This is a genomic window from Streptomyces bauhiniae (genome assembly GCF_004784475.1).
Taxonomy (GTDB): Bacteria; Actinomycetota; Actinomycetes; order Streptomycetales; family Streptomycetaceae; genus Streptomyces; species Streptomyces seoulensis.
Genome location: NZ_SRRT01000002.1, coordinates 569,431 through 627,101, shown reverse-complemented (window position 1 = coordinate 627,101; position 57,671 = coordinate 569,431). Strand labels below are relative to the sequence as shown.

Sequence of the window (57,671 nt, the reverse complement as noted above, 5' to 3'; positions counted from 1 at the left end):
AGGCGCAGGCGCCGGTGGCCTGTTCGGCGAGGAGGGCGTCGTAACGGTCGGTGAAGCGGGCGAAGTACGCGTCGCCGCGGTCGGAGACGGCGGCCGCGAAGTAGTCCCGGTTCGCCAGCTCGAACGCCAGCACGGCCGGGGCGAGTTCGGCGCTCAGCGGCTTCAGCGAGGGCGCCGCCCCGCCCCGCTCAGCGGCGGACATCCACCGAGGCCAGGAAGTCGCCGATCAACGCCGTGAGCGCGGCGGGCTGTTCGAGCGTGCTGCTGTGCCCCGACCCCGGAACCACCTCCAGCCGGGCCCCCTCGACGGCGGCCGCGATCCGCTCCGCGTCGGCCGGGGGAGTGGCCAGGTCGTCGGCGCCGACGGCGACCAGGGTGGGTACGGTGATGCGGCCCAACTCGGTGTGGAAGGGCTCGCGTTCGATGACCCCGAGCACGGCCTTGCGTATCCCGGCCCGCTCGCAGCGCCGCAGACGGCGTACCCACTCGTCGATGACCGGCACGCTCGCCGGGTCGGCCAGGAAGCCGGGGCCGAACATCGCGGCCTTCACCTTCACCAGCACCGGCCCCACCCCGGTGAACCGGTAGACGCGCGCCAGCAGCCGGTACTCGGCCGCCTTGTCCGCCGGCTCGCCGTCCGCGCTCGTGTCCAACAGCGTGAGCGAGCGCAGGAGTTCACCATGGCGGGCCGCGATGCGCTGGCCGACGAAGCCGCCCATGGAGAGGCCGACCCAGTGCACGGGCCCGAGGCCGAGGCGCCCGATCAGGGCGACGGCGTCGGCGGTCAGGGTGTCCATGTCGTACCCGGACGGCGTCGCGGGAGTGTCGCCCTGGCCGCGCCAGTCCACGGTCACACAGCGGTACCGCTCCCGGAGCACCTCGATCTGCGGATGGAACATCCAGCCGCTGAACAGCAGCCCGTGACCGAAGACGACGGCCGGCGCGTCCGGCCTGCCCGGAGGCGCGCCGGTGTCGGTGTACGCGATCGCTGCGCCATTGACCTCGGCAGTGGGCACGTGCGGCTCCTTCGCTCCGGCAGGCGCTCCGGGAAGCGCCGGCAGTGGGAGCCGAGCATAGGGACGTACCGAGTCAATGGCACAGCGGCGTGCGCGAGTTGGATCTACTTCATCGCCTCGGCGAACGCGGGCACGACCTTGTCCAGGGCGTAGTTCACCGAGAGCACCGAGTCGGTGGCGAACGCCTTGTCGAGCGCGGAGTCGGTGTCGAAGACCACGTCGTGGCCCGCGCGGACGGCCGGGACCTTCTTGAACAGGGGGTCGTTGGTGATGTCCGAGGCGGGCAGGCCGATCGGCTCCATGACGACCAGGTCGGCGTCGAGCTTGTTCACGTTCTCGTGCGAGACGCTGACGAAGAAGCTGCTGCCGCCCTGCTTGTCGACCCACGGGTTGTTCCGGAAGCCGAGCCGCTGAAGGAAGTCCACCCGGCCACTGCCCTGGACGTAGGCGCCGAAGCCCTCGGAGGTCCGGGAGCCGGAGGTCACCGTCCTCCCCTTGAACTCCGGGTGCGCCTTGGCCGCGGCGGCGAACTTCGCCTTGGTACGGGCGATGAGCTGCTGCCCCTTGTCGTGCAGGCCGAGCGCGTCCGCGACCATCTCCGTCTGGTCCTGCCAGTCGGTGAGGTACTGGTCGCCGCCCTTGGGCACGCCGACCGTCGGCGCGATCTTGCTGAGCGTGTCGTACCGCTTCTGGTCGCCGCTGGACTTGGTGTCGAGGATCAGGTCGGGCTGGAGGGCCGCGATCTTCTCGTACGCGGGTTCCAGCGTGCCGATCTTCGTCGGGCTCTTCTGGTACTTGCCCTTGGCCCACGGGCCCACGCCATCACCGCCGAAGGCGAGCCAGTCGCTGGCGCCGACGGGCTGCACACCCAGGGCCAGCGCGGTCTCCGCGTCACCCCAGCCGAGCGCCACCACGCGCTTCGGCTGCTTCTTGACGGTGATCTCCCCGAACTTGGTGGCGACCGTGGCGGGGAAGTTCCCCTTGGCGACAGTACCGGGCGCGCTGTCACTGTCACCCGAGCCGGACGAGCAGCCCGCGACCACGAGAGAAGCGGCGACGGCCAGAACACCGGCCACTAGACGGCGGCCGTGCGCCTGGGGAATCGAACGATTGAACATGAAGGAAGGCTAACCTAACTTTTACCGGCCCCCGGTCGCCCCCGCGTCCATCCCGGTGTGGCGCGGGCGGCGCGTCCCGGGCGCGGTCGTAGCCTGGCAGAGGGGATTTTGTCGTCGGCACGGCCGGAACAAGGGGACCCGAGATGGACCGCGAGCACGCCCCGCCCATGGACGAAATGCGGCGGTTGCCGCGTACCGATGTGCTGCTCGCCGACCCCCGGCTCGACGCGGCGGCGGTGCGGCTGGGGCGGCGGCTGGTCAAGGAGGTGGTCGCCGGGGTGCAGACGCAGGCGCGGAGCGGTGAGGTGCCCGTCGACGAGATCGCCGACCGCGCCGTGGCCGCGCTGCCCGCCACCGCCTCCGCGCTGCGCCCCGTCATCAACGCGACCGGCGTGCTGCTCCACACCAATCTCGGCCGGGCCGCGCTCTCCCCGGCCGCCCGTGACGCCGTACTCGCCGCCTCCGGCAGCACGGATGTGGAACTCGACCTCGGCACCGGCGTGCGCGCCCGGCGCGGGCGGTCCGCGCTCGACGCGCTGCTGCGGGCCGTACCGGCCGCCGAGGCCGCGCACGTCGTCAACAACGGTGCGGCCGCGCTCGTGCTGGCCGCCACCGCGCTCGCGCAGGGCCGCGACATCGTCGTCAGCCGGGGGGAGATGGTGGAGATCGGGGACGGCTTCCGCCTGCCCGACCTGCTCGTCTCCACCGGCGCCCGGCTCCGCGAGGTCGGCACCACCAACCGCACCACCCCCGCCGACTACGCCGCCGCCGTCGGCCCGGACACCGGCTTCATCCTGAAGGTCCACCCCTCCAACTTCCGCGTCACCGGCTTCACTCGGGAAGCTTCGGTCACCGAACTCGCCCCGCTCGGCGTGCCGGTGGTCGCGGACATCGGCTCGGGGCTGCTCACCCCGGAACCCGCGCTGCCCGACGAGCCCGACGCCATGACCTGGCTGCGCGCCGGTGCCTCCCTGGTCACCGCCAGCGGCGACAAGCTGCTCGGCGGTCCGCAGTGCGGGCTGCTGCTCGGCAACGCCGACCTCATGCAGCGTCTTGCCCGGCACCCGCTGGCCCGCGCCCTCCGGGTCGACAAACTGACCCTGGCCGCCCTGGAGGCGACGGTACGCGGCCCGCTGCCCCCGACTGTGACCGCGCTGCGCGCCGACCCCCGGACACTCCGGGAGCGTGCGGAAAGGCTCGCCGGGACGCTGCGTGCCGACGGGGTCGACTGCCACGCCGTGGACACCGAGGCGGTGGTCGGCGGGGGCGGGGCGCCGGGGGTGACGCTGCCGAGTGCCGCCGTCTCGCTGCCCGCCGCGTACGCGGCCCGGCTGCGCGGCACCGAGCCTGCCGTGATGGCCCGCGTCGAGGACGGCCGCTGCCTGCTGGACCTGCGGGCCGTGCCGGAGGACGCCGACGCCGAACTGGCCCTCGCCGTACGGCGGGTGGCGCCGGGGACGGGGAGCTGACCGTGCACGTCATCGCCACCGCCGGCCACGTCGACCACGGCAAGTCCGCGCTGCTGCGCGCCCTGACCGGCATGGAGCCCGACCGCTGGGCCGAGGAACGGCGTCGGGGCATGACGATCGATCTCGGCTTCGTCTGGACCCGGCTGCCCGCAGCCGGAGACATCGCCTTCGTGGACGTCCCCGGACACGAACGCCTGGTCGGCAACATGCTCGCCGGGGCCGGGCCCGTCCCCGCCGTCCTCTTCGTGGTCGCCGCCGACCAGGGCTGGCAGCAGCAGTCCGAGGAGCACCTCGCCATCCTGGACGCGCTCGGCGTACGGCACGGCGTCCTCGCCGTCACCCGCAGCGACCTGGCCGACCCGGAGGCGGCTCGCGCGCAGGCCCTCGCCCGGATCGCGGAGTCCTCCCTCGGGAAGGTGCCGGGCGTCGACGTCAGCGCGGTGACCGGGCAGGGGCTCGACGCGCTGCGCGACGCGCTGGTCCGGCTCGCCGGGGAGCTGCCGATGCCCGACCACGCGGCGGACGTACGGCTGTGGGTGGACCGGGCGTTCACCGTGCGCGGCCACGGTACGGTCGTCACCGGCACGCTCGGCGCGGGCACCCTGCGCGTCGGCGACCGGCTCCAACTCGCCCGCGACGGAGCTTTGTTGCGGGTGCGCGGTCTGGAGTGCCTCAAGGAGCCCCGGCAGGAGGCCGGCGCGGTCGCCCGGGTGGCCGTCAACCTCGGTGGACCCGGCGCCGGGACACTCGGCCGGGGGGACGCCCTGCTCACCCCGGACCGCTGGCTGACCACCGACACCGTGGACGTACGGCTGCGTGGCGCCCCGGCCTCCGACCTGCCCCGCGAACTCACCCTGCACTTGGGGTCGTCGGCGGTACCGGTGACCGTCCGCCCGCTGGGACAGGACACCGCGCGCCTGCGGCTCGGCACCTCCCTCCCGCTGCGCGTCGGGGACGGCGCCCTGCTGCGCGACCCCGGCCGGCACAGCATCCCGGCGGGCGTCACCGTGCTCGACGTCCGCCCGCCCCGGCTGACCCGGCGCGGCGCGGCCGCCGCGCGGGACGAGGAGCTGCGAGAGGCGGACGCCGTCGGGGAGTTGAGAAGGCGCGGGCTGATCTGCCGCTCGGAACTGCTCGCCATGGGCGTGACCCCGCCCGCCGAACCGGTCACCGGGGAGTGGCTGGCCGACCCGGACCACTGGGCGTCTCTGCGCGAGCGCCTCGGCACCGCGGTCGAGGAACACGCCGCCCGGCATCCGCTGGACCCCGGCCTGCCCCTGGAAGCGGCCCGCCAGGCGCTCGGTCTGCCCGAACGCAGCCTGGTGGAAGCCCTGTTGGCGCAGTCGCCCGAGCTGCGGTACAGCGAGGGGCGCCTCTACGGCAGCCAGGCGCGGCCCATGCTGCCGCCCCGGATCGCGGCCGCCGTGGAGGCCGTACGCACGGACCTCGCCCAACAGCCGTTCCGCGCCCCCGAGGCCGACCGACTGACCGAACTCGGCCTGGACGCCAAGCTGTTGGCCGCCGCCGAGGCGGCCGGGGCGCTGCTGCGGATCGACCGGCAGATCGTGCTGCTGCCCGGCGCGGACGCCGAGGCCGCCGCCGTCCTCGCGGGACTCAACCAGCCCTTCACCACCAGCCAGGCCCGCCGCGCGCTGGACACCACCCGCCGGGTCACCGTCCCGCTGCTGGAGTACCTCGACCGGCACGGCCGCACCGAGCGGCTGGACGGGTCGCTGCGCCGCGTCCGGGAGCCCCGGTGACGGACAAGGGGAGTTGGCGGAGACGGATGGGAATCGAACCCACCTGCCCGAGTTGCTCGGACACCTCGGTTTTGAAGACCGGGAGGGCCACCAGGCACCCTTACGCCTCCCCGCCGGCCGTCCTGGAAACGCGGCGGCCGTACGGCCATGGAACCGCCGCCTCCCCACCCGAGTCAACGCGCCACACGGCATCCACCCCTTCCCACGAGGACTGATACAGCCATGACGGACATGCGGACCGATGCCGGACCGGCCCACGGACCCGAGGCCGTGCGCCTCACCCAGTACGCGCACGGCGGGGGGTGCGCCTGCAAGATCCCACCCGGCGAGCTGGAGGAGATGGTCGCGGGGCTCGTCCCTCCGGGGGCCTTGGCCAACGCCCCCGGTGAGCTGCTCGTCGGTCTCGACCACGGCGACGACGCGGCGGTCGTCCGGCTGCCCGGCGGCCCCGGCCTGCCCGCCGCCGTCGCCACCGCCGACTTCTTCACGCCCGTGGTCGACGACCCGTACGACTGGGGCCGGATCGCCGCCGCCAACGCCCTCTCCGACGTGTACGCCATGGGCGGCACGCCCCTCGTCGCCGTCAACCTGCTGTGCTGGCCGCGCGACGTACTGCGGTTCGACCTCGCCCGCGAGGTGCTGCGCGGCGGCATGGACGTCGCCGCCCAGGCGGGGTGCGCGGTGGCGGGCGGGCACAGCGTGGACGACCCGGAGCCCAAGTACGGCATGGCCGTCACCGGCACCGTCGACCCGGAGCGCCTGCTGCGCAACGACGCCGGACGGCCGGGCGTGCCGCTGTCGCTGACCAAGCCGCTCGGCCTCGGCGTGCTCAACAACCGGCACAAGACGACCGGCGAGGTCTTCCCGCAGGCGGTGGAGACCATGGTCGCCCTCAACCGGGACGCCTCGCGGGCCGCGCTCGCTGCGGGCGCCGTCTGCGCCACCGACATCACCGGCTTCGGCCTGCTGGGCCACCTGTACAAGCTGGCCCGCGCCTCGGGCGTGAGCGCGGTCATCGACGCGTCCGCCGTCCCGTACCTCGACGGCGCGAAAGAGGCCGCGCGCGACGGCTACATCAGCGGCGGGACACGACGGAACCTCGACTGGGTCGCGCCGTACACGGACTTCGGCGACACGGACGAGCTGACCCGGCTCCTCCTCGCGGACGCACAGACCTCGGGCGGCCTGCTCGTGGCCGGGGAGGTGCCGGGGGCGCCGGTGGTGGGGGAGTTGGTGGCGGCGGGGGAGTACACGGTGGTGGTGCGCTGACTTGCGGAGGCGGCGGGTCCGTATCGCGGCTGATTCGCCGGTTCTGGCGGTCGGGACGAAGGTTGCGGCTACCTTGAACGCGCACAGCCAACAGACGTCTCGTCCCGCGAGGAGCGCCATGAGCCTGAGCATCCGCAACCAGATCGCCGGCACCGTCACCGACATCGCGCACGGCGAGGTGATGGCGACCGTGAAGGTGCGCCTCGACGGCGGCCACGACCTCACCGCCGCGATCACCCTGGAGTCCGTCAAGGACCTCGGACTGGCCGAGGGCTCCGCCGTCCGCGCCCTGATGAAGGCCACCGAGGTCGCGCTCGCCACCGAGCGGGTGCGGGGGCTGTCCATCCGCAACCAACTGCCCGGCACCGTCAGCTCCGTCGCGCTGGGCGGGGCGATGGCCACGGTGACCGTCACCGTCGAAGGGGGCGCGCTCACGGCGGCCGTCACCCGGGACGCGGTGACCGACCTCGGACTGACGGCGGGCTCACCCGTCGTCGTGCTGATCAAGTCCACCGAGGTGTCGCTGGCGAACGCGTAGCGCCGGGTGACGGGCGCGTGCCGACCCCGGCCCGCGCCTGTTCTCGCGGGGGCGCATACGCTGCTGGGGAAGACTTCCGTGCCTTCGACCGGCGGAGAGGGGACCCGCGTGGCCGGTAATCGTCAGAGCGCCGGCCTTCCGCCCGGCCAGCGCCGCGTCAACGGCTGGCCCGTGTCGCACTACGGCTCCGTACCCCGGTTCCGCCCCGCGCGCTGGAACCTTCGCGTCATCGGCGCCACCGCCGACGGCGAGGAGCGGATATGGCTGTTCGACGAGCTGACGGCACTCCCGCACAGCACGGTCGTCGCCGACCTGCACTGCGCGACGGGCACCACTTCCACCGACCACGAGTGGTACGGCATCCCGGCCCGCGCCCTCCTCGAACTGGTCCCGCCGGCCCCCGGCGTCACCCATGTGATGGCCTGGGCGGAGTACGGCTACGCGGCCAACATGCGCCTGTCCGACTTCGACGCCCCCGACACCATCCTCGCCACCCACCACAACGGCGAACCCCTCACCGCCGAACACGGCTTCCCCCTCCGCCTCGTCGTCCCCCACCTCTACGGCTACAAGAGCCCCAAATGGCTCCGCGCCGTCGAGTACCTCACCGAGGACCGCCGCGGCTTCTGGGAGGAACGCGGCTACCACAACATCGGCGACCCATGGCGGGAGCAGCGGTACTCGCACCAGGAGGGGCCGGGGGAGGGGCCTCCGCAATAGGCTGACGGCGGGCCGCGGGGGGCTGCGGTCCGTCCGGGGGGTGACGTCTGTGGTGAGCGGTCGTACGCGTCGAGCGGTGGTCGGGGTCCTGCTGCTGTTCCTCGCCTGCTCATGCCTTGCCGTCCCGGCCCACGCGCGGGGTGGCGGCGGTACGGGAAGCATCACCGTCGCGGTCGGCTGGGACCGGTCGCGGCAGGAGGCGGTGGTCAAGGAGACCTGCCGGTACGAGGTCGCCGCGCACAGCAAGGCCGCGGCCGCCCTGCGGAAGGACGGCGCCGGGCACTGCGGCGGCTACGACATCCTGCGGCAGGGAAGGGCGGCGGACCTCGACGGCTGGTCCAACCGGCCGGACACGGTCACGCAGGCGGAGCCCGACGCGCCCCTGCGGGTGCGGTCCTCCTTCGCGTACTACCTCGCCCGCCGGGACGGGGCACAGGATCTGCGGATCGTTCTCGACGTGAAGGGCCTGGCGGAGGCGCACGCCGCCGGGTCCCCCACTGCCTGGACGATGAGAGTGAGCGCCCCGAAGTGGCTCGCGACGGACATCCGCGGGCCCGTCGACTCGCAGTCGGCGGACGCGGTCGTCTGGCGCGTGAGTACGGTGGCCGCCGCGTCCAAGAAAGCTGCGGCCGTCGTCCGTTCGGTCACCCTGGTCCGCACCGAGGTCACGACCAGGCCGGCGTCGGAGCGGGCGCAGACACGGGGCGAGATGCTGATCGTGTTCGCGCTCGCCGTCTGCGGGATCGGGCTTGTGGCGGGCCTGTTGGTGGCACGGCTGGCGGGGCGGGCTGGGCTGAGACGGTGGGTTGGGGGCACGATGCTGCTCGCTGTGGTCACGAGCATGTGTGCCTGGTTCGGCGTACCCAAGCCCGTGCTGTCGTCCAACATGGCGGTCGGCACGATCTCCCTCACCATCGGCGGGGGCGGGCCTCCCCCTGGCGCGGTGTGGACGCCGGGGCCGGTTCTCGGGCTGTGGCTGTGGTTCGTCCTGCCGCTGGCGGGGTGGTGGTTCACCCGTCGGGTGGTGACTGGCAGACCGCCCTCGCGGCGGGTGCTGCTCACCGGGTGCCTGTCGCCGGTCGCCTCCCTCCTCCTCATGGCGGGTGAGGGGCTCGTGCCGACCGCCACGGGTTGGTCAGGGATAGGAATTGCGGTGCTGTTCGCCCTGCTCGCGTTCCTGACCATGCGCTACCTGGCGGAGTTGTCGACGGTACGCCGCTGGGCGCTTACGGCGACAGCTCTGGTGTGGGCAGGCTTCAGCGCGATCGTGCTCGGCCGGATGCCGATCATGGCCGACTACGACCCGGACATCTCCCCCTGGGACACGGCCGCCGTGGTGTCCTGCACCTGGCCCATGGCGGCGTGGCTCACAAGCCTGACCGGACCGGTGTTGCGGCGTACTCCGGGCCTCGCGACACGTACGGTCTGTTTCTTCGTCCTGTGGGCGGCACTGGTCTCACCCTTCGTCTGGGCGCGTGTGCGGGAGGGTGGCCAGAACGGGTTCGACGCGTGGGGTACCTACCGGCAGCCCTTCTTCACCGGCTACGCGACGCTCCCGCTCCTGGTCGTGCTCGTCTGCGGCATCGCGCTGCAACTCGCCTACCTGCTACGGCGAGGCGCGGCGGGCGAGTTCGCCCAGGGCGCCGAACCCGTGGGCCGCGTCCTGCTGGTCTGCGGGGTGCTCACGGCCGTGGGCACACCGACGCTGCGAACGCTGTCCATGTGGGGCCAGGCCGTCGCCGTGCTGGTGGTGGCGCTCGGCACGCTGCTGGTGCTGCCGCCCGGGACGTCCGTCACCGGGGCCAAGTTCCAGCGCGTGAGCCGGGCCGCGCACGCCCGCTTCATGGACCGGTGGATCACCACGCAACTGGTCTGGGACACCCGCGCGGACTTCCAGCGCGCCGCCCGGTCCGCGCTGGCGGAGGACATGACGGTGGCCGACTTCTCCGACCGCTGGCGCGGGCTGGACGTGCCCGGCCGGATCGGGGACCCCGCGAAGCGGCTGGCCCGCGCCCGCCGCTTCGCCCTCGGCACGAGCGCGGGAGCCGCCCCGCGCGCAGCCGGCCTCGCCGGCGCGGCCGCCGCCCTGACGCTCGCGCTTCCGTGGGCCACGTACAAGCTGCTGACCACGGCCGCCGTGGGAACGGACACCCTCATGCCGTTCCACCTCGACGACCTGTCCAAGGCGCTGCGGTTCGGCCACTGGGCCCTGTACGGCTTCGTCTTCGGCTACTTCTACGCCCTGCTGCGCGGTGTCACACCGGTCGGGAAGGCGACGTTCCTCATGCTGGTGCTCGTACCGGCCGAGGTCTTCCCGATGCTCCCCCTGACCGTCGACCCGCAGTACACCGCCGACCCGTCCTGGACCGACATGGCGGCGGCCTGCGGCGGGGTCGCCGGGCAGACCGTGGTCGTCTGCATGGGGCTGGGGCTCGGCTGGGAGTGGTGGCTCGCGCGGGCCGCCGGGATGAAGTGGTCCCAGGTCAGGAACTTCCGCCGGCTGTCCTCCATCACGGTCCCGGCCGGCACCGTCCTCGTGGCCGCGGCCACCGCCTTCGCCACGACGGTCGCCGGGACGTGGGCCCAGCCGACACCGGAGCAACTGCCCCAGCCAGCGGCGGCGGTGTCGACCAAGTGACACCGGCGCAACTCAGGTCCGGGTAGGCGCGGCCCCGGCCGGGCATCCATTGCCCTGACAGGTGGCCGGTGGTGCGGGTGGGTGCCGGGCGCGAGGGAGTGACGACGGACGAGGGCGTTGCCATGGAGACGGAGCGGGTGAGCGAGGATCGTCGGCCGTCGGTGCGGGCGCTGGTCGCCGGGTCGGTGGGCAACTTCATCGAGTGGTACGAGTTCGGGGTCTACGGCTACTTCGCCACGGTGATCGCGGAGCGCTTCTTCACCCCGGCCGGGGGCGGCACGGTCGAGGGCCTGGTCAAGACGTACGCCTCCTTCGCGCTGGCGTTCTTCTTCCGCCCGGTCGGCGCGGCCCTGTTCGGCCGGCTCGGGGACCGGATCGGGCGGCGGCCGGTACTGATCCTGGTGATCTCGCTGATGACGGTGACGACGGCACTGATCGGCGCGCTGCCCACCTACGCCACGGTCGGCGTCCTGGCGCCCTGGCTGCTGACCCTGCTCCGGGTGCTCCAAGGGCTGTCAGCGGGAGGGGAGTTCGGGGGCGCGGTCGCGGTGATGACCGAGTTCGCCCCACCGGGCAGGCGGGGGCTGTACGGGGCGTGGCAGTCGTTCACCGTGGCGCTCGGGCTGCTGGGCGGGGCGGGGGTCGCGGCGGTGCTGGCGAGCTTGCTGAGCGAGATCCAACTGAGCGCCTGGGGCTGGCGGTTGCCGTTCCTGCTGGCGCTGCCGATGGGGCTGGGCGCGCTGTGGCTACGACTGCGGCTGGACGAGACGCCGACCTTCCGGGAACAGGAGCCCGCCGAGTCCCTGCCCGCGCGGGACGTGGCATGGGCCATCGCGCTGGGCGCCGGGCGGGTGATGGGCTGGGCGGCGGCGGGGTACGCCTTCCTCGTCGTGCTCCCCTCGTACCTCCAGACGGCCCTGCACGCCACCTTCCGTGAGGCGCTCACCGCGACCGTGCTGGCCAACCTGGGCTTCGCCGCCACGATCATCCCGGCCGGCCTGCTGAGCGACCGGATCGGACGCCGGCCGGTGATGCTGACGGGGGCGGGCCTGGTCGTGGTGCTGGCGGTGCCTCTGCTCAACCTTCTGCAGAATCAGGGCACTTCGACCCTGCTCAAGGGACTGGCCGTACTGCTCGCCGGGGCGATCGTGGGCCTGATGGCCGGGCCGGGGCCCGCCCTGCTCGCCGAGATGTTCCCCACACGGGTGCGCTGCACAGGGCTCGGACTCGCCTACGCCCTGTCCAATGCCGTGTTCTCGGGCTGCGCCGGGCTCATCATCACGGAGGCAGTGAAGCGGACCGGCAACGTGGACGTACCCGCCTACTACGCGGCGGCGGCCTGCGCGGTGAGCATGCTCGCCCTCTTCAAGAAGACCGCTTTCAACGGCACCGTGGGAAAGGCGGGTTGGACGGATGCTGGTGATCGGCCTGATGTCGGGAACGTCGTACGACGGCATTGACGCGGCGGCGGCCGAGCTGCGCCTCGCGGGGGACACACTCCACCTGAAGCCGCTCGGAATGGTGAGCGAGCCGTACGACCCCGGCCTGCGGGAACTGCTCGCCGGTGCGCTGCCCCCGGCGGCGGTACCGCTGGCGGACGTGTGCCGCCTGGACACCCGGATCGGGCAGGCGTTCGCGACGGCGGCCGCTCGGGCGGACGCCGAACTGTGCGGCGGGGCGGCGGAGTTGATCGCCTCGCACGGGCAGACGGTGTACCACTGGGTGGACGGCGACCGGGTGCACGGCACCCTGCAGCTCGGGCAGCCCGCCTGGATCGCCGAGGCGACCGGGCTGCCGGTGGTCGCCGACTTCCGGCCCCGTGACGTGGCTGCGGGCGGCCAGGGCGCGCCGCTGGTCAGCCTGGTGGATCTGCTGTGGCTGCGGGGCAGGCCGGGGACGCCGGTCGCGCTGAACATCGGCGGCATCGCCAACCTCACCGCCCCGGACGGGACGGCCTTCGACACCGGGCCGGGATGCGCCCTGCTGGACGCGGCGGCGCGGGAGTTCAGCGCGGGCCGGCTGGCGTACGACGCCGACGGCGCGCTGGCCGCCCGGGGGCGGGTGCACGGCCCGCTGCTGGAACGGCTGTTGGCCGACCCGTACTACGCACGCCCCGCGCCCAAGACGACGGGCAAGGAACTGTTCCACCCCGGCTATCCGCGAGCTGGGGCTTCCGACTTGCTCTCCGACGTCTCCGCCGAGGACATCCTCGCCACCCTCACCGAACTGACCGCCCGCACGATCGCCGACGCCGTACGGTCCGTCTCCGCCACCGAGGTCATCGCCTCCGGCGGCGGCACCCGGAACCCCACGCTGATGCGTGCCCTCGGCGCAGCGCTCCCCGGCATCCCGGTCCGCGTCTCCGACGAACTGGGCCTCCCCTCGGCCGCCAAGGAGGCGTACGCCTTCGCCGTGCTGGGCTTCCTCACCCTGCACGGCCTCGCCGGAACGGACCCCGCGAGCACGGGCGCCCGCCATCCGAGCATCCTGGGCTCGCTGACCCCCGGCCGCGAGGGACTGAGATTGCCCGCGCGGCCGGAACAGGCGCCCGTACGACTGGAGTTGGAGTGACCGCGACGCCCGTCAGTACGCCCGGTGGTACGGCTGCGCGACGTACGGCTCGTCGCCGAGTTCGCGGGCGGCGTGCAGCGCGAAGTAGGGGTCGCGGAGCAGCTCACGGCCGAGCATGACGGCGTCGGCCTGGCCGTCGGCGACGATCTTCTCGGCCTGGCGCGCCTCCGTGATGAGCCCCACGGCGGCGACCGGCAGCCCGGTCTCACGGCGTATCCGCTCGGCGAAGGGCACCTGGTAACCGGGGCCGGTCTCGATGCGGGCATTGGGCGCGATGCCGCCGGAGGACACGTCGATCAGGTCGACGCCCCGGTGGCCGAGGTCGGCCGCGAGCCGGACCGTGTCGTCCACGGTCCAGCCCGTACGGTCGTCGCTCTCGTCCTCGGTGAGCCAGTCGGTGGCCGACACCCGGAAGAACAGGGGGAGTTCGTCCGGCCACACCGCACGGACCGCCTCCGCCACCCGCAGCGCGAACCGGGCCCGCCCCTCGTACGAGCCGCCGTAGGCGTCGGTGCGGTGGTTGGAATACGGGGAGAGGAACTGGTGGACGAGGTAGCCGTGGGCCCCGTGGATCTCGGCGACCTCGAACCCCGCGGCGAGCGCACGCCGGGCGGTGGCGGCGAACTCCTCGACGATCGCGTCGATCTCGGCGGTGGTCAGCTCCGCCGGGGTGGTGTACCCGTCGTCGAAGGGGAGCGCGCTGGCGGAGACGGGCTGCCAGCCGTAGCCGTCACCGGGGGCGATCGGGGCACCCCGGTCCACCCAGGTCCGCTCGGTGGACGCCTTGCGGCCGGCGTGCGCGATCTGGATTCCGGGGACGGTGCCCTGGGACTTGAGGAAGCGGGTGATGCGCGCGAATGCGGCCTGCTGGGTGTCGTTCCACAGCCCCAGGTCGTACGGGCTGATACGGCCCTCCGGGCTGACGGCGGTGGCCTCGGTGAGGATCAGACCGGTGCCGCCCGCCGCGCGTGCCCCGAGGTGCTGGAAGTGCCAGTCGTTCGGCGCGCCGGTCTCCGGGCCCTCGGGTGCGGCCGAGTACTGGCACATCGGCGCCATCCACAGGCGGTTCCGCACGGTCAGCGAACGGAGGGACAGCGGTTCGAACAGGACGCTCACGCGGGGCTCCCGGGGGGTCGTGGGTCGGCATGGCGGCCCGCCGTGCCGGATGCGGGCCGACACGGGTAACACCGTGCAGGGGCCATGGATTCCCGGGTGCCGCTCGCTGACTCGCGGGAACGCGTACCGCTCAGAACGCGTACCGCACCCGCAGCCAGGGCGCGTGCGCCGCGACCAGCTCGGTCACCCGCCGGACGCCCTCGCGTTTCACGTCGTTGCGGTACCGCACGTTCAGCGCGCCGTTCTCCGAGCGCTTGGCCTGCTGGATCTCCGGGCGCCACAGCACGTCCTCGGCGCGCGGGTGCCAGCGCAGGTTGACGTCGTGAAGCTGACGGTTGTGCGTCAGCATGATGACCTCGGCCGCCGCCTGCGCCTTCACCCGAGCGGGCAGTACGTCGTCGAGGTGGCGCAGCAGCTCCGTCCAGTCCTCCTCCCAGCCGGGGCGCAGCACGACGGGGGAGAGGTTGAAGTGCACCTCGTAGCCCGCGTCCAGGAAGTCCCCGGCGGCGGCGATCCGTTCGGCCACCGGGCTGGTCCGCACGTCCAGCAGCCGGGAGTCGCCGGGCGGCATCACCGAGAAGCGGATACGGGTCGAGCCGCGCGGGTCCAGGGCGAGCAGGTCCCGGTTGACGTACTTGGTGGCGAAGGAGGCCATCGCGGTGGGCCACCGCCGGAAGGCGGCTATGAGGTCGGCGGTGTTGTCGCTGATCAGCGCGTCCACCGAGCAGTCGCCGTTCTCCCCGGTGTCGTACACCCAGCGCTCCTCGTCGCACTGGGTGGGCTCCTGCTTCGGGCCGAGGGAGGTGATGTGCCGGTCGAGGGCGTCTATGACATCCCCGATGTTGGTGAAGACGGTGATCGGGTTGGCGTACCCCTTGCGGCGCGGGACGTAACAGTACGCGCAGGACATGGCGCAGCCGTTGGAGGTGCCGGGCGCGATCCAGTCCGCCGAGCGGCCGTTGGGCCGTACGGTCAGGGACTTGCGCACGCCGAGGACCAGCGTCTGCCGCTTGACCCGCACCCAGCGGTCGGCGTTGCCCTCGTTGCCGTGCAGGTGGGGGATGTTCCAGTGCGAGCCGACCTCCAGCACGCGCGCCCCGGGGAAGCGGGCGATGACCTGCCGGCCGCGCGGGGAGAGGGCGGCGGCGGGCTCGGCGTAGATCTCCCGCACGTCGAGCAGCCGGGACACCTGCTCGGGGCTGTCGCCCGGCGCCGGGTCCTCGCTGCGGTCCTCGGCGCCCAGCAGCTCGGTCAGCCCGAAGAGGGCGTCCGGGTCGTCGGAGGCGGGTGAGGAGGTCGGGGACACGGCGGCTCCAGCGGTACGGGGTGTGCGGGGGGTGAGGAGTGACGGCTCGGTCCCCTCCCAGCATCCCACTCCGCCGGAGCTGTCCCGTCTGTCTGCGCGGGCGTGCGTCAGCAGTCGGGGGTGGCGCCGAGGGAGTCGTCGCGCTGGGTGGTCTGGGCGACGCGGGTCAGGAGGCGGCGGAGCTGGCCCGCGTCGTTCTCGTCGAGATCGGCCAGGAGGCGGGCCTCGGCGGTGGAGAGCTGACGGCGGCTGCGCTCCAGCTCCGCCCGGCCCTCCTCGGTTATGAGGACCTGCCGGGCGCGGCGGTCGCGGGGGTCGGGGCGCCGGGTGATCAGCCCGCGCTTCTCGAGGTCGTCCAGCAGATACGTCATCACCGTACGGTCCAGGCTGACCTGCTGGGCCAGGGCGAGCTGGGAGGGCGGCTCGCCCGTCGCCAGGGCGACCAGCACCAGGTAGCCGCGCGGACCTCCGGGCAGGTCGGCGACCGAGCTGGTGGCGATCCTGCGGAACGCCGAGGAGACCTGGCGGATGGCCCAGCCGAGGTCGGTCTCGAGTCCGGAGTCGTCGGTGGCGGCGGTGTCTGAAGCGGTCACGGGACCAATGTAGCGCACATTTCTGCTTGTGCACAGATAGTCTTGCGGACAGAACATCTGTGGTGCATAGTTTTTGCGAGGCCCCGCGACGGGACCCGAGACCGACCGCTTGCATGCGCAGAGCAGGAATGAGAACCGCGCCATGACGAACGACAGCAACGACCTGCACGGCAGCACCGCCCTGGTCACCGGCGCCACCTCCGGCATCGGCCGCGCCGTGGCGAAGAGCCTGGCCGCCCGGGGCGCGAAGGTGATCCTGCACGGCCGGGACCGCGCCCGAGGCGAAACCCTCGCGCGAGATACAGGGGCCCGGTTCATCGCGGCGGACCTCACCGACGCCGAGGACGTCCTCCGCCTGGCGGCCGAGGCGGGCGAGGTGGACATCCTCGTCAACAGCGCGGGCGTCTACGACTTCGCGCCCACCGCCGCGACGGACGCCGCCGCCTTCGACCGCCACATCGCGGTGAACACCCGCGCCCCCTTCCTCCTGGTCGGCGCCCTCGCTCCGGCGATGGCGGAGCGCGGCCACGGCTCGATCGTCACGATCGGCTCCAGCGCCGCCCGTCTGCCCGCCCCCATCGGCGCCGCCTACGGCGCGTCCAAGGCCGGCGTCGAGATCCTCACCCGCTACTGGGCCACCGAGTACGGCCCCCACGGCGTGCGCGTCAACACCGTCTCCCCGGGGCCCGTCCGCACCGAGGGCGTCACCGCGATATTCGGCGACCGCACCGCCGTCCTGGACCAGGTCAACGCCCGCGGCCGGGCGGGCGAGCCGGGCGAGATCGCCGAGATAGTCGGCTTCCTGGTCAGCCCGGCGAGCAGCTATATGAACGGCGCGATCCTGTACGCGGACGGGGGAGAACTCAGCACGCTGCCGGGCTGACCGGAGGGCTCTCAAGTGGCGGAGAGAAGTGCGGCGATGATGCCGTCTCTGGTCCTGGCCGCAAGACGGTTGCTGGTGACCAGGGTCAGGGGGATGGAGGGAAGCGGCGGAAGGGAGTCGATCGTCATCAGACCCGGCTCGCTCAGCCGGGCTTGCGGGAGGGCCGTGATGCCCCCGGTGGCTTTGACAGCGGAAAGGAGACTGACCAGGTCGGCGCACTCCCGGACCAGCGATCCGCCTGCCCCCGCTTCGGACTCCAGGATGTGGTCCCGCACGGTGCAGGGGGCGGTGAAGGTGACCAGCGCGCCCGTGTCCGGAGCGCGGTCCGACGGACCGACCCAGGTGAGGGGCAGATCGGTGAGATGCCGGGTGCCATGGCCGAGGTCCCCGATGCCCAGCGCCACGTCCGCCGAGTGGTCGTGCACGAACTCGCGCACACGGGCGCTGCGGTGGAACCGGAAACGGACGGGCCGGTCCGGGTGGTCGCGGGAGAGGACCCGCGCGACCGCGCGCAGCAGCGCCTCGGTGGCGTGCTCGGTGGAGACGACCAGCAGCTCCCCGCTCGCGGGGCCCAGCAGGCGGTGCAGCGCGTCGTCGTGCTCACCGAGCAGCCGGTACGCCTCCCGCAGCACGTCCTCGCCTCGGGAGGTGAAGGCGATGTTCCGGCCCTGCCGCGTCACGACGGTAAAACCCAGCTCCGCCTCCAGGCGGCGCAGATGACCGCTGACCCCCGCCTGTGACAGATGCAGGGCCTCGGCGGCCCTGCGGACCCCGCCGAAGGAAGCCACGCTGACCAGGCTGCGCAGGCAGGTGATGTCGAGGGTCGCCATGCCTCATTGTCACCGGTGGACGACGTACGGAAGGAGGATCGTTCACGAATCACGATCGGTCACGCACACCGGCCGGCGCCGGTGCTGAAGTCGAAGCATGTGCCAGCGACTTCTCCCGGCCCTGACCGTCCTGCTGTACGCCCTCGGCTATCCCCTGGGCGCGCTCACCCTCGGTCATGTCACGCCGTTCCTCCTGATCCTGCTGCGCTTCCTGATCAGTGCCGTGCTGATGTGGACCGTCGTGGCGGTGCGGCGGACGCCGCTGCCGCGCGGACGGGTGCTCGCCTGGACGGTCGCCGGCGGGCTGCTGGTGCAGGGGGTGCAGTTCCTCGGTCTGTACTGGGGCATGGCCCACGGGGTGGGGCCGGGCGTCGCGGCGCTGGTGATCGCGATGAACCCCGTCACCACCGCGGTCCTCGCCCGGCTGGTGCTGGGGAGGCGCGAGAACTCCTGGGGACTCGTCGCGCTCGCCCTCGGCGCGGTGGGCGTGGTCGCGGCCTGCCTGCCACGGCTGCTGGCCGACCCGTCCGTCGGGCCGGGACTGGTCACCGTCCTGATCGCGCTCGGGGGTCTGTCCGGCGGCTCGCTCCTCCAGGAACGGAAGCTGCGGGCGGTCGACCCCTTCGTGTTCACCGCGATCGGCGTCACCGTTTCCGTCCTTCCGGCCGCCGCGCTGGCCCTCAGCACCCCGCAGCACCTCACCGACCCCGTGCCCGCCGTCGCCCTGCTCCTGCTGCTCGTACTCGCCAGCGCGGTGGGCATGGTCTGCTACGCGGCCTGTGTGCGGAGCAGGGGAGCGCGAGGGGCGTCGATCCTGTTCGCCCTCATCCCGGCGGTCTCCGTGGTCGCGGCGCGGGGCTTGCAGGGCGCACCCCTCGACCTGACCACGGCCGTCGGCCTCGCCTGCGGCGCACTGGCCTGTGTCGCCCAGGGCCGGTCGACGCGGCCCACGCCCGGCACGGCGGACCGGAGCGGGCGGGGCGGCACCGGCCGGGCGGCCACTGGGGCGGAGCGGGTTCGCTGAAAGCAGGGCCGGTCACCGCGCCCCGGCCCTGTCGCCGCCCCAGTCGAGTTGCTGGGACCCGTCGATGCGAGAAGGTGAGGAGGAACGTCCGGGAAGGGAGCTTGGGGTGGCGAGCGAGCCCATCGATGATGCCGCGGTGCTGAACGCGCTGTTCGGCAACTCTCCCCAAGGGCTGTTCGTCTTCGACTCCGAGCGGAAGGTCACGCGCTACAACCCGTCCGGGCGAGGGGTGCGGAAGCTGGCCGCCGAGGACGTGGTCGGGCATGACGTCGAGGAGTTCGCGCCGGGTCTGGAGTCGGCCGAGCTGAGATCCCTGATGGAGGAGGCGCTGGCCAGCGGCGTGCCGCTGCGGGGGATGCTGATCCGGGGCCAGTCGCCGTCCGACCCGGACCGGACGCTCGCGGTGGAGGTGTCCCTCTTCCCGTTGCCCGACTCGGGCGGCGGGCCTCCCGGCCTGGTGGGCGTGGTCGAGGACGTGACCGAGAGGCAGGCCGCGGCGGACCGGCTCGCCGTCCTCAGCAAGGTGAACTCGACCGTGGGTTCCACGCTGGACGTGCGGACCACGGCCGACGAGCTGGTGCGAGCCCTGGTCCCGACGTTCGCCGACGGCGCGAGCGTCGACCTGCTGGACGACGGCCCCCCGACCGGCCCCCTGTCGTCCGGGGTGCCGCTGCGCCGGATCTCCTTCGCCCCGGCGGACACCGTGACCGCCAGGAAGGAGGGGGACAGCCGTCCCTTCCCCTACCCCACGCCGTACACGCAGGCGCTCAACGACACCGAGGCCCGTATCGTCCCGGTGACGCCGGACGCGCCGTGGCTGGCCGCCGACCCGGACATGTTCGAGCCGCTGCTCCGGGCGAACGTGCACTCCATGATCGTCGTACCGCTCACGGTGCGGAACACCGTGCTCGGCCTGCTCACCCTGTACCGGCACCGGACCGACCCCTTCGACGAGGCCGACCTCGACGTGGCCCGGCAGGCGTCCGCCGCCACCGCCGCCCACCTGGACAACGCGCGCAGCTACCGCCGCGAGCACATGGTGGCCTCCACCCTGCAGCGCAAGCTCCAGCCCAGCACCACTCCGCGCCTCTCGGCGGTGGAGACCGCCCACATGTACCTGCCCGAGAGCGCGGGCGGCGACTGGTACGACGTCATCCCCCTCTCCGGAACCCGCGTCGCGCTCGTCGTCGGCGATGTCGCCGGCCACGGCATCGAGGCGGCTGCCACGATGGGCCAGCTCCGTATCGCCCTGCGCACCCTCGCGCTCCAGGACCTGGAGACCGACGAACTGCTGACCCACCTGGACGAGGTCGCCTCCCAGCTCGCCGAACCCTCGGACGCCTACGTGGCGACCTGCGCGGTCACCGTCTACAACCCGGTCTCCCGGCGCTGCGCCATGGTGCGGGCCGGACACCCGGCGCCGGTGATCGTGGACCCCGCCGGCTCGCCCATCCCCGTGGACGTACCGCTCGGGCCACCACTGGGCGCGGGCGGCGGACGGGTCTTCACCCCGGCCCTGATCGACCTGCCCGCCGGGACCCTGATCGCCCACTACACCAACGGCCTCCTCGGCGCCCACGCCCACGACCCGGCCGCCGCCCGGCGCAGGCTCGCCCAGACCCTCGCCTCGCCCGCGCGGCCCCTGCGGGAACTGAGTGACGACGCCGTGTACCGCATGGCGCCCTCCCGCGACGACGACGCCGTACTGCTGCTCGCCCGCACCCACACCCTGGCCAAGGAGAACGTCGCGGACTGGACGCTGCCCTCCGAGCCGTCCGTGGTGAGCACGGCACGGCGGCTGGTCGACCAGCAGCTCGCCGTCTGGCACCTGGAGGAGGCGGCGTACACCACCGGGCTCATCGTCAGCGAACTCGTCACCAACGCCATCCGCTACGGTGCCGGGCCCATCCAACTGCGCCTCATCCACGACAGCGGCCGGCTCCTGACCGAGGTCACCGACGCCAACAGCACCAGCCCCCACCTGCGCCACGCCCGCGAGAGCGACGAAGGCGGGCGCGGCCTGTACATCGTCATGCGCCTCAGCACCCGTTGGGGCGTCCGGCACAGCCACCAGGACAAGACGATCTGGTCCGAGCAGCGGCTCGGCGGGGAACCGGACGCGGCGGCCGGGTTCGAGGCGTTCGACCTGGCGGAGGTGGAGGAACTCTCCTGAGCGCCGGGCGTGCTCAGACCGGCCGTCGTACGTACGCCGTCCAGGTCACGCCCGCGCAGACCACGTACGCGGCGACGAACGCGATGTACGCCCCGTCGCCGTTCCCGACCGCGAGGAACGACTCGCGGAAGGCGATGTTGACCAGCACCCCGCCGAAGGCCCCGACCGCACCCGCGAAGCCGATCAGCGCCGAGGCGCGGGCCTCGCCGTCGGGGGTGGTGCGGCACAGGGTCGGGATCATCTTGTAGGTCGAGCCGTTGCCCAGCCCGCTGAGGACGAACAGGGCGGTGAACGCCGTCACGAACAGGGGGAGGGAGTGGGCGCGGGAGGCGGCCAGGGCCAGCAGCGCGCCGCCCGCCATCGCGGCGAAGACCGCCAGGCTCACCCGTGCCCCGCCGAACCGGTCGGCGAGCCGTCCGCCCACCGGGCGCACGAGCGAGCCGAGCAGCGGACCCAGGAAGGTCAGGTACGCGGCGCTGACCGGAGTGGCGAACTCGTCCGCGAACTGCACCTGGAGCACCTGCCCGAAGGCGAACGAGAACCCGATGAACGAGCCGAACGTCCCCACGTACAGCAGCGAGATCAGCCAGGTGTGCCGCCACCTGATCAGCACGCTCAACTGACCCGGCGGCCGGGGCACGCACAGGTCGTCCATCCGCAGGAAGGCGCACACGGCGGCGGCGACGATGAGCGGTACATAGAGCAACACCAGTAGCCGGGGGTGCCCGGCGCCCACCGTGGCGAGGACCGCGAGGCCCGCCAACTGCACCGCCGGGACACCGAGGTTGCCGCCGCCGGCGTTGACGCCGAGGGCCCAGCCCTTGAGGGGCTGCGGATAGTACGCGTTGATGTTCGCCATCGAGGAGGCGAAGTTGCCGCCGCCGACCCCGGCGAGGCAGGCGGTGAGCAGCAGGGTGCCGTACGAGGTGCCGGGCTCCAGGACGACGGCGGTCGCCACGGTGGGGACGAGCAGGAGCAGCGCGCTGACCACCGTCCAGGTGCGGCCGCCGAAGACGCCGACGGCGCGGGCGTACGGCACCCGCAGCAGCGCGCCGAGCGCGGTGGGCAGGGCCGTCAGCAGGAACTTGCCGGCCGGGTCGACCCCGTACTCCGGGCCCAGGAACAGCACGAGGACGGACCACAGGCTCCAGACGGAGAAGCCGACGTGCTCGGCGACGACGGACCACAGCAGGTTGCGGCGGGCGGTCCGGGCGCCGCCCGCCTGCCAGAAGGCGGGGTCCTCGGGGTGCCAGTCGGTAAGTTCGCGGCGGCGGCCGGGGAGCAGCCGGCGCAGGGCCGGGGCGGCTTCCTGGACGCCGGGAGAACCGGTTGGGTGGGTCACGGGCATGCGGGGCCGCCTTCCGGGGGAGTGGTGCGCACCGGCCACACGGGCAGCCGGGCGGGCGTGCCGTCGGGGGCGGTGGGCTCGTCGAGACAGGTGCCGGTGCTCAGGTCGAAGACCTGCTTGTACATGGGCGAGGCGACGACGCGCGTGTCACCCCGGCTGCCGAGCAGGCCGCGCGAGATGACCTGGGCGCCGCTGAACGGATCGCGGTTGCCGACGGCGTGCAGCCGGCCCGCCCGGTCACGGAAGAGGGCGACCTGCTCATCGCCGAGGAGGACGGCCACGCCCCGGCCGGGGACGAGGTCGGCGTACCGCAGGACGGGGACCCAGCGGGCGCCGTGCCGGACCTCGACCAGGATGTCCGTCATCGGCCGGCCTCCTGGGCGGAGACGAGGACCAGCTCCCGCAGCGGACGCCCGTCCTCGCCGGGCCGGGCCGGGCGCATCTGGTCGCGCTCGGGGACGAAGGTGACCGTGGGATCGGGCACGTCCGGGGCGTTGGCGAAGGAGGTGAAGCGGCGCAGCCGGTCGGGGTCGTCCAGGACGGCGGCCCACTCGTCCGCGTAGCCGGAGACGTGGCGGGCCATCTGGGCGTCCAGGTCGGCCGCGATGCCCAGCGAGTCGTCCAGCACGACGGCCCGCAGATGGTCCAGGCCGCCTTCGAGCCGCTCCAGCCAGGGCGCGGTGCGTTCCAGGCGGTCGGCGGTGCGGATGTAGAACATCAGGAACCGATCGATGGTGCGGATCAGGGTCGCCTTGTCCAGGTCGGTGGCGAGCAGGTCGGCGTGGCGCGGGGAGGTGCCGCCGTTGCCGCCGACGTAGAGGTTCCAGCCGGTGGAGGTGGCGATGATCCCGAAGTCCTTGGACTGGGCCTCCGCGCACTCGCGGGCGCACCCCGAGACGGCGGACTTCAGCTTGTGCGGGGCGCGCAACCCCCGGTAGCGCAGCTCCAGTTCGATGGCGAGCGAGGTGGAGTCCTGTACCCCGTACCGGCACCAGGTCTGCCCGACGCAGGACTTCACCGTGCGCAGCGACTTGCCGTAGGCGTGCCCCGACTCGAAGCCGGCGTCGACCAGGCGGCGCCAGACGGCGGGGAGTTGGTCGACGCGGGCCCCGAAGAGGTCGATGCGCTGACCACCGGTGATCTTGGTGTAGAGGCCGAAGTCGCGGGCCACCTCGCCGATGACGATGAGCTTCTCCGGGGTGATCTCGCCGCCGGGGACGCGTGGGACGACCGAATAGGAGCCGTTGCGCTGGAGGTTGGCGAGGTGGTGGTCGTTGGTGTCCTGGAGGGCGGCCTGCTCCCCGTCCAGGACGTGGCCGTTGCCCAGGCTCGCCAGGATCGAGGCGACGACGGGCTTGCAGACGTCGCAGCCGTCGCCGGTGCCGTGGCCGTCGATGAGCGTGGTGAAGTCGGTGATGCCCCGGACGCGGACGATCTCGTACAGCTCGGCACGGGTGTGGGCGAAGTGCTCGCACAGGTCGCGGGAGACCTCGGTGCCGGACGCGGCGAGTTCGTCCCGGACGACGGTGGTGAGGGTCTTGATGCAACTGCCGCAGCCGGTACCGGCCTTGGTGCACTTCTTGACCTCGGTGACGTCGGTGAGGCCCTGTTCCCGTACGGCGGCGCGGACGGCACCTCCGGTGACGTTGTGGCAGGAGCAGAGCACCGCGTCGTCGGGCAACTTCGGTGTGACGGCGTCGCCTTGAGTGGCGGGGAGGACCAACTGCTCCGGGGGTACGGTCAGTGGCTTTCCGGCGAGTGCGAGGGGGCGCAGTACGCCGTACGCCTCGGTGTCGCCCACCAGGACGCCGCCGAGGAGGGAGCCGTCGGCGCCGATGACGAGCTTCTTGTAGACGCCGGAGCGGCTGTCGGCGAAGGTGACGTCGAGCGCGCCCTCGGCGGTGCCGTGCGGATCGCCGAAGCTGGCCACGTCGACACCGAGGAGCTTGAGCTTGGTGGAGAGGTCGGCGCCTGTGAACTCGGCTTTCACCTGACACAGTTGGCGGGCCGCTGTCTCGGCCATCGCGTAGCCGGGAGCGACCAGGCCGTACACCCGGCCGTCCACCGCCTGGGCGCATTCGCCGATGGCCCACACGTGCGGGTCGGCGGTACGGCAGGTGGCGTCGACGGTGATGCCGCCGCGCTCGCCCACCGACAGACCGCAGTCGCGGGCCAGTTGGTCGCGGGCCCGGACTCCGGCCGAGAACACCACCAGATCGGCGGGGAGTTCGGTGCCGTCCGACAGCCGCGCCGCGCGGACACGTCCGTCGGGGCCTGCCGCTACGGCGGAGGTGCCCGCGCCGGTGTGCACACGTACGCCCAACTCCTCGATCTTGCGGCGCAGTACCGCCCCACCCCCCTCATCGACCTGGAGGGCCATCAGTCGCGGGGCGAACTCCACCACGTGCGTGTCCAGTCCGAGGGCGCGCAGGGCGCCGGCCGCTTCCAGACCGAGCAGTCCGCCGCCGACGACGATCCCGGTACGGGCCCGTGCCGCGTCGTCGCGGATGGCGCGGACGTCTTCGAGCGTGCGGTACACATGGCAGCCGGGGGTGTCGTGGCCGGGCACGGGCGGCACGAAGGGGTACGAGCCGGTGGCCAGGACCAGCGCGTCGTAGCGCAGGACGCGGCCGGAGGCACTGGTGACGGTGCGGGCGGCGCGGTCGACGGCCGTCGCGGGGTCGCCGAGGTGGAGGGTGATGCCGTGCTGTGCCATGAACTCGGCGGAGACCAAGCTGAGTTCTTCGGCCGTGGTGCCCGCAAACCAGCTCGTCAGGTGGACGCGGTCGTAGGCGGGCCGGGGCTCCTCGGCGAGGACGGTGACATGCCAGGCGTCGGCGCCGGGCTGCTCGTACAGCGCCTCCAGGAAGCGCTGGCCGGCCATGCCGTGGCCGACGAGCACCAGCTCCTTCGGGGGCCGGGTGGTGGGGGCGGTCATGGGCGGGACTCCTCGGTCGCTCGGTGGGACAGCGGGGCGGTGAGCAGGGACAACGGGTCGGGCCCGACGGGCCGGCCGGTGAGATGGGCGCGGGTGAGGGTGCCGGCGGTGGCGAGGTCGCCGACGAGGATCGCGCCGACGATCCGGTCCCCGCGCAGCACGAGCTTCTTGTAGGCCCCCCGGGTGGCGTCCCCGATGCGCAGCACGTCGGCGCCCTCCTCGGCGGCGTCGTCGCACGCCCCGAACGCGGCGTACTCCACGGGGCCCGCGGTGAGCCGGGTCATCGGCCGGGAGCCGGTGTAGCGCGCCTCGGGGTCGGCGCCGGAGAGGCGGGCGGCGAGCACGTCGGCCTGCTCCCAGGCGGTCGTGGCCAGGGCGTACGGCGCGGCGCGGTGCTCGGCGCAGTCCCCGATGGCGTAGGTGTGCGGGGCACAGGCGAGGGTGTCGTCGACCAGGATGCCGTTGCGTACGGGCAGGCCGGCGGCGCGCGCAAGGGCGGTACGGGGGCGGACTCCGCAGGCGTGAACCACGAGGTCGGTGCTCGTCGGCGTGAGGCTGTCGTCCGGGGTCGAGGCGAGGTGAACTGTGACGCCCATGAGGGCCAGCGTGGTGTGCACGGTGTTGCCGGCCTGCCTGTCGAGGTGGCGGTCGATCAGGTGGGGGCCCTTGTGAACGAGGTTCACAGGCAAACCTCGGGCGGCGAGGGCGTGGGCTGTGCCGACGCCCAGCACGCCACCGCCGATCACCACCGCGCGGTCGGCGGTGTCGGCGTGCCGGGAGATACGGGCGACGTCGGCGAGCGAGCGCAGCGCATGCGCACCCTCCGTGAACGGACGTACGGGCTCGGCACCCGTCGCCAGGACCAGCTCGTCGTACGTCTCCCGGCTCCCGTCGGCGAGCGTGAGCGCCCGGCCCCGGACGTCGACGGCCACCACCTCGGTCCCGGTGCGCACCCGGGCGTCCCCGGTCGGCAGAGCCGGCGCTTCCGTCCGATACCGCCCGGCCAGGACATCGGCCAAGAGCGCCCGGTTGTACGGCGGTTCCGGCTCGGCCCCGTACAGAACCGTCTCCGTAGGCCCGGCGTGAGCCGCAAGCTGTTGCGCCAGACGCGCGGCGGCCATCCCCGCCCCGACCACGGCGATACGGCGGGCCTTCACGCGCCGACCGCCACCGGCACGGCGGGCACGCGGACCCGGGGGAGTACCGCCTTCTCCACCCGCACCGCGCACACCTTGAACTCCGGCATCCGGGACACCGGATCGAGCGCCGGGTTGGTGAGCAGGTTCGCGCGTCCCGCACCGGGCCAGTGGAACGGCATGAACACCGTGTCCGCCCGGATGGCGGCGGTGAGACGGGCCGGGGCGGTGACGGTGCCCCGGCGGCTGGTGACGGTGACCAACTCCCCCTCCCGCACGCCGAGTCCGGCGGCCAGATCGGGATGCAGCTCCACATAGGGACCGGGCGCGGCGGCGGCCAGCTCCGGCACCCGGCGGGTCTGCGCGCCGCTCTGGTAGTGGCTGACGGTCCGCCCCGTGGTCAGGTACAGCGGATACGCCTCGTCGGGCTCCTCGGCGGCGGGCCGGTGCGAGGGCGCGGTGAAGCGGGCGCGGCCGTCGGGGTGGGCGAAACGGTCGAGGAAGAGGCGCGGGGTGCCGGGGTGTTCGGGGGAGGGGCAGGGCCAGAAGACGCCGTCCTCGGCGGCGATACGGTCGTAGGAGATGCCGGAGTAGTCGGCGGGAGCCCCGGCGGTGGCCCGGCGCAGCTCGGCGAAGACCTCCTCGGGGACTGACGAGAACCCTGTTGCGTGGCCCAGGCGTTGAGCCAGCTCGTGCAGTACGGCGAGGTCGCTGCGAACGCCCGCCGGCGGAGTGACGGCGGCGCGGCGGAGCAGGACGCGGCCCTCCAGGTTGGTGAGGGTGCCGGTCTCCTCGGCCCACTGGGTCACCGGCAGGACGACGTCGGCCAGCAGGGCCGTCTCGGAGAGCACCACGTCGCACACCGCGAGGTGGTCCAGCGCGGTCAGCCGCCGGGTGATGCGGGCGGCGTCCGGCGCGGAGACGACCGGGTTGGACCCCATCACCAGCAGCGTCCGCACCCCGCCGGGCCGGCCGAGGGAGTCCAGCAGCTCGTACGCCGACGAGCCGGAGTGCGGCAGGGCGCCGGGGTCCACGCCCCAGAGGGCGGCGATGTGCGCCCGTGCCCCGGGGTCCTCCAGCGAGCGGTAGCCGGGGAGTTGGTCCGCCTTCTGCCCGTGCTCGCGGCCACCCTGGCCGTTGCCCTGCCCGGTGAGGCAGCCGTATCCGCTCAGCGGGCGCCCGGCCCGGCCGGTGGCCAGGCACAGGTCGATCCAGGCGCCGACGGTCGCGGTGCCCTTGCTCTGCTGCTCGGGCCCGCGCGCGGTGAGCACCATGGCGTGCGGGGTGCGGGTGAACAGAGCGACAGCTTCACGGAGTTGGGGTACGGGGACACCGGTCAACGCCTCCACCCGCTCCGGCCAGTGGGCCATCGCGGCGGCGCGGGCGTCGGCCCAGCCCGTCGTACGGGCCGCGATGAACTCCTCGTCCACGTGCCCCTCGGCGACGGCGAGATGGAGCAGCCCGAGCGCCAGGGCCAGGTCGGTGCCGGGGAGCGGCTGGAGGTGGAGGTCGGCCAGTTCGGCGGTCCGGGTCCGGCGCGGGTCGACGACGACCAATGTTCCGCCGTTCTCCCGCAGTTCGCGCAGATAGCGCACCGCGGGCGGCATCGTCTCGGCCGGGTTGGCGCCGACCAGGATCACGCACCCGGTGCGGGCCACGTCCGCGAGCGGGAAGGGCAGCCCCCGGTCCAGGCCGAAGGCGGCGCGGGAGGCGGCGGCAGCGGAGGACATGCAGAAGCGGCCGTTGTAGTCGATCGAGCGGGTGCGCAGCGCGACACGGGCGAACTTGCCGAGCAGGTACGCCTTTTCGTTGGTCAGGCCGCCACCGCCGAACACCCCCACCGCGTCCGGCCCTTGAGCCGCCGCCGTGGCTTTCATCGCCCCGGCGACCCGGTCCAGCGCCTCCTCCCACGACGCCTCGCGCAGTCCGTCCGCGTCCCGCACCAGAGGCGCGGTCAGCCGTACGCCGGGCGCCAGCAGCGCGGCGGCGGTCTGCCCCTTCCCGCACAACGCACCCCGGTTCACCGGGAATGCGTCGCGCCCGGTGACCTCGGGCACCCCTCCGGCGGGGTTCGGGCTGAGGCGCATGCCGCACTGGAGGGCGCAGTAGGGGCAGTGGGTGTCGGTCATGGCGACGAGCCTGGCCCGCCGCCGTTTCCGCCGAGGCTCGCCCGCGTTGCCCGTACGGTACGGGACGCGCACAGGCCCGGCGGAGGGGTGTGCGGGAGAGGACATCTTCCGTAACACGGACGCCCGTTGCGGTAACCGGGACGTGATCGCCGGGCAACAGCCGCGACATGGCGCCCCCGCAGCCTCGGGGCATGAAGGCCGGTACCAGGGAGACGGCCGCCGAACTCACCGGATTCACGGTGGGCGTCACGGCGGCACGCAGGCGTGAGGAGCTGACGGCGCTGTTGCGCCGGCGCGGGGCGCGGGTGATGGAGGCGCCCGCGCTGCGCATCGTGCCGCTGGAGGACGACGCGGCACTGCGGGCGGCCACCGAGCGGTGCCTCGCCGCCCCGCTGGACTACGTGGTGGCGACCACCGGCGTCGGCTGGCGCGGCTGGATGAGCGCCGCCGAGGGCTGGGGCTACGGCGCCGCCCTCACCGCCGCCTGCCGCGACGCCGAGGTGCTCTCACGGGGCCCGAAGGCGACGGGCGCGGTACGGGCCTGCGGCACGACCGAGACGTACTCGCCCGCCTCGGAGGCGGTGGACGAGCTGCGCACCTGGCTGCTCGCCCGGGATCTGCGGGGGCGGCGGGTAGCGGTGCAGGAGCACGGGGCGCCGTTGCCGGGGCTGGCCTCGGCGCTGCGGGAACGGGGCGCGGAGGTGGTGGAGGTCCCGGTGTACCGCTGGGCGCCGCCCCTGGACCCCGAGCCGGTGCGCCGGCTGGCCGAGGCCACGGCACGCGGCGACGTGCACGCCCTGCTGTTCACCTCCGCACCGGCCATCACCTCCTTCCTGGAGCACGCCGAGGCTGCGGGCAAGTACGAGACGGTCCTCGAACGGCTGCGTACGGACGTCCTCCCGCTGTGCGTCGGCGCGGTGTGCGCCCGCCCGCTGCTGGAGGTGGGCGCCGGGCCGGTATGGCCCGAGCGAGGGAGACTGGGAGCGATGGTCCACCTGCTCACCGCCACGCTCCCCGACCGCGACCGCCACCTCGTCCCGGCCGGCGACCGCACCCTGGTCCTCCAGGGCAACGCGCTGCTCCTCGGCGACGACGCCCCGGCCGAAGCGGTATGGCTGACGCCCGGCTCGGCCCGCGTACTCCGGGCCCTCGCCGAACGCCCCGGCTGGGTGGTCGGCCGCCCCGAACTGCTGCGCCGGGTCTGGCCGGGCCGGGGCGCGGACGAGCACGCGGTGGAGGCGGCGGTGACGCGTCTACGGGCGGCCCTCGGCCCCTACGCGAGCCTAATCCGTACGGTCCCCAAGCGCGGCTACCGCCTGGCGACAGAGCCCGACGGAGGCCCCCGATGACCGCCACCCTGCTGGCCGTCGCCCACGGCACCCGCGACCCCGAGGGCGTCCGCACGGTCCTCGCCCTGCTGGCCGAGGTCCGCCGCCTCCGCCCCGGCCTGCGGATCGAGCCGGCCTGGCTGGGCCTCGTGCAACCCTCCGTACCCGATGCGCTGTCCGCGCTCCCCGGCCCGGTGATCGCCGTCCCCCTCCTCCTGGCCAGCGGCTACCACGTACGCGCCGACATCCCGGCCCTCCTCGCCGACGCGGACCCCGGCAAGGTACGGGTCACCCCGGCCCTGGGCCCGTCCCCTCTCCTGGCGCAAGCCCTGGCCGCCCGCCTGACCGAAGCGGGCCGCCCACCGAACGCCACCCCCATCGTCCTGGCCGCCACCGGCTCCTCCGACCCCCGAGCCAGAGCGGACACGACGGAATCCGCCCGCCTCCTGTCCCGCCACCTGCACGCCCCGGTCTCCGTCGCCTACGCCTCCGGCGAGGGCCCGACCCCCACCGAAGCCCTCTCCGCCTGGCACAACTCCGGCCACCCCGAAGTCTCCCTGGCCACCCACCTCCTGGCCCCCGGCCACTTCGCCCACACCCTGACCCAGACCGACGCCCGCTGGACGTCAGCCCCTCTCGGCACGCACCCGTCGGTGGCGGAACTGGTGCTGCGGCGGTACGACGAAGCACACCGGCCGGCGGATCAGCGGCCGGTTCCGGGGGCGCACAGAGGCCGACCGCGTACCGAAGCCGGTGCGGCCGGCCACACGTCGGCGACGTAGCCGGGGACGCTCCTGCCCAGCAGCGCACACGCCCGGGCCAGGACGGCCGCTTCGCCGAGAGGGAAGGCGATGGCGGAAGAGGTGTCCTCGAAGGTGCGGATGGACGAGCCGTCGTAGTTCAGCGCGCTGGGCACCATTCCCCGCTCCCGCATGTCGATGATCTGCTCACCGGACCGGCTGTCGTAGACGGTGATGTGTTCGGGCACCGTGACCACGATCTTGTCTCCGTACGGCCGCACGATGCCGATGGTGTCCGCCTTCCCGGCGAGCGGAAGTTCGGACCAGCCGCCGCCGCGCGGCCGGTAGACCGACAGCGCGCCGGTGACGGCGCCGCCGACCACACCGCCGTCTCCCAGTGCCTTCGCCTGGAAGAAGACGCCCGAGGCCAGCAGTACGCGGTCGGCCCACCGGTACCGTCCCGCGCGGTAGGGAAGGGCGTACAAGGACTGGTCGGTGGCGACGAAGAGGCTTTTGCGACCCGGTGCCGGGCTGACGGCCATGACCTGCTCCGTGCCGGGCAGGGTGATGGAGTACCGCCGTGTGGGCTGTGCGGGCTTTGCCACCGAATAGACGCGGATCTCGCGGGACCACGCCGCGTAGAGCTCCTGATGAGCGTCGTCGAACGCGGTGACCCTGGCTTTCTGGCCGGGCGGTCCGGTCAGCTCGGTGGCCGCGCCGAAGGAGAAGGTGGCGGGTCGGACCTCGCGCACCCGTACCCGGCCGTCGGTGCTCGCCACCGCGACCAGCCGCGACCGGGGGCTGAAGGCGGACGGCTGCTTTCCCGTCACGGGACCCATGTCCACCAGCCGCTTCGCACCCTTGCGCGTCCGCGGGTCGTACAGCCCCATACGGGCGTGCCCGTAGACACCGGTGACGTAGAGCAGTACCGGTGTGCGCGGAATGCTCTCGACGAGTTGGGCGCCAAGTACGTACAGGTATCGGGTGTCCGGGTCCGCGAGGCTGTAGAGGACCAGGCCGCCACTGCTGGACGGCGTCACCAGATGGCGTCCGTCGCCGCTCACCGCGACCTCGGAACGTCCGCCGTTGGTGGCCGCCAGGTAGTCCGGGGCGACGGAGCGCTTACCGTCCTCGGAGCCCAGGCTCTTCGGGTCCGCGGAGTAGACGCCGATCAAGTTGGTCGCGGCCAGGTAGAGGGAGGAGCGGGACGAGCTGTAGGCGATCATCGCCTGGTACGGCAGATCCACGGGTGTGCGTACCGCCTTGGCCGTACCCGGGGCCAGGGCGAGGAGCCGGCCGCCGGATATGGCGTAGAAGCACTTGCAGGGCGCGGCGTACAGCAGGTTCCGGGCGGGGGCGGCCAGGCCCGTGGCGGACCGCTCGGGGCGGCCCGCGGACTGCCACTCCCACATGCGTACCGCCTTCGCGGTGCCGATCGCCAGGACGCTGCCCGAGGAGGTGAACGCGAGACCCGTCGGCGCGCCTTCGGAGAGGGAGGTGCGGCGGCCGGACTCCGTGGAGCCGGTGTCCTGTACTTCCACGGTCCCGTCGCGGCCGCCGATCGCCAGGTGGGCGCCGTCGGAGCTGTAGGCGACCGCGCTCGCCGCGGATTCGCTGCGCCAGCGCGGAGCGGCGTTCCGCGCGGGGTCCCACTGCGCGACTCCGTGATCCGTGGCCACGGCGAGGGCGCCGCCGTTCGACGGGAAACCGAGCGCGTCGGCATCACGGAGCCCGGCCGGGACCGCTACCGGCGACGCGTCGCGGGTGTCCCACACGCGCAGGCGCCGCTCGGAGTCGATCCCCGCGACGTAGCGGCCCTCGTGGTCGAGGGCGAGGGCGTGCAGTCCCCGGACGGTGGTCCGGACGACCTTGGAGATGGACGTCTCACGATTGGCCGCGGACAGCAGGGCATTGCGACTCGCGGCCGCGTCCGGTGCCAGCGCATGAGCGGTCAGCGCGTTCACGAGGGCCTGGTCCGGGGGCCGGGTCTCCCGCTGGAGCGCGCGGTCGGCGAGTTCCTCCGCCTTGGTGGCGATGCGGTCGCGTTCCGCACGCGCGCGGCTCTCGGTCCCGAACCAGTAGCCGCCCAGGGTGAGGAACACCGTGGCCGCGCAGACGACGGCGACGAACCGGCGCGGCAGCCGGCGTGAGCGGCGCAACGCCTGTGTCACGTCGCCGGCTTCGCGAATCTGCCGGCGCTGCCCCGCGGCCACCGGCGGGGAGTCCGCCCCGTCGCCGGGCGCGAACACCAGCACATGCCCGGTGGCGAGCGCGTCCCTGACGGCATCGGGCGGAGCGGGTACGGCGTGCAGGTGAGCGGGGGGCCGGACGGCCGCGTGGACGACGACTCGTGGGTCCGCGTCGTGGGGATGCTCGCCCGCGCGGGTCAGCAGGCTGCCGCGCCGGCGGTCGAGCGCGCGGGCCAGAGCCACCACGGCCGCCCCGCCGACCTCCGTCCCGTCGGGGATCGCGGCCGCGACACCGTCCGGGCCGCCGAGCCGCCAGCGCATGCCGTGCCCCCGGGTGAAGTTCTCCTGGGCCCTGGCCCAGGAGAAGGCCGCGGCCAGCGACGGTTCCAGGGCGTCCAGACCGGCACTGAACAGCATGGTGTCCGGGTCCGGGAGTACGGCTTCTGCCGCGTCTCGCACCAGGTCGACGGTCAGGACGGCCACGCCGTCCGGAGTGACACCGGCGGCCAGCACCTTGGCCGCGACGGACCTGTGCCGTCTGCGTGGTCCTTCCCAGCAGCGCTCCACCAGGTCCTCGGCCTGTGTCCAGGGCAGTCCGGGGTGTGTCTCGCGGAATGCGTCCCCCTCCACCCCGGCGAGCTGAGCGGGCTCGGCGCTGTCACCGGGGACCGGGCAGCGCGCCGCCTCCCACCACACGGCGGCCGCCGCGATGTCGGCGCCGGCTCCGCCGTCGTCCCCGGCCGGGATCTCCCGCAGCCGTGCCGCCGCCCGCGCCGCGTGCCAGATCGCCCGTGCCACATGGTGGGCACGCGGGGGGCCCTTGTCGCTCAGCAGACGCAGCGCCGTCGCGACCGGGCCGTCCTCGGGCGGTCCGGTGAGCGGTGAGCCGTTCAGGAGCGGACTGCCGGACCGCGCGGCCGCGGCGCAGCCACGCAGCCATGCCCCGCCCCGGCAGAGCCGGTCCGCGATCGCCGCGCCCGGCAGTGCCGTGGCCGAGAGCGTGGTGCGCTCCGTGGCGCAGGCCCGCAGCAGAGCCGTCCACTCCACGAGGTCGTCTCGTGGTGCCTCGTTTCCCGTCATCGGCATGCCTCCGAGAGCGCGTCCGCCCCGGTGCGGGCGTCGGTGAGGGCGCACAGGCGCCGGACCAGTCCCTCGCTGTCGAGGGCCAGAGCGGTCAGGCGGCCGGTGGTGCTGCCCAGGACCGCCCACGCGCCGTCCGGAGTGAAGCCGCCCGCCGTCCACGCGCCGCCGTAGGGGCTGTCGTCGTGCTCCGCGTCCTCCGGGCTGGTTGCCCTGAACAGCTCGGTACCGTCCGGGACTTGCTGCAGCAGCGCGGTGTGGTCGGCACTCACGGTCAGGAGCGCGGACCTGTCCGGTGCCAGCGCGATGCCCAGGACGTTGGCCTCGTGCCGTTGGGGGAGTTGGGCACGCAGCCGGATCGTGGGGCCGTACCTGGCGATGCGTCCGTCGCCGAACCCGGCGAGGTAGCCGTCCTCGTACGGGACGGCCGCGCCGAGGTCGCCCAGCCCGTCGTCGGTGCCGGCGGCCGCGAAGTCGCGGGACGCGACGGTGCGCGCGGTGCGCGGGTCCAGCACTTCCGCACGCCCGAGCCGGTGTCCCACGAGCAGCCGGGTACCGTCCGGCCGCCAGGCGAGCGTGCCCACCGGGCCGGCGTCCTGGGTGGGCCGGGGCTCACGGGCGACCTTCGCCGTCCGGCGCGCCAGGTTCCACAGGTACACCTCACCGGACGAGTCGCCCGCGGCCAGCGTGCGCCCGTCGGGGGAGAAGGCGAGCCGGAACACGGGGCTGTCCGCCCGGCGCAGCGGCTCTCCTCTCGGCCGCATCGCCGGATAGTCGTAGAGCGTGACACGGCCGTCGGCGTCGCCCAGGGCGACGGTGCCGCTCCGCTCGTCCACCGCCAGGGCCAGGACAGTCTGCGACGCGGCCTTCAGAAGTACCGTGCGCTGCCCGTCGTGGGCTCGGTACCGGATCAGCCGGCCGTCGATGTGGAGCACCAGGACGCTGTCGGGGAACTCCGGGTCACCGACGACGGCTCCGACCTGGCTCTGCGCACCCGCTCGCACCGGCGGATCGTAGAGGAACACCCGGCTGCGGCCCTCGAACGGCGTCGAAGCCACGGCCGGCGCGCCGGTGACGGGATGGACGGCCAGGACCGCGGTGAGCGACTCGGTGGCCTTGCTGTAGGCGAGCCCGGAAGCCCGCCCGTCGCCGGTCAGGTCCAGCGAAGTCACGGTGGGGCCCGCGGAGTTGAGGTCGAGAGGGGCGCGGTACGGGGGCCAGTCGCGCGTCGCCACCAGGACGGTGTGCCCGTCGGTGCTCGCGGACACGGCATACACGTACCCGGAAACCTCCACGCTCTTCTTGAGCCGCAGGGTGCGCGTGTCGTAGACCTGAAGATCGATCCGGGACCCGCCGACCACCAGTGAGCGCCCGTTGTCGGTGACGGTCATGGCCGTGATGTCCTTGCGTAGCAGCCTCATCGCCTTCTTGGCGGTCAGCAGCGTCCGGGGCGTGGCCCCCGCCCGGTCGGCCGGATAGACCTGGAGAGCGGGATCGTTCCCCTTCGTCAGCCGCCCCACCGCGAGTCGGCCGCCGGGCAGGAAGGCCAGGGAGGTGACCAGGGCGTCCGCCTGGCGAATCCGCAGCGGGGACGGGGTCGCGGTCCCGGTGACTGCCTCCACGCCGTCGGCGGTGGCCCACGCCACCCGGTCACCGTCGCCCGTGGCCAGGGCCAGGACCGGTGGGCCCGCGCCGCGCAGTGACCGGAGGCCGATCTCGTCGCTCCGGCCGAGCCGCCCGTACAGGACCTCCCCCTGGTCGGTGCCCAGGACGAGAGCGCGGCCGTCGGCGGTGAAGCGCAGGGCGGTCACGGAACCCGCCCGGGTGCCGACGCGAGCGCGCACGCTGCGGCCCCCGGACCCGTACACGGTCACCGTCCTGCCCGACGACACCGCCAGCAGACGCCCGTCGGGGCTGTACTGAACGGCCTTCACCTGGTGTGCGGCGTCGATGACACCGGACAGCCGCAGGTCGCCGTAGGCCGCCGACAGCATCGCCGCGGTGGCCGTCGACGACCGGGGGTCCAGGACGTGGGCCCGCAGCGCCGCCGCGGCCGAACGGTCCGGAGCCGAGCCGTGGTACGCCCGCGCCTGCCCGCTCAGGCTCTCCACCCGTGCCTGCGTGCGCGCGGCGGCGCGATCGGCGGCATGCCGGGCGGCCCACGTCCCCGTCACCGTCGCGGCCATGAGGACGACAAAGGCCACCGGCACCACGAGGTGCCGGCGCAGCAGAGCGGCACCGACGGCCTCGGCCACGCTGGTGACGGCCACGGCTTCCGGCCGTCCGCCCGACTGGGCCGCCAGGGCCCGCTCGTGGTCGGCGCCCGCCACGAGCAGCCGGGCGTGGTCGGAGCCCGCCACCAGCGCGGCCTTCTGTCCGATCCCGGCCACCGGACCGAGCAGCCCGAAGGCGTCCACCTCGGCGCTGAGTACCGCACGCGGGTCCCGGGGACGGCTGCGGGCCAGAGGTGTCAGGCCGAACAGAAAGGCCAGCGCCACCGCGAAGGCGCCCCCGGCCGACGCCCCGTGGACCGGCGTCGTCGTCGGCGACCCGTCGGCCGTCTCCACCGTCCAGGTGATCCGGCCACGGGAGGGGAAGTCCGGTTGGCCCTCCGCCCAGCGCAGGGCCGTGGCCACCGCTCCCTCGAAGTCCCCGTCGACCGGCGGACCGGCGTCCAGCCGCTCCAGCACAGCCGGGCCGTCGGCTCTTCGGCGTCCGGGCTCGTAGCGCAGGCACAGGGTCAGTAGCTCGGGATGCCCGCTGACGGCGGCGACCGCGATCGGGACGCGCACGTCGCGCCGCCAGTGCCGGGGAAGGGTGGGAAGCCAGGCCCGGCATGACCGGACCACGATCTGGACGAGACGTCGTGAACGCGAGGAGGCCATGTGCGGACCCCTTTCCCCTGTCAGCTTTCCTCTGCCAGCGCGGACAGTGCCGCCTGGATGGCCGTGCGGGTCCACTGGTCGGCCGCCCGGGCGAGCGTTCGTGACAGGATCGCCGCACGGCCGCTCGGCGGCAGATCGCCGGCCGGTTCGGGCACCACGTACCAGTCGAGCGGCTCCGACCCCTTTCCCAGCAGCACCGTCGATTCCGTGCCGGGCCCGTTGCCGCCCGCCAGCGGCAGCGCGAAGAGGTGGTAGGGCCCGTCGTCCGCCGAGCGCTGCCCGACCAGCGCCCAGCCCGCGTCGGGGCCGGGCCCGCGCCGGCGCGCGGTCAGCCGCCAGCGGTCCAGGCCGGGTGCCGGTTCCAGCACGAATTCGAGCAACTCGGTGAGGACGCGGTGGTCCCGCTGCGGGCCGGAGGCCGCCGTATGCACCAGCAGCGGGGGCGGCACCACGACGGCATCCTCCGACTCCGCCGGCTCCGGGGTGACCAGCCTGGCGGTGGCGGCGGCGGGAAGGCTGAACGTCGCCGTCCCCGCGTCGGACAGACGGGCCACCTCCATCCGCCAGCCGTCGGCCCCCACCAGGACCAGCGGCAGAGCCCCCAGGTCGGACCCGGCCGCCTCGCTCCGGCTGTCGACCGACAAGACCTGTCCGCTGCCATCGGGAAGCGCGCTCCAGGTGAGGCTCAACAGCGGGAGGCTGACGGTCTGTTGCAGACCCGCCGTCACGGTTCCGAGCCGGTCCAGGGCCTTCGCGAACGTCCGTGCGAGCGGTGAGGCGTCGGGCGCGGAGCTCCTGTCCGCCCCGACGGCGACGCAGTCCTCCGCCGCCAAGGGAGTGCGCAGGCCGGTTCCTGTGTACGAGACCAACGGGCTCGCGGGATCGGCGGCGATCAGATAGGCGTTCACGGTGCGCGTCGCCGAGGCGAGCCGCGGGTCCCACTCGCCGCACGCGCGGTCTCTCCGGTCCAGTCGCTCCAGCACGGTACGCAGCAGCCGCAGTCCCGCGAGATAGACCGGAAGGCCCAGCGGCGCGTCCGTGGCGGCGCCGATCAGGCGGTCCCTGGTCTCCCGGGTCACGGGCTCCTCCGCCCGCTCGAGCCGGGACCAGGCCACCAGCAGCGACACGTCGGCCGAGGAGGGGAACGCCTCGGCCAGCAGCCGAATCCACCGCGGCGCGCGATCACGGTCCGGATGGTCCATCAGGTGGTAGGCCACCGCGCAGCCCGCGGCCGGGTCGCCTCGGCCGGCCCTGATCCTGGTGCCGACGGCGTGCTCCACGTGGTCGGTGATGACAGCGGCGGCGCCGAGGCGCCCTTGCGCCCGGTAGTCCAGCAGGGCGCGGGCATCGGGGTCCGCCGGCCGCACCTCGGTCTCAGCCTCGACGTCGTCGGACCGCACCGGCCCGATGACACGCCCGACGCAGTTGGCAGGCAGCGCCACGAAACGGGCCGGCCGGTCCTGACCCCGCGTCACACAGAGGTACGCGGCCGTGTCGTCGCCGTCCGCCGGACGACTGACCGTGTACTGGTCCGCCACCCCCATCGGTTTCAGCCACGTGCCGTCCGCGTCGCATACGAACACCCCGGTGCCCGTGATCTCCCGCGCCTTGCGCAACGCCTCGTCGGGCGGGAGAGGCGGCTGGCGTTCGGCCCCGCGCCGGAGCAGGCGCCGGAGAGGGGAGGCGTCCGACGCCTGTTTCACCCGGACCGCATGGCTCTTGACCGGGGTGGTGCGCGGATCGTGCAGGGTGAATTGAACTGTTGCGGCCGTGGGGCTGTCGGCCGGTACCGTCACGGCGGCGCTCGTCCGGTCGAGCGCCGGGGGTGTCAGCCGCACGAGGTAGGTGCCGGGCGGGAGTTCCGTCTCGAAGGGCCGGCCGGCCACCACGACCGCCGTGCGCACCTCACCCGACTCCGTGTCCAGGATCTCCGCCGCCACGGGTGTCCCCGGCGGCCCGCTGAGCAGCACGCGCGTCACGGTCACCGGGCACGCTCCACCGCGACGGTGTACTCGAGGTCCGGAGGGTGGAAGGCGTGTACCCCCGCCGGGAAGGGCGCCGCGTAGTGACCGGAAGGGAACTCCACGCCCACCGTGTACACACCGGCCGGAGCGACCGTCCGCCACACCGTGTCGTGCAGTTCGAGCACCGGCTTGCCTCCGGCGGCCGCGAGCGCGGACAAGGACACATCGGCCAGCGGGGCGGCGGCGTCGGGATCGCACCGGACCCCCAACGGCACCTGCGGCGGCCCCTGGAGGACATGCAGGACGGAGTTGCCGTGCACGTTCATGCCCGGCACCTGTGTCGGCGGCGCGGTGCGGGTCAGGGCGTACACGGCCTCGTAGAGGGCCAGGCTGGTCACCCGCCACCGGCCGGCGAGCAGGGAGGCGGCGCGTCCCGTCAGCGCGTCGAGAAGGGCCCGGGTGTAGTCGCTCACCTGGTGCCGGTCCGCGTACGCGCTGCCGCCGGACAGGGCCGCCGGGACGACGGTGAGATCACTCCGCCGCTCGGGACCGTCCTGGATGTCCAGCAGCGGCAGGGTGTGCGTGTCCCGCAGGCGGTCCAGCCGGGCCGTACGTTCCCGGCAGGCGTCGAGGAAGAAGTACTGGTGTCCCGCGCGGCAGGACCGCATCCCCTGGACGAGGCCGTGGAGGTCGACGGCGGCGTCCAGGATGCGGTTCCGGCTGCGGGCGAAGTCCTCCAGCAGCAGCAGTGGACTGCCGTTGTCGAGACCGTGCCCGCTGAAGTAGAAGAGCGCGACGTTGTCCGGGTGACTGTCGCAGCGGCTCCACCACCGGTCGACCGCCCGCTGTACGGCGTCCGCCGAGGGCACCTCGACCTCCCGTATGTGCCCGTCGGGCCCCCGCGCCTCGCCCGGGGAGAGGAGCACGTCCACGCTGCCCGGCTCGGCGACGGGATGGCGCAGGTCGTGCACGACCCAGTCGGCGAAGGCGAGTGCGGACAGGGGCGGGGAGGTGAGCTGCCGGGTGACCATGGTGTCGTACCGGACGGGATCGGCGCCCCCGCGCAGGTGGCGGTACGCCCCCACCCCGATGACCAGCGCGTGCACCTGGGGGCCCTCGCCGGGGGCGGCGTCCAGGAGGTAGGTCACCGACAGCCGTCCCCGCCGGCGCCGTCCGGCAGACCGGACCGCAGGGGCCCGAGGCGCTCGCCGAGGCGCGCGTAGAAGCTCGGCGTCAGGAAGTAGGCGCTGTGGGCACGCAGCCGGCCGGACCGGAAGCTGTAGTCCTCCGCGCCCTCGAAGACGGGTCCGGCACGGAATGACAGCAGGTCGTTCATGTCGTAGACGTTCAGCCACCTGCCGACACCGGCCGGCATCGGCAGCTTGAGGCCCGCTGTGCCCGGTACGTCCGGGGGGTGCGGCGAGAACAGGCTCAGCTCTTCGAAGAAGGCGACCTGCGAGCCCGCGGTCACCAGGAGGTCGACCGTCAGGCCCTCGTCCGCCAGCGGGCCGGAGAGCAGGTCGTACACGATGTTCCCGCCCATGCTGTGGGCCACCAGCACGAAGGGATCTCGCGGACCGCGCCGGGTATTCGCCTCGCGCAGGACGTCTGCGATCTTCCCGCCGATGCCGCCGCCCGCCCCGGTGGCCGGACGTCGTCGGTAGTAGGTCAGGACATCGCCGAGGAACTCGGTGACGCGCGGGGCCAGTTCCGCTCGCAACCGGTCGGCCACCGGCGCCGTCGCGCGGTCCGCCACTGCCTCCCGGACCTTCACGACGCCCTCGTGCAACGCGGTGCGAACGGGGCCGATGCCGAAGCTCTCGCGACCCGCCTGCGTCTCCTCGGCGTGGTCCTCGATCTCCTGGCACAGCCGGACCGTGAACTCCTCGTCGTCGGCGACCTCCGCCAGCCATGCGGGGGCCGACTCCATCAGGGCCGTCGCCGTCGCCGACGCGGACGCCAGCTCCCGCGCGCTGTCCGGTGACGCCAGGAAGGCGGACGCCCACAACAGGTCCAGGGCGTCGCTCATCGACGTCCGTGCCGTGGTGAGCAGCCGCTCGTCCGCCCGTGCGCCGTCGGGTACGACCTGCGAGACGATGTCCAGGAGCGGCGCGTCGGCGTCCCCCTCCCCGAAACGCTCGGCGACGTGACCGCTGTTCGGGACGCTGGCTCCGCCCCAGGCCAGCGACGCGCCGTCCCGTCCCCAATAGGGCTGAAGAACCTCGGCCGGCTTACCGTCCGAGCGGGACCAGCCCGCCGTCACATACTGCTCGAACAACGCCCGCCGGGCCGCTGTCTCTTCCACATACGGGCCATCGATCCGATTGGCCACTCCATGGACGAACACCAACGGCATATCTGTCCCCCTCGGCCCCCGCCCGGGCACCGCAACCCGGAGAAGCCACCGTACAGACGCAGCCCCACTATGTGATGAGTTTTCGGATTGGCTTGATATAAATCCATGATGGTTCGTCAGGTGGGCGGTGGTATCTCAAGCCGCCATCAACCCCATCTCCGCACAAGCCATCAGCTCACCGGTGAGGCTGTACGCGCTGGGGCCCTCCAAGTGGACCTCCGCCAGGGGTGTGCTGCCGGGGGCAGTCGATGTAGTGGGCGCCCGCCTCGGCAGCGGGCTCTGCTACGGGGTACCCGAGGTGCTCGAAGGGGCCCACGGTAGTGACCAGCACCGCATGGTCGAGGCCGTCGTGGCGTTCGGCGAGGCCGCCGGGGCGGCGGCGTTGCGGCCGGCCAGGGCCGGGCGGGTGCCCCGGCGGAGCAGGGCGTCCAGACGAGACCGCCCGTGTAGCCGGTCGCGCCCAGCAGAAGGATGCGGCCGTTCGCCCCGCTCAGCTCCCGCCCAGGTCGGACACCAGCCGCTTGGCCGCGCAGCCGGTCCTCCAGCAGCCAAGGCGCCTTGCGGCCGAAGCTGTTGAGCTTCTCCTCGGTGTTGGACAGCCCCGTCATCCGGTACCCGGCGAACGGCCACGAGCCGTCCGCGTTCCGGGAGGCCAGGGTCGCCGCCGGGGCATGGCACAGCAGGGCCAGCGGTTTGCCGGAGTGGAGTACGCGGGTGAGCAGCTCGCCGGAGACCTCGTCGTAGGCCAGGTCCTCCATCGGGCCGTGCCCGCCGGGGTAGAAGATGAGGTCGTACTCGGCCGGGTGCACGCCGTCCAGCGGCAGCGGGCTGTCCAACTCGGCCTGGATCGACTCCAGATACCGGCCGACCTCGCGGAGCTTGCCGGGCAGGCCGGCCGTGCGGGACATGCTCAGCCGGTCCAGCGTCGGGGGCTTGCCGCCCGGTGTGGCGATCGTGATCTCCCAGCCGGCCTCGCTGAAGATCTTGTGCGGCATCGCCAGCTCCTCGCCCCAGTAGCCCGAGGGGTGCTTGGTTCCGTCGTTCAGCGTCCAGTGATCGGCCGCGGACACGACGAAGAGGACCTTGGTCATGGCTGTTTCTCCCTGCGACGGAGCCCGTGCGCAACACCGTACGCCACTTCTGTCACAGTGTGCCAAGAGTGGCACTGCTAGCCTCTCGGTATGAGGGAGAACAGCACCACGCCCGGTCTGCGGCTGCGGACCCGCCGGCTCGTCACGGAGGCCCTGTCCGACACGGCCCTGGAGCTGTTCGACGCGTCCGGCTTCGACCAGGTGACCGTCGCCGACATCGCGCGGGCGGCCGGCATCTCCCCCCGCAGCTTCTTCCGCTACTTCCCCAACAAGGAGGACGTGGTCTTCGGCGACCGCATCCCCACCGCGGAGGAGGTCCGCGACGAGCTGCGCCGCCACCTCGACGGGCACACACCCTGGGGCGCGCTGCGGGACACGTTCGTCGTCGCGGCCGAGGTGATGGACGGCGAGGCCGCGCGCTGGAAGCGGGCGACCCGCGTCATCTGCCACACCCCGGCCCTGCGCGCCCGGTATCTGGAGAAGCACCTCGCCTGGACCGGGATGCTCGTGCCCGAACTCGCCGCGCGGCTGGAGCCCGGCGGCCCGGTCGCCCGGCTGAAGGCACAGACCATGGTCAACACCGCCCTGGCCTGCTTCGACGTCGCCCTCGAAACCTGGGCCGACGACGAGGACGGCCGGACCCTCGCGGCCCTCGTCGGCGAGATCTTCGGCTTCGTGGACATCCCGCACACATGAGGCGGAGGGGGCCGGTTTGCGGTGCACGGCGGGGCCCCCAAACATGGACGGAGGGGGGATCACATGTGTGGGTGATCCCCGGCTCGGGGCAGCCGTCACCACCAGCGGCCGGACCGGCCGTGCGAGGGGGCACTCGCGTGCCCGAAGGAACAGACCGAGGAGTGGCCATGTCCGACATCCCGCCGCCCGTCACCCCGTACCTCGAACCCGCCGCCAAGGAGCTGACCGAGGCGACCGATCCGCACCCCCGGATCTACGAGGTCCCGCCGGAACAGGGCCGGGCCATCCTCGCGGACCTGCAGAGCGACACCAGCGTGCCCCGCCCCGAGGTCGACGAGGAGTGGGTCGACGTGGACGCGGGCGAGTGGGGCACCGTGCGCACCCGCATCATCCGCCCCAAGGGTGTGACCGGCCCGCTGCCGGTGCTGATCTACATCCACGGCGCCGGCTGGGTCTTCGGCGACGACAAGACCCACGACCGCCTCTTCCGCGAACTCACCGTCGGCGCGGGCGCGGCGGGCGTCTTCCCGGTCTACGACCGTGCGCCCGAGGCCAAGTACCCGACCCAGGTCGAGCAGAACTACGCCGTGGGCCAGTGGGTCCTCGAGCACGGCGCCGAACACGGCCTGGACACCTCGAACATCGCCGTCACCGGCGAGTCCGTCGGCGGCTGCATGTCGGCCGTGTTCGCGCTGATGAACAAGGACCGCGGCGGCATCGACCTCAAGGCCCAGGCCCTGCTGTACCCGGTGGCCGACGCCGGTTTCGACACGCCGTCCTACGAGCAGTTCGCCGAGGGCTACTACCTCACCCGCGACGGCATGAAGTGGTTCTGGGACGCCTACACCTCCGACCCGTCCCAGCGCTCCGAGAAGTACGCCGCCCCGCTCCAGGCGTCGCTGGAGGAGCTGAAGGGCCTGCCGCCGACGCTGGTCATCACCGACGAGGCGGACGTGCTGCGCGACGAGGGCGAGGAGTACGCCAACAAGCTCCGCGAGGCGGGCAACGACGTCACCTCGGTCCGGGTCGCGGGCATGGTCCACGACTTCCTGCTCCTGGACAGCCTGCGCGACACCCGCGCGGCCAACATCGCCCGCAAGATCGCCATCGACTTCCTCGGATCGGCGCTGCACCAGGACGACTGAAACGGCCCGCGCGGCTATGTGTTGACGGTGCTTACATTGGTGGCTACGCTGATGTAATCACCGTCAACATGCGTTGCCAGGAGCCGCGTCATGCCCTCGTCCCAGCCCCAGCGCGAAACCGCCCCCCAGCACGAAACCGTCAAGGTCGACCTGGGCGGCCGCTCGGTCACCGTCCCCAAGGGGGGCCTGTACGACCGGTACCGGATGGACACCGATCTCGACGCGATCGCCCGCGACCCCCGCGTCAGCGGAGTGGACTTCTTCCGGAAGCTGCCCAAGACCAAGGTGGACTCGCCCATCGGCGAGACCCTCACCCCGAACTTCTACTACCGCATCTCCACCGCCCGGCTCACGATGCTCGCGCCCACCCGCGCCATCCGCTCCCGGCTGCCCCGCGAACTGGCCCCGCTGGAGGTCGCGCCGGGCCTCGGCCTCGTCTCCGCGATGTTCTTCCGGTACGACGTGTGCGACATCGACTTCTACACCGAGGCCGCCGTCGGCATCGCCGTGAAGCCCGCCCGCCACGGCAGGCTGGGCTTCTTCGACCTCGTCTCCGCGCTCAAGAACGAGCACCTCGACTCCTACGTGCTCTCCCTGCCGGTCAGCACCGAGATCGCCCAGGTGCGCGGCCACGACGGCTACGGCTTCCCCAAGTGGGTGACCGGCCTGGACGTCGACATCGACGCCCACCGCACCACCGCGCGGGTGGCCAACGACGCGGGCGGCGTCGACCTCGCGCTCTCCGCGCCCACCCCGGCCCAGAACAGCTTCCCGAGCGGCAAGCGCGTCTCGTCGCTCACCTCGTACACCGCGATCGACGGCGCCTGGCACTCCACCCTGAGCCAGACCAACGTGCTCTCGGCCGGTACCGCGCTTCTCCCGCGCGACCTCCAGCTCACGGTCGGACAGGGGCGCATGGCCGACGACCTGCGCTCCCTCAAGCCGATGCGGACCATCCAGTTCGACGTCATGACCGAGGGGCAGCTCGCCCTGCACATGCCGGTCCCGACCTCGGTCCGTACCCGGTAGACAGGAGCCCCGCCATGGCCACCGCCCAAGCCACCCACGCCCCGCTGCCCGCGTCCCTGACGCCGGCCAGGATCGAGCGGCTGGCGGCACGCGTCAGCGCGGCGCCCGACGCCGTACGCGTGACCACCACCGCCCCCTACACCGGCGCGCCCCTGGCCGACCTCCCGGTCTCCACGCCCGCCGACGTCGAGGACGCCTTCGCCCGCGCCCGGATCGCCCAATGCAACTGGGCCGCCACCCCGTTGAGTCGGCGCAAGCAGATCCTGCTCCGCTTCCACGACCTCGTCCTCGCCCGCCAGGACGAGGCGCTGGACCTGATGCAGGCCGAGAACGGCAAGACCCGCCGGGACGCGTTCCTCGAGGTCGTGGACATCGCCGTCGTGTCCCGGTACTACGCCCGCAACGGCTCCCGGTACCTCGCGCCCAAGCGGCGCCGGGGTGCGATCCCGCTGCTCACCCACACCACCGAACTGCGCCACCCCAAGGGCGTCGTCGCGGTCGTCTCGCCCTGGAACTACCCGCTGAGCATGGCCGCCGGCGACGCCGTCGCGGCGCTGATGGCCGGCAACGCGGTCGTCCAGAAGCCCGACACCCAGACCGCGCTCACCGCGCTGTGGTCGCTGGAACTGATGCGGGAGGCCGGACTGCCCTCCGGTGTCTGGCAGATGGTGATCGGGCGGGGCAGTTCCATCGGCGGTGCGCTGATGGACAACGCGGACTACATGATGTTCACCGGCTCCACCGCCAGCGGCCGGAAGATCGCGCGGGACGCGGGGGAGCGGCTCATCGGCTCGTCCCTCGAACTCGGCGGCAAGAACGCCATGTTGGTCCTGGACGACGCCGACATAGAGAAGGCCGCCGACGGTGCCGTCGCCGCGTGCTTCCCCTCGGCCGGGCAGCTCTGCGTCTCCATCGAGCGTCTGTACGTGGCGGATTCGGTGCACGACCGGTTCGTGGACGCCTTCGTGTCCCGAGCCGAGCGGCTCAAGGTCGGCGGCGCGTACGACTTCAGCTACGACGTCGGCAGCCTCACCACGGCCGCCCAGCTCAAGACCGTCACCGAGCATGTGGACGACGCGGTGGCCAAGGGGGCGAAGGTCCTCGCGGGCGGCAGGGCGCGCCCGGACCTGGGACCACTGTTCTACGAGCCGACCATCCTGGCCGGTGTCACGCCGGACATGACGCTGTACGAGCACGAGACGTTCGGGCCCGTCGTGTCCATCTACCCCGTGCGCGACGACAGCGAGGCGATCGCGCGGGCCAATGCCACGCCGTACGGCCTCAACGCGAGCGTCTGGTCCCGCAGTGCCTCGCGGGGCCGTGCCGTGGCGGCCCGGCTGCACGCGGGCACGGTCAATGTCAACGAGGCGTTCGCCGCCGCGTGGGGCAGTGTCGACGCGCCGATGGGCGGCATGGGGGACTCCGGGCTCGGACGGCGCCACGGTGCCGAGGGCATCCTCAAGTACACCGAGGCCCAGAACGTCGCTCACCAGCGCGTCCAGGGGTTCACCCCGCCGAAGAGCATCCCGCCGGAGACCTGGGCGGCGCTGCTGACCGGCGCGCTGAAGGTGCTGAAGGCGGTCGGCTCCCGCTGAAGCGACGACAAGGCGGCGCGGCTCCGATCGGAGCCGCGCCGCCTTGTCGTCGCTTCAGCGCTGTGCGGCGAGCCGTTCCGTGCTCAGCCAGTCGCGGTAGCGGCGCAACGCCCGGCGCTGCTTGCGGCGCTCGGCGATGAGGGCGACCACCGGGTGGGTGCCCGGTGTGGGCCTGCCGCCGCGCGCGATGCGGCGCATCTGGTGGCGGACCTGCGCCATGCTCGCGGCCGAGGCGAGCGCCTTGTCCGACCAGGTCACCGGCCGGAGCTGCCGCTCGGCCTCGCCGCCGGTGCGCCAGCGCTCCGGCAGGTCCGGCGTGACGGCGAGCGCGGTGCCCATCCCGATGACCGCCACCCCGCTGTCGAGGACGCGCTCGGCGGTCTCCCGCCGGGTGATGCCCCCGGTCAGCATCAGCGGCACCGGGCTGGACCCGACCAGGTCCTTCGCCAGGTCCAGGAAGTACGCCTCACGCGCCTGCGTACGCGCGTCGGCGGCCCGGCCGGACATCGCCGGGCTCTCGTAGCTGCCGCCGGACAGCTCGACCAGGTCGACACCGAGCGGCGCGAGCATCTCGATCACCTGGCGCGCGTCGTCCGCGTCGAAGCCCCCGCGCTGGAAGTCGGCGGAGTTGAGCTTGACGGCCACCGCGAAGGAGGGCGAGACGGCGGTCCGTACGGCGCGGACCACGTCCAGCAGCATCCGGGTCCGGTTCTCCAGCGAGCCGCCCCACTGGTCGGTGCGCTTGTTGACCAAGGGGGAGAGGAACTGCGAGAGCAGATAGCCGTGCGCCGCGTGCACCTCGACCCCGTCGAAGCCCGCCCGCTCGGCGCGCCGGGCGGTCACCGCGTACCGGGTGACCGTCTCCTCTATCTGCCGGGCGGTCATGGCGACCGGGCGGCCGAAGCGGCCGCTGTGCTTGCCCAGGTCGACGCCGACCGCTGAGGGACCCCATACGACGCCGGGCATGTCGGAGCCGATCTGGCGGCCGGGGTGGTTGATCTGCATCCAGATCGCCCCGCCCCCCGCCTTGCCGGCCTTCGCCCACTCGGTGAACGGCTCCAGCGGCGCGGCCTCGTCGAGGACGACACCGGCCGGACCGGTCAGCGCCTCGGCGTGGACCATGACGTTGCCCGTGATCAGCAGTCCGGCACCGCCCTCGGCCCAGCGCCGGTACAGCCCGAGCAGCTCGGCTCCGGGCAACTGGCCGTCGGCCGCCATGTTCTCCTCCATGGCCGCCTTGGCGATCCGGTTGCGCAGTACCTGCCCGGAGCGCAGGGACAACGGCGAGAACAGTTCGCTGGTCATCCTGCTTTCCCCTCTCGATCTCCATCGCTTACAATGTGTACAGCGTTCACATTAAGCCAGGAATGTAAGCGCCGTAAACTTCAGGGAGTGTGACCTATGCCGCAAGCGAGCAGCTCGTATCACCACGGCGATCTGCGCGCGGCCTGCCTGCGTGCCGCGCGGGAACTGCTGGAGGAGGACGGCAGCGCCGGGCTGTCGCTGCGCGCGGTGGCGCGGCGGGCGGGCGTGTCGGCCACGGCCCCCTACCGCCACTACGCGGACCGCGACGCCCTGGTCTCAGCGGTGGCCGCCGAGGGGTACCGCGAACTCGCCGAGTCCCTGGCCGCCGCCCATCCCGACCCCCGGACCCCGGACGAGTTGGCGTCGGTCGCGGTCGCGTACGTGCGGTTCGCGCTGGACCGGCCCGCGATGTTCCGGGTGATGTTCGCCGAGCCGTGCGACCCGAACAGCGAGGAGCGGGTCGCGGCGACCGCCGCCATCTCCGGTTACGTCCGCGGCATCGTGCAGGCCGCCTTCCCTGGCGCCGACCCGGACGCGTTGGCGACCACGGTGTGGGCACTCGTCCACGGCCTGGCCTTCCTGCATCTGGACGGCAAGCTCGACTCCTCGACGCCGGAGGTGGTGGACGCGCAGGTGCGCGCGGCGGTTCAGGCGGTGTTCAGCGTGGCGGGAAGCCGTTAGGGCTCGGGATCATGTTGACAGTGCACACACCCGCTGCCTAATGTGTGTACTGTAAACATACGGGCTTCGGGGGCCCGTGGATTCGATGGACGGAGCGTCATGAAGGCAGTGTCGATCAAGGAGCCCGGCGGTCCCGAGGTCCTGGAGTGGGTGGACGTCGAGGACCCGACGCCCGCCGCCGGTGAGGTCGTCGTCGACGTCGTCGCCAGCGCCCTCAACCGCGCGGACGTCATGCAGCGTTACGGCCTCTACCCCCTCCAGCCCGGCACCTCGCCGTACCCCGGCCTCGAGGTCTCGGGCCGGATCAGCGCCCTCGGCGAGGGCGTGACCGACTGGCAGGTGGGCGACGAGGTCTGCGCGCTGCTCACGGGCGGCGGCTACGCACAGAAGGTCGCCGTGCCGGACGGCCAACTGCTCCCCATACCCAAGGGCATCGGTCTGGTCGAGGCCGCCGCGCTGCCCGAGGCGGTGGCGACCGTCTGGTCCAACATCGTGATGACCGCCCACCTCAAGAAGGGCGAGACCTTCCTCGTGCACGGCGGGGCCGGAGGCGTCGGCACCTTCGCCATCCAGATCGCCAAGGCGCTGGGCGCGCGGGTCGTCACCACGGCCGGCGGTCTCGAGAAGGCGGCCCGCGCACGGGAGTTGGGCGCCGACGTCACGATCGACTACCGCACCGAGGACTTCACCGAGCACGGCCCCTACGACGTGATCCTGGACGTCGTCGGCGGCGGCTACCTCGAACGCAACATCCGCTCCCTCGCCCCCGACGGACGCCTGGTGGTCATCGGCCTCCAGGACGGCCTCGAAGCCAACCTCAACCTGGCGGAGCTGGTCTTCAAGCGCCTGTCCGTGCACGGCACGACCCTGCGCACCCGGTCCAAGGAGCAGAAGGCCGAGATCATCGCCCAGGTGCGGGACGAGGTGTGGCCGATGATCGAGAGCGGCGCCGTGGGACTCGTCATCGACCAGCGCCTGCCCCTGTCCCGGGCCGCCGAGGCACACCGGCTGATGGAGGTCGGCGGCCACGTGGGCAAGATCCTGCTGGTGAACGAGTAGCGCGGAGGAGCACCCGATGGACACCCACGTCGATCTCGGCGCCCTGCCCGTCGACACGAGCGCCCCTGTCCTGGTCACCGGCGCCACGGGCTATGTCGCCGGCTGGATCGTGAAGGCCCTGCTCGACGCGGGGGTCACCGTGCACGCCGCCGTCCGTGATCCGGGCAACGCCCAGAAGGTGCAGCACCTCCAGGACGCGGCCGACGCCTCGCCCGGGAAGCTGCGCCTGTTCGCCTCCGACCTGCTGCGCGAGGGCTCGTACACGGAGGCCATGCGGGGGTGCCGGATCGTCGTCCACACCGCCTCCCCGTTCGTCCGCTCCGTACGGGACCCCCAGCGAGACCTCGTCGACCCGGCGGTGCGGGGCACGCGCAATGTGCTCCGCACCGCCGGAGAGGTCGGGGGTGTCGAGCGGGTGGTGCTGACCAGCTCGGTCGCGGCGATGATCGGGGACGCGGAGGACATCCTCACGTACCCCGGCCGGACCGTCACCGAGGACAGTTGGAACACGACCTCCTCCTTGACCCGCGAGCCGTACAGCTACTCCAAGACGCTGGCGGAGCTGGAGGCTTGGCGGATCGCGCAGGAGCAGAACCGCTGGCGCCTGGTCACCGTCAACCCCGGCCTGGTCATCGGCCCCGCCCTCAACTCCGCGCCGACGAGCGAGAGTTTCACCATCGCCCGGCAGATGGCGAGCGGCCGGATGCGCTTCGGCGCCCCGCGCGTCGCGCTGACCGTGGTCGACGTACGCGAGATCGCCTACGCCCACCTGGCCGCCGCGTTCCTCCCCGACGCGGAAGGCCGCCACCTCCTCGCGGCCGAGTCCACCGACATCGTCGACCTCGCCCGCCGCCTCCTCCCGGCCTACGGCTCGTACCCCCTGCCCCGCCGCGACCTCCCCAAGCCCCTGGCGGTCGCCCTCGCACCGGCGGCGGGACTCGAACGCGGGTACCTGCGGCGCAACATCGGCTACGACCTCCGCGTGGACACCACCAAGAGCCGCCGCGACCTGGGGGTGCGGTACCGGCCCGCGCAGGCGTCGATGGAGGAGATGTTCGGGCAGGTCGTCGGGGCCGGGGGCCGATAGCGCCGGGCGCCGTTCCGCGCCGACCGGTCCGCCCGTCCGCGGTTCGACCGCGCCCGCCGGGTCACCCGGTCCCTCGGGGCCACCGGCGACCCGAGGAGGCGTACATGACCGCGACCCCGCAGGACCCACCCGTCACCTGCCACTTCATCGGCAACGCCACGCTTCTCATCCGCTACGGCGACGTCACCCTGCTGACCGACCCCAACTTCCTCCACCGGGGCCAGTACGCCTACCTCGGGCACGGCCTCGTCAGCCGCCGTCTGCTGGAGCCCACCCTCGGCGTCGCTGACCTGCCCGCCGGCATCGACGCGATCGTGCTGTCCCATCTGCACGGGGACCACTGGGACCGGGTCGCCCGGCGCGGCCTCGACTCGGACCTCCCCGTCCTCACCACACCGCAGGCCGCCCGGAAACTCCGCCGCCTGCACGGCTTCCCGCACGCCACCGCGCTGGAGACCTGGCAGAGCCGTACGGTGACCGGCCGGGAGACCCAGGTGAGAGTCACCTCGCTGCCCGGGCAGCACGCGGGCGGCCTGCTCCGGCCGCTGTTGCCGCAGGTCATGGGCAGCCTGCTCGAGTTCGGCCCGCTCGGTGGCCCGCCCGTGCTCCGCCTCTACCTGTCCGGCGACACGCTGCCCTTCCCGTCCATCGTCGCGGCCATCGCCCGTCGCTGTCCCGACCTCGACCTCGCCGTCCTCCACCTCGGCGGGACCATGCTCCCCGGCCGCTTCCTCGTCACCATGACCGGAGCCCAGGGCGCCGGCTTCGCCGAGCGGCTGGACCCCGAGTGGGTGCTGCCGGTGCACTACGAGGAGTACACCGTGATGAAGTCGCCGCTGAGCGACTTCCTCGCCGCCGTACGGCAGCGCGGGCTCGGCGCACGGCTCGTACCGTGCGGACGCGGCGAGCGTGTCGCCCTGCGCCCCGGCGGGCGGCCCGTGGTCGAGGCGGCGCCCGTGCGGTGAGCGGAGCCGACCGGGCGGAAGCCGGGCGGAGCGTGTGTCGGCCGCGCTCACGGGGGGAAACCGTGTGCGGACGGACCGTAGCGCATGCCCACCGGACGGAGCACAGCCGATGGCCACCACAGCGGGCACCGCCCGGCCGCCCGACACGGCACCCGCGAGCCTCCGGCTGCCCGGACTGCTGCTCGGCGTCGGCCTCGGCGGGTTCGTCGACGGCATCCTGCTGCACCAGCTCCTCCAGTGGCACCACATGCTGACCAGCACCAATCACGACCGCATCGGCGTCAAGTACTACGACCCGCACACGGTGTCCGGGCTGGAGATGAACACCGTGTGGGACGGCGTCTTCCACGCCCTGTGCTGGATCGCCGTGCTGCTCGGCCTCGCCGTCCTGTACTCCCGTGTCACCCACGACCGGCGCACCGTGTGGACCTCGCGGGTGCTGTGGGGATGGGTGCTGTCCGGCTGGGGCGTCTTCAACCTGGTGGAAGGCATCCTCGACCACCAGATCCTCGGCATCCACCATGTGCACGGCGGGCCCTACCAGGCATGGTGGGACGCCGGGTTCCTCGTCCTCGGCGCGCTGTTCGTGGCCGTCGGCCACCTGATCCGGCGCGGCGGCCGCTTCCACGACCCCGCGACCCCGCGCGGCGCATGACGGAACACCACCACGCGTCGGGTCCGACCCAGGCGGTGACGGTCGTCCTGGTGCTGCTGGCCCTCGCCGTGCTTCACCGCCTCGCCGTGCGACGGGCCGTACGCCGCAACCCCGCCTCCGGCTGGCCGACTTGGCGCACTGTCTCCTTCGTCACCGGGCTGACCCTCCTCGCCGTCGCCCTGGTGCCCCCGGCGCCCACCAACTTCCCCGCGCACATGGCCCAGCACATGCTCATCGGGATGTACGCCCCCCTGGCGCTCGTGCTCGCCGCCCCCGTCACCCTGGCCCTGCGCGCGCTGCCGCCCGCCGGGGCCCGCCGGATCACGGCCGTCCTGCATAGCCCGCCCGCTCGCCTCGCGGCCCATCCGGTCAGCGCGCTCCTGCTGAGCACGGGCAGCCTGGCGGTGCTGTACTTCACTCCGCTGTACAACACCGCCATGAGCCACCCCGCCGGGCACTGGCTCATGGCGGCACACTTCCTGTTCTCCGGCTGCCTGTTCGCGCACGCCATCGCGGGCCCCGACCCCGCCCCCGGCCGGCCCGGAGTACCCGCCCGGCTCACCTGCCTGGGCGTCGCCATCGCCGCCCACGCGCTGATCGCCCAGGCCCTCTACGGCGGATTCTTCACCGACGTACACGCGCCCATCGACCAGGTCCGGCGCGGCGCGGAGATCATGTACTACGGCGGAGACATCGCCGAACTCCTGCTGGCCGTCGCCCTCGTGACCACCTGGCGCCCGGAACGGCGGAGCGGTGTACGGGCACGTTCCCGCACCGCCGCATCCCTGTGATCCGTCGCCGAACGCCCCCCGGATTGGTGTGAGATGCGTCTTCATCCGATCTGAGGAAGGCACCAATCCGGCCCCCCACCCGGCCCCGGATTCCCCCCGTGAGTGAGGAACAGAGCGACCCAAGGACATCACCGGGGCCGGTGCGGACGGCGCTGGGCGCGCTGAGCGGCGTGCTCGCCGGGTCCGCCGCACTGGCGGTGGCCGAGCTGGTGGCGGCGGGGGTACGGCCCCAGGCCAGTCCCGTCGTTGTGGTCGGCGGGGCCTCCATCGACCAGACCCCGGCGGCGGTCAAGGACTGGGCGATCCGTCACTTCGGCACCAACGACAAGCTGGTGCTCCAGCTCGGCATCCTCCTCGTCCTCGCGCTTCTCGCCCTGGGCCTGGGCGCGCTGGCGGTACGCCGCCGGGTCGTCGGAGCGGCCGGTGTCCTGCTGTTCGGCGTCATCGGCGCGACGGCCGCCCTCACCCGCCCGGACTATCGAGGCTTCACGGACGCGATGCCGTCCCTGATCGGGGCCGTCGTGGGGGCGCTGCTCCTGTACTTCCTGGCCGGACGCCTCGTCACCCCCGTACCGGTCCCTGACGGCGAGTCCGGTACGTGGGACCGCCGGGGCTTCGTCATCGCGGCCACCTCAGCGGCCGCCGCGTCCGCCGTCGTGGGCGGGGTCGGCCGGACGCTGAGCGGCAACCGGGCGGGGGACGCCGTCGCCTCCCGCAAGCAGGTCGTGCTGCCCCGCCCCGGCTCGCCCGCGCAGCCGGTACCGGCGCGGACCGCCCTGCGGGTCGACGGCGTCAGCCCGTACGTCACGCCCAACAAGAGCTTCTACCGCGTCGACACCGCCCTGGTGGTGCCCAAGGTGGACGCCACCGCCTGGCAACTCCGCGTCCACGGCAAGGGCGTGACCCGGCCGGCGACCTTCACCTTCGACGACCTGCTGCGCCGACGGCTGATCGAGCGCAACATCACCCTGACCTGTGTGTCCAACGAGGTCGGCGGCCCGTACGTCGGCAACGCCCGCTGGATAGGCGTCCGCCTGGCCGACCTGCTCGCCGAATGCGGGGTCAAGGCGCCCTCGCGCGGCGGACCGGCCGACCAGTTGGTGGCCCGCTCGGTGGACGGCATGACCATCGGCACTCCTGTCGAGGACATCATGGACGGCCGCGACGCCATGCTCGCCGTCGGCATGAACGGCGAACCGCTGCCCTTCGAGCACGGCTTCCCGGTCCGCATGCTCGTGCCCGGCCTGTACGGGTACGTCTCCGCCTGCAAGTGGATTCAGGACATCGAACTCACCACGTTCGACTCCTACGACCCGTACTGGGTGAAGCGCGGCTGGGCGCGGAAGGCGCCGATCAAGACGCAGTCCCGGATCGACACCCCCAAGCCGTTCGCCCGGCCGAAGTCCGGCACCGTGATGGTGGCCGGGGTCGCCTGGGCCCAGCACCGGGGCATCGACAAGGTCGAGGTCCGGGTGGACGACGGTCCCTGGCAGGAGGCGCATCTCGCCGCCGAGGACACCCGTGACACCTGGCGCCAGTGGTCGTTCCCCTGGCAGGCGACCAAGGGGTCCCACACCCTCACCGTGCGCGCCACCGACCGCACCGGAAGCGTGCAGACGGAGAAGCGCGCGCGGACCATCCCCGACGGCGCGAGTGGCTGGCACTCCGTCGTCGTGACCGCGGAGTGAGCCCGGACCGGCTCCCCGCCCCCTGACCAACTCCCCCCACCGCGCAGCTTATTGCTGCTTTTCGATAACAGGAGAAAACCCGATGAACGCTCGCATCCGCCGCACCACCGGTCTCGTCTCGGCCGCCGTCATGCTGCCCCTCGCGCTCAGCGCCTGCTCCGGCAGCGACAGCGACTCGGCCAAGTCCGACTCCAAGGCGTCGGCTTCCGCGTCGGCCCCGGAGAGCAGCGCGGGCATGAGCAGCATGGACCAGCCGTTCGGCCCGGCCTGTTCCTCGGTGCCGAAGAACGGCGCCGGTTCCTTCGACGGCATGGCCAAGGACCCGGTCGCCACGGCCGCCTCCAACAACCCGGCACTGTCCACGCTGGTCACCGCGGTGAAGAAGGCCGGTCTGGTCGACACGCTCAACAACGCCCAGAACATCACGGTGTTCGCGCCGACCAACGACGCCTTCAACAAGATCCCGAAGGCCACGCTGGACAAGGTCCTCGCCGACAAGGCCCAGCTCACCAAGATCCTGACCTACCACGTCGTCGGCCAGAAGCTCGCGCCGAAGGACCTGGAGAACGGCTCCTTCGACACCCTGGAGAAGTCGAAGGTCATGACCTCCGGCATGGGCGAGTCGTACACCGTCAACGACTCCTCGAAGGTCGTCTGCGGCAACGTCAAGACCGCCAACGCCAACGTCTACATCGTCGACACCGTCCTCATGCCCAAGAGCTGACCCGGACATACCCGCTCCCGCCCAGGCTGCCGACGGCCTGGGCGGGTTTCCGCTGTACCGAGCCCGACAGGGGGACCCTATTGACCACGACTGACGAGAACTTCCCGAGGAGCGCCCGCGAAGATGTATTGCGCCGGATCTCCATCACCCGCCAAGTCAGCGCGCGGGGCAGCCTGTTGAGCAGGCTCGCTCGGTGTCGTCCGGCCGACGGGACCAGCAGCGTCCGGCGGTGAGGCGGTACGCCGTCCACGTGGTCAGACCGACGCCATCTCCGCCTGAGACCGCTGCTCACCCACGTTGCCCAGGCTGGGGCCCGCCGGTGGCTTCGTCGGCCACCACACCCAGGGGCCCATGTCGAGGGTGAAGGCCGGGACGAGGAACGGGCGGACGAACAGGGTGTCGAGCAGGACGCCCACCGCGACGATGATGCCGATCTGCGCGAGATAGCGCAGCGGCATCACGGTCAGGGTGGCGAAGGTGACGGCGAGCACGACCCCCGCCGAGCTGATGGCGTTCCCCGTGGCGCGCAGGCCCTTGAGCGTGCCGATGCGCTGGCCCGCGAGCAGGGACTCCCGGCGGACGCGGTGCATCAGGAAGATGTTGTAGTCCACCCCGAGCGCGATCAGGAAGACGAACGAGAACAGGACCAGGGAGGGCTCCGTCGCGGCCGAGCCGAAGGTGATGGCGAAGATCACCGCCGAAATGCCCAGCGCAGCAAGGAAGTTGGCCACGGCCACGACGACGAGCACGACGGGCAGCGCCAGGCTCCGCAACAGCCCGAGCAGGAGCAGCAGCACGATCACCAGGACGGCGGGCAGTACCCGGGTACGGTCCCGCTCGGCCGCCTGCTGCATGTCGTACACCTGAGCCGGATAGCCCCCGACCTGGGCCCGGCCGGCCGTGGCCGCGCGGAGACGGGCGATGGTCTCCTGGGCGCGCTTGCTGTCCGGGGCGCTGTCGAGGGTGGCCGCAAGGGTGGTGCGGGGCCGGGTCGTGACGACCTCGGTGTGGGCGACCCCCGGCGTCTCCGCCACCCGCTGCCGCGTCCGTGCGGCGCCCTCGGCATCGGTCACCACGATGGCCGGGCTGCCGGTGCCCGCCGGGAAGTGTGCCGCCAGGGCCGACTGGGCGCGTACCGACGGCGCCCGCGCGGTGAGCGCCTCGCTCAGTGGAAGGCCGCCGGGAGCCAGCAGTACGGCCAGGGCGGCGCAGCCCGCGAGCAGCGCGCAGCCCACCGTCCACACCGGACGCGCGTGCCGCTCGACCACCGACGTGACCAGAGTCCAGCCCCGCCCGCCGGACCGGCCGGAGTGCGGTCCGCGGGGCCAGAACATCGCGCGCGGGCCGAGGAGTACGGCAGCCGGGACGAAGGTCAGCGCGGCCAGTACGCAGCAGGCCATCGCCACGGCACCGGCGAGCGCCAGGGAGTGGTTGCCGGGGAGGGCGCTGAGGAGCAGGGCGACCATGGCGCAGGCCACCGTCGCCGCGCTCGCCACGACGGGCGCCCAACTCGCCCGCCAGGCCGTCCACATGGCGACCGGGGCCGACATCTCCGGCGCGTGCTCGTGGTACCGGGCCAGCAGAAGCAGGCCGTAGTCCGTGGTCGCGCCGATGACCAGTACGGAGAGGATGCCCTGCACCTGCCCGTCGACCATCAGCACGCCCCAGCTCCGCAGCGCGTACAGCACCGCACTGCACAGGGTCAGCGCGACGACCCCGGACGCGGCCACCACCAGGGGCAGCAGGACGCTCCGGTGGACGAGGAACAGGATGGCGGCGACGGCGGCCAGCGCGATGATCAGCAGCTTGCCGTCGATGCCCTCGAAGGAGGTCGCCAGGTCGGCCTGCCCGGCGGCCGGTCCCGCCAGCCGGGCCTTGCTGTCCGGCAGGGCCTCGGCGGTCTTCCGGACGCGCTCCAGGGAGGGGCCGAGCCTCGCGTTGTCCGCGTCGGTGAGGGTGACGACGCAGACGAGGGAACGGCCGTCGGCCGAGGCCGTCACGGCGCCGGGGGAGCCGACGGAACGGGGCAGCCTGCGGAGAACC

The 57,671-nt window shown here is 73.0% G+C and carries 44 protein-coding genes, 1 tRNA gene and 1 pseudogene (2 of these 46 only partly in view); 25 read left to right on the top strand and 21 right to left on the bottom strand.

Features of this window, described 5'->3' with window-relative positions; all coding sequences use genetic code 11:
* The 3 genes from E5083_RS08105 to E5083_RS08095 all read right to left on the bottom strand — a co-directional run.
* Positions 1–202: the 5' end (the start) of a GNAT family N-acetyltransferase gene (locus E5083_RS08105; RefSeq protein ID WP_135784905.1), read on the bottom strand. 341 nt of this gene lie to the left of the window's left edge; the window shows 202 of its 543 coding nt (coding positions 1–202); it begins with the start codon at positions 200–202; its stop codon lies off the left edge, out of view.
* A complete protein-coding gene (locus tag E5083_RS08100) occupies positions 189–1,016 on the bottom strand; it encodes an alpha/beta fold hydrolase (RefSeq protein ID WP_135784904.1) in 828 nt (275 codons plus the stop codon). Before E5083_RS08100 ends, E5083_RS08105 begins: the two co-directional genes overlap by 14 nt.
* Positions 1,017–1,120: 104 nt before the next feature.
* Positions 1,121–2,134 carry an iron-siderophore ABC transporter substrate-binding protein gene (locus tag E5083_RS08095; protein WP_135784903.1) on the bottom strand — a complete coding sequence of 338 codons (1,014 nt, stop codon included), beginning with the start codon at positions 2,132–2,134 and terminating at the stop codon, positions 1,121–1,123.
* Positions 2,135–2,277: 143 nt separating this feature from the next.
* Between E5083_RS08095 and selA the strand changes: the two genes are divergently transcribed.
* Both selA and selB read left to right on the top strand, forming a co-directional pair.
* Positions 2,278–3,603, top strand: a complete 1,326-nt coding sequence (selA, locus tag E5083_RS08090) for an L-seryl-tRNA(Sec) selenium transferase (RefSeq protein ID WP_135784902.1) — start codon at positions 2,278–2,280, stop codon at positions 3,601–3,603.
* A gap of 2 nt (positions 3,604–3,605) precedes the next feature.
* On the top strand, positions 3,606–5,363 hold the full coding sequence (gene selB / locus E5083_RS08085; protein WP_135784901.1) for a selenocysteine-specific translation elongation factor: 1,758 nt from the start codon (positions 3,606–3,608) through the stop codon (positions 5,361–5,363).
* A gap of 14 nt (positions 5,364–5,377) precedes the next feature.
* Here selB and E5083_RS08080 read toward each other — a convergent pair.
* Positions 5,378–5,473, bottom strand: a tRNA-Sec gene (locus tag E5083_RS08080).
* Positions 5,474–5,594: 121 nt separating this feature from the next.
* Here E5083_RS08080 and selD point away from each other — a divergent pair.
* The 6 genes from selD (at position 5,595) to E5083_RS08050 (ending at position 13,099) form a co-directional block, all read left to right on the top strand.
* Complete coding sequence (selD, locus tag E5083_RS08075; RefSeq protein ID WP_425276711.1) at positions 5,595–6,632, top strand: selenide, water dikinase SelD; 1,038 nt, start codon at positions 5,595–5,597, stop codon at positions 6,630–6,632.
* A gap of 118 nt (positions 6,633–6,750) precedes the next feature.
* On the top strand, positions 6,751–7,170 hold the full coding sequence (locus tag E5083_RS08070; RefSeq protein ID WP_135784899.1) for a TOBE domain-containing protein: 420 nt from the start codon (positions 6,751–6,753) through the stop codon (positions 7,168–7,170).
* Positions 7,171–7,278: 108 nt separating this feature from the next.
* Positions 7,279–7,890, top strand: coding sequence for a molybdopterin-dependent oxidoreductase (locus E5083_RS08065; RefSeq protein ID WP_244317423.1), 612 nt, complete (start codon positions 7,279–7,281; stop codon positions 7,888–7,890).
* Between the two features lie 52 nt (positions 7,891–7,942).
* Complete coding sequence (locus E5083_RS08060; RefSeq protein ID WP_135784897.1) at positions 7,943–10,528, top strand: hypothetical protein; 2,586 nt, start codon at positions 7,943–7,945, stop codon at positions 10,526–10,528.
* 137 nt (positions 10,529–10,665) lie between these two features.
* Complete coding sequence (locus tag E5083_RS08055; RefSeq protein WP_425276702.1) at positions 10,666–11,988, top strand: MFS transporter; 1,323 nt, start codon at positions 10,666–10,668, stop codon at positions 11,986–11,988.
* Positions 11,942–13,099 carry an anhydro-N-acetylmuramic acid kinase gene (locus E5083_RS08050; protein WP_135784895.1) on the top strand — a complete coding sequence of 386 codons (1,158 nt, stop codon included), beginning with the start codon at positions 11,942–11,944 and terminating at the stop codon, positions 13,097–13,099. Before E5083_RS08055 ends, E5083_RS08050 begins: the two co-directional genes overlap by 47 nt.
* Positions 13,100–13,111: 12 nt before the next feature.
* Here the strand turns inward: E5083_RS08050 and E5083_RS08045 are convergent, their stop codons facing one another.
* The 3 genes from E5083_RS08045 to E5083_RS08035 all read right to left on the bottom strand — a co-directional run bounded on the left by E5083_RS08045 (position 13,112) and on the right by E5083_RS08035 (position 16,114).
* Positions 13,112–14,215, bottom strand: coding sequence for an NADH:flavin oxidoreductase/NADH oxidase (locus E5083_RS08045; protein WP_135784894.1), 1,104 nt, complete (start codon positions 14,213–14,215; stop codon positions 13,112–13,114).
* A 130-nt stretch (positions 14,216–14,345) separates the two neighbouring features.
* Positions 14,346–15,521, bottom strand: coding sequence for a spore photoproduct lyase family protein (locus E5083_RS08040; protein ID WP_208753999.1), 1,176 nt, complete (start codon positions 15,519–15,521; stop codon positions 14,346–14,348).
* 107 nt (positions 15,522–15,628) lie between these two features.
* A complete protein-coding gene (locus tag E5083_RS08035) occupies positions 15,629–16,114 on the bottom strand; it encodes a MarR family winged helix-turn-helix transcriptional regulator (protein ID WP_244317422.1) in 486 nt (161 codons plus the stop codon).
* Between the two features lie 142 nt (positions 16,115–16,256).
* On the opposite strand from E5083_RS08035, the gene E5083_RS08030 reads away from it, so the two are divergent.
* Positions 16,257–16,997 carry an SDR family NAD(P)-dependent oxidoreductase gene (locus E5083_RS08030; RefSeq protein ID WP_135784892.1) on the top strand — a complete coding sequence of 247 codons (741 nt, stop codon included), beginning with the start codon at positions 16,257–16,259 and terminating at the stop codon, positions 16,995–16,997.
* 11 nt (positions 16,998–17,008) lie between these two features.
* On the opposite strand, the gene E5083_RS08025 is transcribed toward E5083_RS08030, so the two are convergent.
* Positions 17,009–17,827 carry a LysR family transcriptional regulator gene (locus tag E5083_RS08025; RefSeq protein WP_135784891.1) on the bottom strand — a complete coding sequence of 273 codons (819 nt, stop codon included), beginning with the start codon at positions 17,825–17,827 and terminating at the stop codon, positions 17,009–17,011.
* 97 nt (positions 17,828–17,924) lie between these two features.
* Here E5083_RS08025 and E5083_RS08020 point away from each other — a divergent pair, with 97 nt between their 5' ends.
* Both E5083_RS08020 and E5083_RS08015 read left to right on the top strand, forming a co-directional pair.
* A complete protein-coding gene (locus tag E5083_RS08020; protein ID WP_135784890.1) occupies positions 17,925–18,851 on the top strand; it encodes a DMT family transporter in 927 nt (308 codons plus the stop codon).
* 106 nt (positions 18,852–18,957) lie between these two features.
* Positions 18,958–21,024 (top strand): SpoIIE family protein phosphatase, encoded by a 2,067-nt coding sequence (locus tag E5083_RS08015; protein WP_135784889.1) that lies wholly within the window; start codon positions 18,958–18,960, stop codon positions 21,022–21,024.
* A 13-nt stretch (positions 21,025–21,037) separates the two neighbouring features.
* Here E5083_RS08015 and E5083_RS08010 read toward each other — a convergent pair whose 3' ends face one another.
* The 5 genes from E5083_RS08010 to E5083_RS07990 are packed head-to-tail and all read right to left on the bottom strand — an operon-like array spanning position 21,038 to position 28,575.
* On the bottom strand, positions 21,038–22,372 hold the full coding sequence (locus E5083_RS08010; RefSeq protein ID WP_135784888.1) for a nitrate/nitrite transporter: 1,335 nt from the start codon (positions 22,370–22,372) through the stop codon (positions 21,038–21,040).
* Positions 22,363–22,737, bottom strand: a complete 375-nt coding sequence (nirD, locus tag E5083_RS08005; RefSeq protein ID WP_135784887.1) for a nitrite reductase small subunit NirD — start codon at positions 22,735–22,737, stop codon at positions 22,363–22,365. The genes E5083_RS08010 and nirD overlap by 10 nt, the downstream gene beginning before the upstream one ends.
* The gene (nirB, locus tag E5083_RS08000; RefSeq protein WP_135784886.1) at positions 22,734–25,310 is read right to left on the bottom strand and encodes a nitrite reductase large subunit NirB; all 2,577 of its coding nucleotides are present in this window, start codon (positions 25,308–25,310) and stop codon (positions 22,734–22,736) included. The genes nirD and nirB overlap by 4 nt, the downstream gene beginning before the upstream one ends.
* Positions 25,307–26,431 carry an NAD(P)/FAD-dependent oxidoreductase gene (locus tag E5083_RS07995; RefSeq protein ID WP_244317462.1) on the bottom strand — a complete coding sequence of 375 codons (1,125 nt, stop codon included), beginning with the start codon at positions 26,429–26,431 and terminating at the stop codon, positions 25,307–25,309. Before E5083_RS07995 ends, nirB begins: the two co-directional genes overlap by 4 nt.
* A gap of 32 nt (positions 26,432–26,463) precedes the next feature.
* Complete coding sequence (locus E5083_RS07990) at positions 26,464–28,575, bottom strand: molybdopterin oxidoreductase family protein (protein WP_135784884.1); 2,112 nt, start codon at positions 28,573–28,575, stop codon at positions 26,464–26,466.
* 191 nt (positions 28,576–28,766) lie between these two features.
* Here E5083_RS07990 and E5083_RS07985 point away from each other — a divergent pair, with 191 nt between their 5' ends.
* Both E5083_RS07985 and E5083_RS07980 read left to right on the top strand, forming a co-directional pair.
* On the top strand, positions 28,767–29,924 hold the full coding sequence (locus E5083_RS07985; protein ID WP_135784883.1) for a uroporphyrinogen-III synthase: 1,158 nt from the start codon (positions 28,767–28,769) through the stop codon (positions 29,922–29,924).
* A complete protein-coding gene (locus E5083_RS07980; protein ID WP_135784882.1) occupies positions 29,921–30,685 on the top strand; it encodes a sirohydrochlorin chelatase in 765 nt (254 codons plus the stop codon). The genes E5083_RS07985 and E5083_RS07980 overlap by 4 nt, the downstream gene beginning before the upstream one ends.
* On the opposite strand, the gene E5083_RS07975 is transcribed toward E5083_RS07980, so the two are convergent.
* The 6 genes and pseudogenes from E5083_RS07975 to E5083_RS07950 all read right to left on the bottom strand — a co-directional run.
* Positions 30,607–33,912 carry a WD40 repeat domain-containing protein gene (locus E5083_RS07975; protein WP_135784881.1) on the bottom strand — a complete coding sequence of 1,102 codons (3,306 nt, stop codon included), beginning with the start codon at positions 33,910–33,912 and terminating at the stop codon, positions 30,607–30,609. The two genes, E5083_RS07980 and E5083_RS07975, sit on opposite strands and share 79 nt — an antisense overlap.
* Positions 33,909–36,797 carry a WD40 repeat domain-containing protein gene (locus E5083_RS07970; RefSeq protein ID WP_135784880.1) on the bottom strand — a complete coding sequence of 963 codons (2,889 nt, stop codon included), beginning with the start codon at positions 36,795–36,797 and terminating at the stop codon, positions 33,909–33,911. The genes E5083_RS07975 and E5083_RS07970 overlap by 4 nt, the downstream gene beginning before the upstream one ends.
* Before the next feature lie 20 nt (positions 36,798–36,817).
* Positions 36,818–38,782 (bottom strand): hypothetical protein, encoded by a 1,965-nt coding sequence (locus E5083_RS07965; protein ID WP_135784879.1) that lies wholly within the window; start codon positions 38,780–38,782, stop codon positions 36,818–36,820.
* A complete protein-coding gene (locus tag E5083_RS31145) occupies positions 38,779–39,909 on the bottom strand; it encodes a caspase family protein (RefSeq protein ID WP_167513490.1) in 1,131 nt (376 codons plus the stop codon). Before E5083_RS31145 ends, E5083_RS07965 begins: the two co-directional genes overlap by 4 nt.
* Positions 39,906–41,066 carry a hypothetical protein gene (locus E5083_RS31140; RefSeq protein ID WP_167513489.1) on the bottom strand — a complete coding sequence of 387 codons (1,161 nt, stop codon included), beginning with the start codon at positions 41,064–41,066 and terminating at the stop codon, positions 39,906–39,908. Before E5083_RS31140 ends, E5083_RS31145 begins: the two co-directional genes overlap by 4 nt.
* 566 nt (positions 41,067–41,632) lie before the next feature.
* Positions 41,633–42,208, bottom strand: a pseudogene (locus E5083_RS07950) (type 1 glutamine amidotransferase domain-containing protein); the annotation flags it as partial.
* 90 nt (positions 42,209–42,298) lie between these two features.
* Between E5083_RS07950 and E5083_RS07945 the strand changes: the two are divergent.
* The 4 genes from E5083_RS07945 to E5083_RS07930 all read left to right on the top strand — a co-directional run bounded on the left by E5083_RS07945 (position 42,299) and on the right by E5083_RS07930 (position 46,673).
* Entirely contained in the window at positions 42,299–42,904 is a 606-nt protein-coding gene (locus E5083_RS07945; protein WP_208753998.1) for a TetR family transcriptional regulator, read from the top strand.
* A gap of 167 nt (positions 42,905–43,071) precedes the next feature.
* Positions 43,072–44,049 carry an alpha/beta hydrolase gene (locus E5083_RS07940; RefSeq protein ID WP_135784878.1) on the top strand — a complete coding sequence of 326 codons (978 nt, stop codon included), beginning with the start codon at positions 43,072–43,074 and terminating at the stop codon, positions 44,047–44,049.
* Positions 44,050–44,139: 90 nt separating this feature from the next.
* Positions 44,140–45,078 (top strand): acetoacetate decarboxylase family protein, encoded by a 939-nt coding sequence (locus E5083_RS07935; protein WP_135784877.1) that lies wholly within the window; start codon positions 44,140–44,142, stop codon positions 45,076–45,078.
* 14 nt (positions 45,079–45,092) lie between these two features.
* Positions 45,093–46,673 carry a succinic semialdehyde dehydrogenase gene (locus E5083_RS07930; protein ID WP_135784876.1) on the top strand — a complete coding sequence of 527 codons (1,581 nt, stop codon included), beginning with the start codon at positions 45,093–45,095 and terminating at the stop codon, positions 46,671–46,673.
* Positions 46,674–46,727: 54 nt separating this feature from the next.
* Here E5083_RS07930 and E5083_RS07925 read toward each other — a convergent pair whose 3' ends face one another.
* Positions 46,728–47,978 carry an NADH:flavin oxidoreductase/NADH oxidase family protein gene (locus E5083_RS07925; RefSeq protein ID WP_135784875.1) on the bottom strand — a complete coding sequence of 417 codons (1,251 nt, stop codon included), beginning with the start codon at positions 47,976–47,978 and terminating at the stop codon, positions 46,728–46,730.
* A gap of 96 nt (positions 47,979–48,074) precedes the next feature.
* Between E5083_RS07925 and E5083_RS07920 the strand changes: the two genes are divergently transcribed.
* The 8 genes from E5083_RS07920 (at position 48,075) to E5083_RS07885 (ending at position 55,628) form a co-directional block, all read left to right on the top strand.
* Entirely contained in the window at positions 48,075–48,659 is a 585-nt protein-coding gene (locus tag E5083_RS07920; protein WP_135784874.1) for a TetR/AcrR family transcriptional regulator, read from the top strand.
* Between the two features lie 99 nt (positions 48,660–48,758).
* The gene (locus E5083_RS07915) at positions 48,759–49,718 is read left to right on the top strand and encodes an NAD(P)H-quinone oxidoreductase (protein WP_135784873.1); all 960 of its coding nucleotides are present in this window, start codon (positions 48,759–48,761) and stop codon (positions 49,716–49,718) included.
* Positions 49,719–49,734: 16 nt separating this feature from the next.
* Complete coding sequence (locus E5083_RS07910) at positions 49,735–50,805, top strand: NAD-dependent epimerase/dehydratase family protein (protein WP_135784872.1); 1,071 nt, start codon at positions 49,735–49,737, stop codon at positions 50,803–50,805.
* A gap of 104 nt (positions 50,806–50,909) precedes the next feature.
* Positions 50,910–51,770: an MBL fold metallo-hydrolase gene (locus E5083_RS07905; protein ID WP_135784871.1), complete on the top strand. Its 861-nt coding sequence runs from the start codon at positions 50,910–50,912 to the stop codon at positions 51,768–51,770.
* Between the two features lie 109 nt (positions 51,771–51,879).
* Positions 51,880–52,425 (top strand): DUF2243 domain-containing protein, encoded by a 546-nt coding sequence (locus E5083_RS07900; protein ID WP_135784870.1) that lies wholly within the window; start codon positions 51,880–51,882, stop codon positions 52,423–52,425.
* Positions 52,422–53,216: a cytochrome c oxidase assembly protein gene (locus E5083_RS07895; protein ID WP_135784869.1), complete on the top strand. Its 795-nt coding sequence runs from the start codon at positions 52,422–52,424 to the stop codon at positions 53,214–53,216. The genes E5083_RS07900 and E5083_RS07895 overlap by 4 nt, the downstream gene beginning before the upstream one ends.
* A gap of 140 nt (positions 53,217–53,356) precedes the next feature.
* Positions 53,357–54,904, top strand: a complete 1,548-nt coding sequence (locus E5083_RS07890; protein WP_244317421.1) for a molybdopterin-dependent oxidoreductase — start codon at positions 53,357–53,359, stop codon at positions 54,902–54,904.
* Between the two features lie 82 nt (positions 54,905–54,986).
* Positions 54,987–55,628 (top strand): fasciclin domain-containing protein, encoded by a 642-nt coding sequence (locus E5083_RS07885; protein ID WP_135784868.1) that lies wholly within the window; start codon positions 54,987–54,989, stop codon positions 55,626–55,628.
* A gap of 254 nt (positions 55,629–55,882) precedes the next feature.
* Here the strand turns inward: E5083_RS07885 and E5083_RS07880 are convergent, their stop codons facing one another.
* A protein-coding gene (locus tag E5083_RS07880) for an MMPL family transporter (RefSeq protein WP_135784867.1) crosses the window boundary here: on the bottom strand, positions 55,883–57,671 show its 3' portion. 263 nt of this gene lie beyond the right edge of the window; 1,789 of the gene's 2,052 nt are visible here — the last part of the coding sequence; the start codon falls outside the window, past its right edge — the gene reads right to left on this strand; the stop codon is at positions 55,883–55,885.

Coding starts and splice junctions, on each gene's coding strand:
- E5083_RS08095 (WP_135784903.1), bottom strand. CDS start 2,134: ATGTTCAATCGTTCGATTCCCCAGGCGCACGGCCGCCGTCTAGTGGCC.
- selA (WP_135784902.1), top strand. CDS start 2,278: ATGGACCGCGAGCACGCCCCGCCCATGGACGAAATGCGGCGGTTGCCG.
- selD (WP_425276711.1), top strand. CDS start 5,595: ATGCGGACCGATGCCGGACCGGCCCACGGACCCGAGGCCGTGCGCCTC.
- E5083_RS08070 (WP_135784899.1), top strand. CDS start 6,751: ATGAGCCTGAGCATCCGCAACCAGATCGCCGGCACCGTCACCGACATC.
- E5083_RS08050 (WP_135784895.1), top strand. CDS start 11,942: ATGCTGGTGATCGGCCTGATGTCGGGAACGTCGTACGACGGCATTGAC.
- E5083_RS08030 (WP_135784892.1), top strand. CDS start 16,257: ATGACGAACGACAGCAACGACCTGCACGGCAGCACCGCCCTGGTCACC.
- E5083_RS08025 (WP_135784891.1), bottom strand. CDS start 17,827: ATGGCGACCCTCGACATCACCTGCCTGCGCAGCCTGGTCAGCGTGGCT.
- E5083_RS08020 (WP_135784890.1), top strand. CDS start 17,925: ATGTGCCAGCGACTTCTCCCGGCCCTGACCGTCCTGCTGTACGCCCTC.
- E5083_RS08010 (WP_135784888.1), bottom strand. CDS start 22,372: ATGCCCGTGACCCACCCAACCGGTTCTCCCGGCGTCCAGGAAGCCGCC.
- nirD (WP_135784887.1), bottom strand. CDS start 22,737: ATGACGGACATCCTGGTCGAGGTCCGGCACGGCGCCCGCTGGGTCCCC.
- nirB (WP_135784886.1), bottom strand. CDS start 25,310: ATGACCGCCCCCACCACCCGGCCCCCGAAGGAGCTGGTGCTCGTCGGC.
- E5083_RS07995 (WP_244317462.1), bottom strand. CDS start 26,431: ATGGCCGCCGCGCGTCTGGCGCAACAGCTTGCGGCTCACGCCGGGCCT.
- E5083_RS07990 (WP_135784884.1), bottom strand. CDS start 28,575: ATGACCGACACCCACTGCCCCTACTGCGCCCTCCAGTGCGGCATGCGC.
- E5083_RS07985 (WP_135784883.1), top strand. CDS start 28,767: ATGAAGGCCGGTACCAGGGAGACGGCCGCCGAACTCACCGGATTCACG.
- E5083_RS07980 (WP_135784882.1), top strand. CDS start 29,921: ATGACCGCCACCCTGCTGGCCGTCGCCCACGGCACCCGCGACCCCGAG.
- E5083_RS07975 (WP_135784881.1), bottom strand. CDS start 33,912: ATGACGGGAAACGAGGCACCACGAGACGACCTCGTGGAGTGGACGGCT.
- E5083_RS07970 (WP_135784880.1), bottom strand. CDS start 36,797: ATGGCCTCCTCGCGTTCACGACGTCTCGTCCAGATCGTGGTCCGGTCA.
- E5083_RS07945 (WP_208753998.1), top strand. CDS start 42,299: ATGAGGGAGAACAGCACCACGCCCGGTCTGCGGCTGCGGACCCGCCGG.
- E5083_RS07940 (WP_135784878.1), top strand. CDS start 43,072: ATGTCCGACATCCCGCCGCCCGTCACCCCGTACCTCGAACCCGCCGCC.
- E5083_RS07935 (WP_135784877.1), top strand. CDS start 44,140: ATGCCCTCGTCCCAGCCCCAGCGCGAAACCGCCCCCCAGCACGAAACC.
- E5083_RS07930 (WP_135784876.1), top strand. CDS start 45,093: ATGGCCACCGCCCAAGCCACCCACGCCCCGCTGCCCGCGTCCCTGACG.
- E5083_RS07925 (WP_135784875.1), bottom strand. CDS start 47,978: ATGACCAGCGAACTGTTCTCGCCGTTGTCCCTGCGCTCCGGGCAGGTA.
- E5083_RS07920 (WP_135784874.1), top strand. CDS start 48,075: ATGCCGCAAGCGAGCAGCTCGTATCACCACGGCGATCTGCGCGCGGCC.
- E5083_RS07915 (WP_135784873.1), top strand. CDS start 48,759: ATGAAGGCAGTGTCGATCAAGGAGCCCGGCGGTCCCGAGGTCCTGGAG.
- E5083_RS07910 (WP_135784872.1), top strand. CDS start 49,735: ATGGACACCCACGTCGATCTCGGCGCCCTGCCCGTCGACACGAGCGCC.
- E5083_RS07905 (WP_135784871.1), top strand. CDS start 50,910: ATGACCGCGACCCCGCAGGACCCACCCGTCACCTGCCACTTCATCGGC.
- E5083_RS07900 (WP_135784870.1), top strand. CDS start 51,880: ATGGCCACCACAGCGGGCACCGCCCGGCCGCCCGACACGGCACCCGCG.
- E5083_RS07895 (WP_135784869.1), top strand. CDS start 52,422: ATGACGGAACACCACCACGCGTCGGGTCCGACCCAGGCGGTGACGGTC.
- E5083_RS07885 (WP_135784868.1), top strand. CDS start 54,987: ATGAACGCTCGCATCCGCCGCACCACCGGTCTCGTCTCGGCCGCCGTC.